Here is a 56,981-nt window from a genome sequence, read left to right on the forward strand (position 1 = left end):
GGCCTTGATCCAGGGAACCTCCAGACGCTCGCATGCCTCGGCGGTTTCATTGCCGTGCAACTGCACCAGATCCAGGTGCCGCACGCAACGCCGAATCTCGTCTTCCGGCTGGTCGACAAACAATCCCACCCGCGTGACGAAGGGCGGCACGCACGCCGATAGCTGGGCCAGGCGCGCTGCGTCGATAGCCCGCGCACTGCCCGGCCACATCACGAAGCCCAGCGCATCGGCGCCCGCCGCCACGGCCGCCTGGATATCTTCTTCACGCGTCAGGCCGCAGATCTTGACGCGTGTGCGCTGCATCGTCGCCTTCATGACGACACCTCCCGCCGCGGCGGATAGACGCGGCGCTGGCGACGCGCACGCGCCCACTCACTATCCGGCAGCGTGCGCTCGCCGCTCCATTCCCCGATGAACGCCAGCAAGTTCGGGCCGAGCGGCTCTTGGGGCAATTCGAAGCGCTCATCGTAGTACACGTCGACGAAGTGCAACCCGCATCCCGGCGCTGTCACGTTGCCCTGCGTTCGATCACGCAGCGCCAACAGCTCGCCAGGATAGCTCGTCGGATAATCGCCGCGTCCGACGGCCACCAGCGCCCCGGCGATATTGCGAATCATGTGATGCAAGAAGGCGTTGGCCTGAATGTCGATGACGATCAGCGGCCCATAGCGCCTTACCTCGATGAAGTGCACATGACGATGGGTGCTTTTCGACTGGCAGCCTGCGGCGCGAAAACTCGAAAAATCATGCTCGCCGATCAACGCCTGGGCGGCGGCATGCATGCGCTCGGCGTCCAGCGGCTCACGGCACCAGGTCGCATTGGCGCGTTCGAGCACCGGCCGCGATGGCTGATTGAGGATCACGTAACGATAGCGCCGCGCCAAGGCCGAAAGCCGCGCATGAAAATCATCGGCGACCGGCACCGCCCAGCGCACCGCAACATCGCGCGGCAGCTTGGCATTGGCGCCGAACAACCAGGCTTTTTGCGTACGGGGCACCGGCGCATCAAAGTGCACAACTTGACGCGTCGCATGCACGCCGGTATCGGTGCGCCCGCTGCACAGCACCTGCACCGGCGTATTGGCGATCTTCGAAAGCGCGGTTTCCAGCGCTGCCTGCACCGAAGGCGCTTGTGTGAGGCGCTGCCAACCGCAATATGCGCTGCCATCGTACTCGACGCCGAGTGCGATGCGACCGTGCAAGGGCTGGCGGTCATCCTGGAATTCGAAGAAGGCCATCGATATCCGTCATGTTGAGTCTTGGGTATGTCACGTTGGCACTCACGTACAACGCTCAGGCGCCGTCATATTCGCGCATCAGCGCCCTGGCCTCGCGCGCGACGCTGACGTCCTCGGCCCGCGCCGCGACTTGCAGCAGCGCCTTGGCCCGCGTGGTTTCGCCTTCGGCGGCCAACAAGTCCCGCGCTTTCTCCAGCGCGTCGGCTGGCGCCTCAGCGCCCCACCCATTATCCAGATGCGCGGGTGTGAATGCCACTTCCTCGATTTCCCAATGCGCAACGTCGTGGGAAGATTCGGACGGCTCGTCGTGAAGCGCGGATGTCACCGACGGCTCCACCTCGGGAAGCTGATAATCCAGGCGCGTTGGCGCCTCCGGAACGTCGGGCGGCTCGAACTCGAGCGGCGCAGTCTCCGCGTCGGGACGCGCGACCTGCATGACTGCCTCCGATTTTTCGTCGGGCACATCACGCGGTGTCTCGGGCTCGGTATTGTCGGCAGATGCCGAGACGCCTGCAAACAGCGAGTCCACTTCCGGGGAAGAGGACGCCGGCTCGCGTGGCGCATCAGCCGGCTGCGCGGCGCCGACTTGACGATAATGCGCCACCAGTGCCGCGGCTTCGCGATGCGTTTCATCACTGACCGACGGCGCGAAGCGCTCGGCCTCCCGCTCCAACGCAGTGAACTCGCTCAGTTCGCCCAGCACCGACAACAACTTGAGGCGTAATTCGGCATTTTCCTGCACTGCAAGACGCGCCTGCAGCCATTCGCGCGCCTGGGTATAACGTCCATAGGCGATATAAATATCGGCCTCGTCGATGGTGGCCGTTTCGGGGACATCATCGTCGCTGAGAATCGGGCGTGCCTTCGCGGTAGACTGCGTCGTCCCCAAGCGGGCCGTCATATCCTGATAGGTCGCTTCGCGGCCGGTACGCCAACGCCGCCATCCCCATAGCGCCAGCAATACCGTCAGTACGATCAGCAATCCCGCCTGCAATGGCCCCAACCAAGAGGACGACGCTTCTTCACGCGGGGCAGCGTCCGAAGGCGCTTCGTCGCTGGTTGATGCTGCCTGCTCGCCGGACGATGCCGACGGTGCATCGGATGCCGTCTGCGCCAGCAAGGCCGTCACGCCGGTCACGTCGACCGGTGGTAGCGCCGAAAGCGCTTCGAGACGCTCGGCCAGGGCATCACGCTCCCGCTCTACATAGGCCACGCGTACGCGCAGTGCTTGCAGTGCCGCCTCCAGCTTGGCCGCACGCCGAGAATCGGCCTCCCCTTCGCGCTGCATCGACGCAGTGGCATCCGATGCGCGACGCGAGGTCTCGAGGATTTCACGAGCCGTCCCGGCAACGCCCTGCGGCGCCTCAGGCTGGGATTGAGGTGACTCACCAGAAGACGCCGATGCATCTTGCCGCGTCGAGACGCTCTGTGCTGTCTGCGGCGCGCCGGGAGAGCTCGCCAGGGCGTAGCCAGGTGGGTCGAACAGCAGTGTCACCGGCTGCTGAATACGCCCTTGCGGCCATGACACCTCCAGCAATAACTCGAGATAGGCGCGCCCCACCGATGCCTGGCTACTGATCGTGATGCGTGGCGGCGTGGTATCGCGGGATAGCGCGACATTCAGCGGCATCTCGAGCGCCCTATCGTCCAGACCTGCCGCCTCGAAGGCATTGTCATCCGCGAGACGCACCTTGAGTCGTTGGGGATCGATATCGCCGACACCGGACAGGGGCAGCTCGGCACGCAAGGGCTGATTGAGATAAGAGGTGACCTGCGGTGCTCCCACGCTCACCCCAAGCGCCACGGGGCTCATCACGACTAGGCACAATGCCAAGGCAATCTTGCGCAGCATGGAATCCTCAACAACGACATCAACGATGGTTGGAGTTTTATCATATCTTTTAACCAGCCACCTCATACCGGACACTACCCAAACGAGACGAGCCCGCCTAGGCGGGCTCGTTGCTCAGATGACAGTCAGGCAGGGGCGCGCCTTCTCGACGGCGCCATTTCTGTCAGCGCGTGGCGATGATCCAAACGGCGTGAATGATGCCGGGAATATACCCAAACAACGTCAGCAGAATGTTGAGCCAGAAATGCAGCCCGAAACCGACCTGCAGGAAAACTCCCAGGGGCGGCAGCAAAATAGCCAGAATTATGCGGATAATGTCCATACATCCTCTCCTTGTGAATGCGTCCTTTCAGAGCCTTTCAAAGTCGTGTGGGGCGCCCCCACTAGTGGTGTTCACCACCTAGCATGATACGCAAGGACATGATGCCTCGATAGTCTTGCTATTGCTTGCCGCGAGGGTCGCAATATTCGACGCCCGGTGCATGCGAATGGGCATCGGGATCGATCTTCTGGCGCACCTCGTCGGCGCCAGAGGCCAGCGTGTCGTGGTGGCGCTCCCAATCTTCCCAATCATGCGGAGTGCCACTACGCGGGCGCTGGCTCGCCGCACCCCGAGCACGTGCCCAGGCCTGCTCTTCGAGAGTGGTGGGCTTGTCCTCTTCCTTGTCGAGGCCGATTCCCTGCTTGGCCAAGTAATCGCGTGCGTTCATGTTGCCTCCCGAAGAGCCGAGCCCTTTGTATCATTTCGCATGCCACTGGCTCGTGGCGCATGTTTACGGCGTCATGATCTTACGACACCACTATAGCGTATCTCCTTTAGGTGAAGGCGTGAGTCCGTCTTTCAAGAGGATACTTCTTTATCGTTTCTACCTATCAGCGCTTTCATTTTAATCAAATTCATCAACACCATCGTTCCTCGGCATACTAACCCGCGTTTTCAAGTAGCCAAGCGCAACGTGACGGCTCGCTCACTTCACCATCGACGATTCAAAGAGGAGACAGCATGGAAGTACGCAAGGTGGATGTCGCCATCATCGGCGCCGGAACGGCGGGTCTCGGCGCCTATCGCGCCGCCAAGGCACATACCGATTCAGTGGTGATGATCGAAGGCGGCCCCTATGGCACGACCTGCGCACGTGTCGGCTGCATGCCATCCAAATTGCTGATCGCCGCCGCCGAAGCTGCACACCATGCCCGCGACACGGCTCCCTTCGGCGTCAACATTAGCGGCGAGGTAACGGTCGACGGGCGTGCGGTGATGGACCGTGTGCGCCGTGAGCGCGACCGCTTCGTGGGCTTCGTGATCGCGTCGGTCGACGGCATCCCCGCCAGCGACAAGCTGCACGGCTATGCCCGTTTCACCGACGCCAACACACTGATCATCGATGAGGAAACTCGCGTCGAGGCCGACAAGATCGTCATCGCCACCGGCTCGAGCCCCACCTATCCGGCTTTCTTCGAAGCCGCCGGCGACCGATTGGCCATCAACGACGATGTCTTCGAATGGGAAACTCTGCCCGAGTCGGTGGCGCTTTTCGGACCCGGAGTGATCGGTCTCGAACTGGGCCAGGCGCTTCACCGGCTCGGCGTACGGCTACGCATCTTCGGTGTAGGCGGTGCGCTGGGACCGCTTCAGGACGCCGCGATTCGCGACTACGCCGAGCAGGCGTTCAACGACGAGCTTTACGTCGACCCCGATGCCACGGTCGAGTCCATCGAGCGCGACGGCGACAGCGTGCTCATCACCTTCATCGAACGCCAGACCGGGGAGCGCCTGACCGAGCGCTTCGACTACCTCCTCGCCGCGACCGGGCGGCGTCCCAACGTCGACAATCTCGACATCGAGGCAGCTCATCTCAAGCTCGATGCCCGTGGCGTACCGCTATACAACCGCCACACGTTGCAATGCCGTGATCACCAGGACGCCCCCAGCCATGTGTTCATCGCCGGCGACGCCAATCATGAGCTACCGCTTCTGCACGAGGCCTCCGACGAAGGGCGGATCGCCGGCGACAATGCTGGCCGCTACCCTGAGGTCAGGGCCGGGCACCGTCGCACGCCGCTGGGCGTGGTCTTCAGCGACCCGCAAATTGCAACCGTGGGAATGAGCTATCCTCAACTAGAAGCGCGCTATGGCGATTGTGACTGCTTCGCTATCGGCGAGGTGTCCTTCGAGGGCCAGGGCCGTTCACGGGTCATGCGCATGAACAAGGGGCTGATGCATGTATATGCCGAGCAAGGTTCAGGACTATTCCTCGGCGCCGAGATCTTCGGGCCGCGCGCCGAACACTTGGGCCACCTGCTCGCCTGGGCGCATCAGCAACGTCTGACAGTCAGTGAAATGCTGGAAATGCCGTTTTATCACCCGGTCGTCGAGGAAGGTTTGCGCACTGCGTTGCGCGACCTCAACGCCAAACTCCAATTGGGGCCGGCGATCGTCGAGCGCTGCATGGAATGCGGCCCCGGGGACTAGGCTTCAATGCCAACGCCACGCGCCGCGTGGTGCCACGCTAACGGCATGACGTCAGCGGACGTCATGCCGTCGACGCCCAGGAGGCCCGCCATGTCACGTTCATCCCCCGCCGTAGTCGGCGACATCATGATCGGCGATGGCTACCGAGTCACCGCCAACACTTCGATCACGGCCCTCGCCGAGGGACTGGCACGTCATCGATTGCCCGGCGCGCCGGTCGTCGATGTGCAAGACCGCCTGATCGGCTTCATCTCGGAGCAGGATGTGCTCGGTCAGCTACTCGATAGCGCCTATCACTGCGGCCAGCCATCCTTGGTCGGCGAGCTGATGCGCGAAGTCGTACTCACCGTGACGCCCGACAAGAGCATCGTCGACCTGGCCGAGTCCATGCGTGGCGAACGACCCAAGGTGTATCCAGTCGTCGATGACGGGCACGTCATCGGCTTGGTAACCCGTCGCGAGGTGCTCGCCGCACTATTGACCATGCGCAACCGCTGCTGAAGCCGACACCAGCGCATAAAAAACCGCCGTGCAAAGGCACGGCGGTCAATCGAGAACAGTAAGCTCAAAACGGACTTCCTAGCGACTGCCTGGAATCACGTTTCTTGCATTAACTCAGACCACGCTGCAGGCAAAAGTTCCCTCGCCTCGCGCATTTTTGTCGGCTGCTGCCGCAATCAGGCTTGCCAAGGCCTGGCTCGCTTGATTAACATCCCTGCGTCGAGCGGGCATAGCTCAGTTGGTAGAGCATCAGCTTCCCAAGCTGAGGGTCGCGAGTTCGAGCCTCGTTGCCCGCTCCACTTCTTCCTTGTGATTTCATCACGCCAGGAGAGTCGCTGCGTCGCGGCGCGATCGCATGCTAGACTCGAGGCTTCGCATCCGTTCGGCCTTTCACCGCCTCATGCTTCTTTTCTTACTAGTTTTCGCCGTCTGTCTGACGATCCTGGTCGGTACCGTGGCGATGCTGATGCTCAGCCGTACGCCCCGCTACCGGACCGAGCCCGAGCACCTGCTCACGCTGTTCGATAAAACGCTGGACAAGCGCGTCGGCGTGGCCGAGTGGCACGCGCTGGTCGATTATCCGATTCGCCACGATGCCTACCTCGAAAGCATTCGCTGTCGTGCACAGCATGTGATGGAGGAGCACGGTAGACCCTGGCAAGTCGCACAGGGAGGCTGCCTGCTATCGCGTGCCGGGCGCGACGAACTCGAGGCAATACGCGACCATTTGCGCGCGCGTCTGTCACTACGGAAGCCTGAACTAGAGGCCTGAGAATTGCGCCTCACGCACCATGGGCGGGTATGGTAAGCTCACTGCGAAGCTCAGGAGGGCCCCATGAGCAGCAGCATTCGTCTGACGCCACTCGACAACACCGTCAAGCATCACGGCCATGCCTTCCATCAGATCGTCATCGGCCTGGCAGGTCATGCCGAATTCGAGATCGAGGGCCTGGGCGGCTCCATCGCGCCTCTATCCGGCTGTATCGTCCCGATCAATCATGTGCACTATTACGAAGGCATCGGTGACAACCGCCAGTTGATTCTCGACCTTCCGGATGACTCGCCCTCGCTGACCGGCGGCCATCGCGAACTGGCCAGCCTGTTCGATGCGCCGCGCTATTTCACGCTCGACGACCCCCTGCGCAACTATCTCAACTTCGTGGTGCAGGAAATGTCGCAGCCGCGCCACGCCGATGGCGAATTGCTCGCCACCACCTTCTTGAGCTGCCTGCATGCCCGCCTGGCTGCGCCGACGGCGCTCGATAACGGCCGCACACTGGATCTCGACACCATCGATCGCTACATCGACAGCCACCTTGCCGAGCGTGTGACGGTCAAAGACCTGGCGCGCCTGGCCTGCCTGAGCGAGGCACATTTCGGTGAACGCTTTCGGCGCCATACGGGGCTGACACCGTACCAATACCTGTTACGCCGCCGCCTCGAGCGCGCAAGCATCTTGCTGCGCACCGTCGGCGCGCCACTCAGCGAGATCGCAGCACGCACGGGATTCGCCAATCAAAGCGCCCTGTCGCATGCCTTCCGACGCCACCATGGCCAGTCTCCCTCGCAATGGCGTCGAGGCGCTACCGCTTCCGTCACGACCACGCCGCCCATCATAGACTAAGGTCTAAAATTCAAGCCCATCTCTTCTTCTGCCGTGTTTTTTGACACAAACACCCGGGAAATTGGCAAGACCGGGCACGCTGACCCACTCTAAAGTCGACGCTATACAATATAACCAGGACGCCGCTACTGGCGCCGACTCCGCACGCCTACCTTCATTATTGCGTCGCCGATCATCACGGGGTCATGACATGCAAAATGCCAACACCATGCTGGAAAACGCCACCTGGAACGACGATCTCGACACGCTGTTCGCACGTGTCAGCGATTATTACAGCGTCGGGGAAGACGCCTATGTCGCCAAGCTGGTCGCGTTCTTGCGTACCGAAGAGCAAGACTTCAAGCGCATCGCCACGCAAACCGCCGAGCTGGTGCGCGAAGTCCGCGAGATGGATACGGCGGTCGACTCCATCGATGAACTGCTGCAGGAATACAGTCTCGATACCCATGAAGGCTTGATGTTGATGTGCCTGGCCGAGGCCATGCTCCGCATTCCCGACAAGGCCACCGCCGACGCCCTGATCGAAGACAAGCTGGGGCCCGCCGACTGGAAGGCACACGTCGGTCGGAGCGAGTCATGGTTCGTCAATGCTTCCACCTGGGGGCTTCTGATGACCGGCCGCGTTCTGCAACTCGACCAGCCCCGCGAAGGCAAGCCCGCCACCTTCATCAACAAGATGGTCAATCGCATGGGCGAGCCGGTGATTCGTCGCGCCATGTATCAGGCGATGAAGATCATGGGCAAGCAGTTCGTGCTGGGGCGGACCATTGACGAGGCCCTGAAACGCTCGCAGCCGCTGTTCGACAAGGGCTACACCTACTCGTATGACATGCTCGGCGAGGCGGCGCGCACGCGGCCCGACGCCGGTCGTTATTTCGACGATTACGCCCAGGCCATCGAGCGGGTCGGTGCTACCAGCCGCAAGCTGGATACCACGACGCCAGCGCCCTCGGTGTCGATCAAGCTGTCAGCTTTGCATCCGCGTTACGAATTCGGGCGCCGTCCTCAGATCCTCGAGGAACTTACCGACAGCGTCCGTCGGCTCGCCTCGCTGGCCCGCGAGAACAACGTTGCCATCACCATCGATGCCGAGGAAGCCGACCGCCTGGAATTGTCGCTGGAGGTCTTCCGCGACGTATTCGAAAGCGATGTCTGCCGGGGCTGGGGGCACTTTGGACTGGTGGTACAGGCCTATTCCAAGCGTGTCTTGCCGGTTCTGCACTACATAAACCGCCTCGCCGATCAGTGTGGCGACGAAATCCCGCTACGCCTGGTCAAGGGCGCCTACTGGGATACCGAAATCAAGGAAGCCCAGCAGCAAGGGCTCGACGGCTACCCGGTCTTCACTCGCAAGGCATGCACCGACGTCACCTACCTGGCCTGCGTGCATTTCCTGCTTTCCGAGAATACCCGGGGGCGGATCTTTCCGCAGTTCGCGACGCACAACGCCCACACCATCAGCACCATCCTGGAACTCGCCAATGCGGGGGACCGTCATTTCGAGTTCCAACGCCTGCATGGCATGGGCGAAGCGCTCTACGAGGCCGCGCTCAAGCGAGCGCCACAGGGCACTTACTGCCGGATCTACGCGCCGGTAGGCGCACACAAGGACCTTCTGCCCTACCTCGTGCGGCGCTTGCTTGAAAACGGCGCCAATTCGTCTTTCGTGCACCAGTTGGTCGATCCTAGCGTGCCCGTCGAAAGTCTCTGCGAGCATCCGGTAGAGACCTTGGCGCAATACGACACTTATGCCAATCCACGGATTCCGCTGCCACGCGATATCTATGGGGAAAAACGCAAGAACTCCAAGGGCGTCAACTTGAACATCAACAGCCAATATCAACCGCTGATCGACACCATGGCGACATTCATGGACAGCGAACACCACATCAAGCCACTGCTGGCCTTCGACGTGGAAGACGATGCCGCACAGCGACACGACGTCCTCAGCCCTTACGATACCCGCCAGCGCGTGGGCAGCGTGCAATGGACCACCAGCGAGCAGGCCCAACGTGCCGTGGATGCTGCCTGGAAAGCCTTTCCGCGCTGGAGCGACACGCCGGTCGAGGAGCGCGCGGCCATTCTCGAGCGTTTCGCCGACTTGATGGAAGAGCACCTCGCCGAACTGATGACGCTGTGCTCTCGCGAAGGCGGCAAGCTGCTCACCGATGGTGTCGACGAGATCCGCGAAGCGGTGGATTTCTGCCGCTACTATGCGATGCGTGCCCGCGAGATGTTTGACGCGCCGATTCCGCTTCCCGGCCCGACCGGCGAGTCCAACGAGCTGATCCTGTCCGGCAAGGGCGTATTCGCCGCCATCAGCCCGTGGAATTTCCCGGTGGCGATTTTCTGCGGCCAGATGGTCGCCGCCGCCGTCGCTGGCAATCCGGTGCTCGCCAAGCCGGCCGAGCAGACCTCGCTGATCGCGCACCGCGTCGTGGAGCTGCTTCATGAAGCCGGCATGCCGCGCGACGTGGTGCAATTGCTGCCCGGCGATGGCCCCACCGTGGGCAGCGTGCTGACAGGTGATGCTCGTATCACCGGCGTCGTCTTCACCGGCGGCACGAACACCGCGCAAATCATCAACCGTGCCCTCGCCGACCGCGAAGGTGCCGCGCTGCCGACTCTGATCGCCGAAACCGGTGGCTTGAACGCCATGATCGTCGATTCCACCGCGCTCCCCGAACAGGTCGTCGCCGACGTAGTAGCCTCGGCATTCCAGAGCGCCGGCCAGCGTTGTAGCGCCTTGCGTGTGCTTTACATCCAGGAAGACGTCGCCGACCACGTCATCGAGCTGCTCAAGGGCGCCATGGCGGAACTGCATATCGGCGACCCGCGCGACCTGGGGACCGATGTCGGTCCGGTCATCGACGAGGACGCCCATCGTCAACTCAGCGATTACATCGTGCGCCTCAAGGAGGAAGGCCGCCTGGTGGCCGAGGCAAAGCCCGATGCCGACGCCACGGCGCACGGTCACTTCATTGCACCGACCGCGTTCGAGATCGAAGGCATCGACGCACTGGAGAGCGAGCAATTCGGGCCGATATTACACATAGCCCGATATAGCAGTGCAGACATCGACCATGTCATCGATACCATCAACGCCAAGGGCTATGGCCTGACATTCGGTATTCACAGCCGCAACGAATCCTTCGCCGCTGAAATAGCGCAGAAAATTCGAGTGGGTAATGTCTACGTCAATCGTAATATCATCGGCGCCGTCGTAGGCGTACAGCCTTTCGGTGGCCAGGGCTTGTCGGGCACTGGTCCCAAAGCGGGCGGACCGCATTATCTGCAGCGGTTCGCCACGGAGAAGACCCGCACCATCAATACCGCCGCCCTGGGTGGCAATGCGTCTCTGCTCGCGCTGGGAGACGAGTGATGTTCACTCGTCATCGAACAACAAACGGAGGGAACCCCCTCATGGCCATAACACTGTCACCATCGGCTTCACCTCCGCGCTCGGCCTGTTGATGATGCTAGTCATCAGCGTTCTGGCTCGTATGCGCACACACAATCTACCGGAACTACATCCGGCCTAATAACTAAGATAATCAAGAACAGGAGACGTTTTTATGGCTATTGGTGTTTGGATCAGCCTTTTTGCTTATTTTGTGCTCATGATCGGCATAGGCCTTTATGCCATGCGCACATCCACGTCCACCTCTGAAGACTACATGCTGGGCGGTCGAACCCTCAGTCCCAAAGTGGCGGCCCTGTCGGCCGGCGCGTCGGACATGAGCGGCTGGTTGCTGCTGGGTTTGCCCGGGGCGATGTTCGTCTCTGGCTTGGGCTCGGCCTGGATCGGTATCGGCCTGTTCGTGGGGGCATTCTTCAACTGGGTGCTGGTCGCACCACGCCTGCGTGAACAGACGGTTCACTATGGCAATGCGATCACCATTCCAGCATTCTTGGCCAACCGATTTCCGACCCGGGCAATGTCGCTGAGGACGGTATCCGCTATCGTGATCGTCGTGTTCTTCGCGGTCTACACGGCATCAGGCTTGGTGGCAGGCGGTAAGTTGTTCGAAAGCGCATTTTCCGGCGTCATCAACATCGGGGGGCTGAGCGATTACGCAGTGGGCGTCGTCATCACACTGGGTGTAGTACTTGTCTATACGGTCGTCGGCGGCTTTTTGGCCGTGAGCATGACGGACTTCGTGCAAGGCTGCATCATGATGCTGGCACTGGTGATCATGCCGGCGGTTGTGATCTTCGGCGATGGCGGCGGCGGTTTCACCCAGGCCACACAAACCCTCAATGACGTCGATCCCACGCTGCTCTCGTGGACGGATGGACTGACCTTCATCGGCTGGCTGTCTGCGGTGGCCTGGGGGCTGGGTTATTTCGGGCAACCGCACATCATCGTGCGCTTCATGGCCATCCGATCGCTGAAGGATGTGCCGATCGCGCGTAACATCGGCATGAGCTGGATGCTCATCTCCCTGATCGGTGCGGTCTCTCTGGGGATATTCGGACGGGCCTATGCAATTCGCAACGGTATGGATGTCGAAGATCCGGAAACGATCTTCATCATCCTGGCGGATCTGCTGTTCCATCCGCTGATCACCGGCTTTCTCTATGCCGCCCTGCTTGCGGCCATCATGAGCACCGTGTCCAGTCAGCTTCTGGTGGCGTCTTCATCACTGACCGAGGACTTCTACCGCCTGTTCCTGCGTAAGCAGGCAACGGAGAAGGAAACCGTTACCATCGGCCGAGCCAGTGTCGTATTGGTTGGCTTGGTAGCAGCCTTCATCGCATCTGACCCGAACTCCCAGGTCCTGGGGCTGGTCAGTAATGCCTGGGCAGGCTTCGGTGCGGCGTTCGGTCCCTTGATCATCCTCTCGCTGATGTGGTCACGCACCAACGGCGCAGGCGCCATAGCAGGCATGGTCGTGGGTGCTGTCACCGTCATGATCTGGATTTCACTGGGCTGGAACGCAGCGTTCCTGGGAGGTCCCGGTGTCTACGAGATCATTCCTGGCTTTATCGCGTCCTTCATTGCGATCCTAGTGGTGAGCAATATGACGAAAGATGCCGGAGAGTATAAGCAAGTCTCTCGCTAAAAGAGCGCGCATAGCGCATTAGAGTAGTGAAAGGGCTCCTGCGGGAGCCCTTTTCAATGCGATTCGCCAAAAGCCCAAAAGCGCGATGCCAGGTAAGTGAGCACCGGCACCGTCAATGTCGCGATCGCTACGGCGACAAAGCCGTTTAGCGGGGTCACGGCCAATAAAGCGGCCAATATTCCGTTATTGAGGGCGAAACCCAACGCCGCCACCAGGAAGAAACGCCTTGCTCGACCACGTCGGCGGAAGGTAACGCGCCGATGCCCGATCAACGACACCTGAAAAGCCGCCAAAAACGCCAAGAGATTCGCCACGAATTCGGACATCCCCGGCCACAGGCCGAGCAGTACGCCCGCCACCAGCAAATGTACCCCTGTCGCGATGCCCCCGACGAGCCCGAAACGCGCGGCTATCCCGGCCTCCCCCACGAGCCGACTCATGGTTCACTATCGCCTCGTCGGCGCGACGCGCGTGGCGTCTCGCTATCTTCGGCGACCAAGTAAAGCGGCCGATGCTTGGCTTCGACGAAGAGGCGCCCCACGTATTCCCCCAGCACACCGATCGACAACAATTGCATGCCGCCAAAAAACAGGATCGCCGTCATCAACGAGGCATAGCCGGGCACGTCGCTACCAAACAACACCACGCGCCCCACCAGTAATACGATGTACAAGAAAGCGATCAAAGCGATCACCGCCCCGAAGTAGGACCAGATCCGCAGCGGCCAGGTGGAAAAACTCACCACACCGTCCAGCGCGAAGTTCCACAGCTTCCAATAGTTGAATTTACTCTTCCCCGTCTCGCGGGACGGACGCGCATAATAAACTCCGGTGGTGCGATACCCCGGCCAGGAGAATAGCCCTTTCATGAACCGGCTACGCTCCGGCAAGCGGTTGATGGCATCGACCACGCATCGATCCATGAGCCGAAAGTCCCCGGCGTTACGCGGAATCGGCGTATCGGCCATACGGTTGAAGAAGCGATAGAACAAGCCAGCAGTGGCACGCTTGGTATGGGTATCCTCATCGCGAGTGCCGCGCACGCCATACACCATGTCGTAGCCTTCCTCACGCCACAAACGCACGAACTCGAGGATCACCTCTGGCGGGTCCTGTAGATCGACATCCATGGGCACGATGGCATCGCCACAGGCATGCGCGAGCCCCGCCGATAGCGCCGCCTCCTTGCCAAAGTTGCGGGTCAACGAGAGGTAGCGTACCCGGGCATCTTGTGCATGCGCGTGGCGTAAGCTGGTCAGGGTCGCATCCTGCGATCCGTCATCGATAAAGAGCACTTCCCAGCGCGCAATATGACCATCCAGGGCGTCACGGACCGCTTGAAGAAAACCCGAAATGGCGGCTTCTTCGTTCACGACCGGCACTACGATGGACAACAGCCAACCAGCGCCGGGGGCTTCTCCTCGCTCCCCATCGCTCGACGACGATGATAGTTCCATCTCTTCCTCCGCTTTTCAGTTCGCCACGATCAACCATAGACTCAGCGTCGCCAGATCCACCCCATCAACGCACTCCTTCACAATGAGCTCACTTGGCAGTTAAGAGGTTTTTTACCCGCTTGGCGAATTCGATCATTGCAATGCCACGATACCCGCATGGTGCCGCACTCGCCCACCATGGTGAATCATGCTCATCAGACGGAAAGAAACAGTGTTTGAAAATTCTTCTGGACTTAAAAAACACTGTTTCCTATACTACAAGCGTTGATACGGAAACGCCGTTCGATACGGCGCTGTAACCTAAAGGAGTGTCCCATGACCAAGACCAAACTTTTTTCCGCTCTCGTACTGGCCGGCACCTGCGCTTTCGGTACTCAAGCCGCTCTCGCTTATGATGCAGGCGACTTCTTCGTGCGCGGCGATATCGCCAAGAGCGATATCGATGATAGCCATGTCGACGATGAGAGTGGCTTCATGGGTAGCGTCGGCTACCTCTTCCACAACAAGCTGGGTGTCGCACTGAGCTCCAGCGAAAAGTTCGAGCACGACTTCTCGGCCAATGGCGTCAATGGCGACTTCGAGCAGCGCCCGATCAACTTGACGCTGCAATACTATCCGCTGGGTGGCACTGACTCGCGCGTTCAGCCCTATGCTGGCGCCGGCGTCAACTACACCAAGTTCTCCAGCGAAAACCTCGCCAACGGCCAAAGCGCCGATATGGACGAATCCTGGGGTGCTGTCGGTGAACTGGGTGTCGACCTGTTCGTGACCGAGAATCTGGCCTTCAATGGCTTCGCCAGCTACACCGATGTGGATTCCGACGTCGACATCGATGGCAGCTCAGCCGGTTCGGTCGATCTGGACCCGGTCACCGTGGGTGGCGGTCTCAGCTATCGCTTCTAAGCAATACGCGTCAGTACGTTGATAAAATGCCGGGCTCTGGCCCGGCATTTTCGTGTCTGGCCATGCGCCTCACGCCTCGGTAACGACCCGGTCGACCTCGGCCACGGCTTCGGTGACCACGCGACGCACGCTGGGCGAGGCGTCCTTCAGCCAGGTATCCACGGCGGGTGCGACATCGCAGGAGGCCGGTAGCGGTGACTCGGCCTCGGCCAACTCTTCGAGCCTCGCCACGAAGACATAGCGCAGCCACTGCGGCATCTCCATGGTGTCGACGCAAAATGGCTGCTGGCTGGCAAAGGCCACTGCGGACGGCTCTTCGACTCGCCACATATCGACACTGCGTAATGTCGCGACCAAGTCTTCCAATGCCTTCATCAAGGCGTCATGAGCGGTCATCTCGTCTCCTGGAAAGGGTTAAATACCATCCCATTATCGCGTTCACCATAGGCGCTTGACCACCTCGCAGGCCGTTTCTCCCCAAGCACCGTTTACCCACAGTTCATTGGGACGGGATTGTGGATAAACGTGGGACAACCTTCGTTTGGCCATGTATGACGCCGCTTGGCCACAAGCGTTTATTTTTTGGCCAACCTGGGGCTGGTCAGCGCCATCCTTGAACGCTACAGTGCCGGCCTCGATCCCGGAGGCAGCATGCAGTCGATCACCACGCTCAGTGAATTTTTCCACCGCACCGGTGCGGACGTACGCCTTTTCGACATGGGACGCCGCGTCGCGCCTTTCGAATTCTCAAGGCTCACCGAGTTCGAAACTGGAACGGCCCCCTGGCCCCTGCCCTGGAATGGCCAGGCGCGCCTGGCGTGCGCGTTCCGCCTGGGCAGCCGCGATGCCGCGAGCGAGCCCTTGATCTGGTTCTTGGCCTTGCCCCTGGATGAGCAAGGCATGCTGGTCCCCGGGCCGCGTGACGCCTTCCTCGAACGCCTGATCGAGACGCTCGGCCGCACGGTGGAAAGCGTCGGACGCGACGACGCACCGCACATCGATAACTTGATGCGCGACAATCCCCTGGCCTTTACTCCCGAGCTCACGCAACAAGCCATGTTGCATGCCCTGGCCGCCCAAGACTTTGTCCAACCGGCCAGCAAGCACCATCCAATGGCCCACGCCTACCTGATCGATGCCGACACCAGCGTCAACTGGCAAATGCTCGGTCTGCAAGGCATTGCCGATCTCGTGGTTCGCCTCGAAAGCGTGGAAGAAGCACGCCTCGCCGAGCGCATCCCCGCACTGCCGGTCGAGGTCCTGCAACCGCTTTGCTACTGTATAGAGCACCGAGACGTGGCCTCGGCATGCGTTGAGCCGCTTCGCGAACGCGCCGAGCGGGCGGCGCGATCTGGAGATCTTGAAACCTTGTGTGCGGTGATTCGCGCCTTGGGCAGTAGTCGCGATTCACGCGTCGGCGTCTGGTACGATACGCTACTCGCTGATCCGGCGGCCTGTGGGCCCGATGTGCTCGCCGCCATCGCCGCGCGCGGATGGATGCATCTCGAGGATGAGCAACGCTTGCCGCAGTTTCTCACACGCCTAGCGGAAACCCCGCAAGCGAACTTCACCGCACTGGTACGTGACCTGGCGCTGGTGCCACGCTTACGCCTACCGGTATTAATGACGCTGCGCCAAGCGAGTGCCGATTCCCCTATCGGCCTGCGCTTGGCCAAACTGGATCGTTGATGCATGAAAGCACTGCCCTATCAAGCCAAGGCCGTCATCGGCCGGCGCGAAATGGTCACTCTGCCGGAGCTGGGCCTGACGCTATGCGCTAAAATCGATACGGGAGCGCGCACCTCGGCGTTGCACGCCGAAGACATCGAGACGTTCGAACGGCAAGGACATCTTTGGGTACGTTTCATTACACGCAGCGGCGGTCCCGACGCCCCATCGCATACACTGGAGCTGCCGCTGTACGACCGCCGCAAGGTCAAGAGTTCCAACGGGTTCGAGCAATGGCGCCATGTCATCCGCACGCACATGCAGCTCGGCGGGCTCGACTATCCCATCGAACTGACCTTGACCGACCGACGTAGCATGCGCCATCCCATCCTGTTTGGACGGCGCGCGTTGCGCCGCATTCTGGTCGCGCCCGGCGCGGCTTTCCTGCACGGCGAGCCCTGATCCCACCGGCATCGCCATCGAGTGGAGACGACCATGCATATCGGCATCCTTTCACGCAATCGCAAACTGTACTCGACGCGGCGTCTGATCGAGGCTGCCGAAGAGCGCGGACACACCGCCCGCGTGGTCGATACGTTACGTTGCTATATGAACATCGCCTCACACCGGCCGTCGATCCACTATAAAGGCGAGGAAATCGAACCGTTCGACGCCATCGTGCCGCGTATCGGCGCCTCCGTGACCTTCTACGGCTGTGCCGTACTGCGTCAGTTCGAGATGATGAGCACCTACGTGCTCAACGACTCAGTATCAATCACGCGCTCACGCGACAAGCTACGCTCACTGCAGCTTCTCTCACGCAAGGGGTTGGGGCTGCCGATCACCGGCTTCGCGCATTCGCCTGACGATATTCCGGATCTGATCACCATGGTCAAGGGCGCGCCGCTGGTCATCAAACTACTGGAAGGCACGCAAGGTATCGGTGTGGTGCTGGCCGAAACCAACCAGGCCGCCGAGAGCGTGATCCAGGCCTTCATGGGCATGAAGGCCAATATCATGGTGCAGGAATACATCAAGGAGGCCAAGGGCGCCGATGTGCGCTGCCTGGTGATCGGTGACAAGGTGGTCGCCGCCATGAAGCGTCAGGCCTTAGAGGGCGAGTTCCGCTCCAATCTACACCGCGGTGGCAGCGCCAGCGTGATCCGCATCACCCCGGAAGAGCGTTCCACCGCCATCCGCGCCGCCAAGGCGATGGGGTTGCGCGTCGCCGGAGTGGATCTACTCCGCTCCAATCACGGCCCCGTGATCATGGAGGTCAATTCCTCGCCGGGCTTGCAAGGCATCGAAACCGCTACGGGCAAGGATATCGCCGGACAGATCATCGACTACATGGCGAAAAATGGCGTTACCCCGCGCAAGGCGCCTCCCAAACCCAAGGGCTGAGTGAGGCATCCGCCCTGTGCCGTGCCATGGGGGAAATTTTCTTGCCGCCGGGGTAGCAAAACGCTGTTTCCACCCGCACAATTTGCGTCACCGGAGGAGGTGACCGCCCATGTTTCTCGATAATCGCCAAGTGGCGATGGACAGCGTGCTGGAAGCGCTGGCTGACAGTCTCGATTATTTCCAGGACAATTTCGAGCGCTTGCGACCCGCGCTGCGCGACCGTCTGAAGCCGCACTACGAAGAACGCGGCAAGGCCATGCGCGAGCTGCAGAAACTTGCCAAGGAACACCTCGATATTCTGCCACGCGATGCCGATGTCGAACGCGACGACTACCTCTGGCTGTGGAGTCGCATCAAGAGTTTCGTAGGCAACGACAGTCAGGTGCTGCTAGGCGAGCTGCTCGAGCAGGAACGCGTATTGATGCAGGCCATGGGCACGGCATTTACCCACCCTCTCCCGGATGCCGTGGAACCGGCGCTGGAGCGCTGCTGGAAGAATTGCCGCGCGCTGATTCGCGAACTCAACGCGCAACACAAGCGCTGACAACTGATAATCGGCGCCGTTATTCCTCCTTATTGCGGATCGGCAACGTTTCAGGCGGCCCGAGAAAGTAAGGCACCCGTCCCCATAGATAGATATCACCGACGGTCGCTGCGCGTGCCAGCCATTCACGTAGCCACAGTTGCCACTCTCCTCCGACCCGGCTATCTGGCACGGCGCAACCCTGCGCCTTCAAACCGACGGCATCGGCGATGAACAGAGCACGCGGCAAATGCCATGCCTGCGATATCAGCAACACGTGCTCCACTCCAAAGACCCGACGCGCCCGCACTACGCTGTCGAAGGTGCTGAAACCGGCATAATCGAGGGTCATATCATCACTATCGACGTTACGAGCACGCAATGAGCGCCACATCGACACCGGCTCGTTGTAGTAGCGCGTGCGATTGTCACCGGACAGCAGGAGGTGCTGGACACGCCCCAGGCGCAGCAATTGCGCCGAGGCTTCCATGCGTGCGGCGAAATAAGGATTGTGGCCACCGCCACGCAGTCCCTCGGCGGTCCCGAAGACCAAGCCGACCGGTTCGGAAGCGCACATCAACGTATCGTGATGGATACGGCCGGCCGTCTTGGTGAACACCCAGATATTGAGCGCTACCACTACGGCGAGCATGAAGATCATGCCGACAAGACACCACTTGAGCAGTCGCCATCCCCATCGGGTCAGCCCTCGGCGACCGTTTTCTCGCGGCATGCGGGTCTCCAACGAATAAGGGGCGTCGTACACGCCCCACCATGAGAAAGAGAACGACGAAGGCTCAGAACCCTAGAACATGCCCAGTTCCAGCCTCGCCTCCTCCGTCATCATCTCACGGCTCCAGGGCGGGTCGAAAACGATCTCGACATGCACCTTGGACACTTGTGCGGCGCCCTGGAGTTTGCGTCGGGCATCTTCGGCGATCACCTCGCCCATGCCGCATCCCGGCGCCGTCAATGTCATGCGAATGGTCACCATGGTCTCGCCACTCAGTAGATGCTCGATACGGCATCCATAGACCAAGCCCAGATCGACGATATTGACCGGAATCTCCGGGTCGAAACAGGTCCGCAATTGCGCCCAGATAAAGGCCTCGAGTTCCTCGTCACTGGCCCCCTCGGGCAGGGACTCACGCGACACTGCCTCGAGCCCCAAGGCATCGAGGTCATGCCCCTCAAGCAGGAACATGCGTCCCTCGAAGCCGATACTGACCGTTCCGCCCTTGGCCTGCATGACCGAGACGATGCTATCTTCGGTCAAGGTCACACTCTTGCCGAAGGGAATCGAAATCGCCTCGACATCGCGCTGCAAGGGCATTTCCTGCCCCTTGTAGAGGCTTTGCAGTTGATCCATGCCGTCTCCGTTAACGCACCATGGCGATGACTTTCTGTAAGGCCTCGACGAACGCATCGACCTCTTCCGGCGTGTTGTACGCCGCCACAGAGGCGCGGCAAGTCGCGTCGAGTCCCATGCTGGCAAGCACCGGCTGGGCACAATGATGCCCGGTGCGGATCGCCACGCCAAGCTGGTCGATCAGCAGGCCAATATCTTGGGAATGCGCGCCGTCGACCACGAACGACAACACGCTCACCTTGTCTGGCGCCATGCCGATCATGCGCAGGCCATCGACTTCCTTCAGCTTGTGGGTGGCACGTTCGAGCAGGTAATGCTCCCACCCCGCCATCAGGTCGATGCCGGTATCCGCTATCCAGTCGAGTGCCGCCCCCAGGGCGATCACTTCCGCAATAGCCGGTGTGCCGGCTTCGAACTTGTGCGGAATCTCGCTGTAGACCGTGCCCTTATCGAAGGACACGCGGCTGATCATCTCGCCACCGCCCTGCCAAGGCGGCATGGCCTCGAGCAAGGCTTCACGACCATAGAACGCGCCCACGCCGGTGGGACCATACGCCTTGTGACCCGAGAACGCATAGAAGTCGACATCCAGTGCCTGGACATCGACGCGCTGATGCGGCACCGCCTGGGCACCGTCGACCAGGATCAGCGCGCCATGAGCATGCGCCGCCCGCGACATGTCTGCCACCGGATTGACGGTGCCCAGCGCATTCGAGACGTGATTGACGCACACCAGACGCGTGCGCTCGCCCAGCATGTCCCGGTAAGCCGCTTGATCGAGCACACCGCGCTCGTCGACCGGGATCACCTTGAGCGTAACGTCCAGCGCCTCGGCCAGCATCTGCCAAGGCACGATATTCGAATGGTGCTCCATCAACGAGACGATGATCTCGTCACCCGGATGCAGATTGGCCCGCCCCCAGCTATTGGCGACCAGATTGATCGCCTCGGTGGTGCCGCGCGTAAAGACGATTTCGCGATGCGACGCCGCCCCCAGCCAGGCACGCACCTTCTCGCGCGTGCCCTCGTAAGCCGCCGTGGCCTCGTCAGCCAGGGTATGCAGCCCACGATGGATGTTGGCGTTATAGCGCCGATAATAATCGTCCAGCGTATCGATGACCGCCGTCGGCGTCTGACTGGTCGCCGCGTTGTCCAGATAGATCAGCGGCTTGCCATGGACTTCCCGCTGTAGAATCGGGAAGTCACTACGCACACGCGCCACATCCAGCATCGTCTCGGCAAAGGCATTCATGGGCTCAGGCCTCCTCAAGGGCGTCGGAAACCTCGACCAGATCCGCAAGATTGAAGCGCTCGGGCAATTTCCCCGCCACGGCACGCTCGACACGCTCGGCAATGACCGGCAGGCGCACCTGTTCCATCACCTCGCCGGCGAACGCCAGCGTCAAGAGACCGCGCGCCATCTGCTCGTCGATGCCACGCGTACGTAATGCAAAGACAGCCTCCTCGTCGAGCTGGCCGGTCGTCGCGCCATGCGAGCACTTGACGTCGTCGGCGTAGATTTCCAGTTCAGGCTTGGTATCGATCTCGGCGCGGTCGGATAACAGCAGGTTGGCGTTGTTTTGATACGCCTCGATCTGCTGGCTATCGCGCTTGACGACCACCTTGCCATTGAAAACGCCGCGGGCACGGTCGTTGAGAATGCCCTTGTAGTTCTCGTTGGAGAAAGTGTTCGGCGCGTTGTGGTTGACCAGGGTGTGATTGTCGACGTGCTGACGGCCCTGGACGAAGAACAGGCCATTGTAATTGGTCTCCGCGCCTTGCGCGTTGAGATCCGTGACCAAGTCGGTGCGCACCAGTGCGCCGCCCAGGTTCAAGTTGAACGACGTAAAGCGCGAATCGCGGCCCTGCTCGACATGGATGCTCGCCACATGCAGGTCCTCACTCGAACCTTCCTGCAGCTTGTAGTGATCGACGATGGCGCCGCGTTCGAGCATGACCTCGCTGACCACGTTGGTGAAGTTGGCTGCGCCCGCCTCGCCGGCGTAATGCTCGACCACCGTGGACTGGCTACGCGCGCCGGCCATCACCAACACGCGTGGATGACTCATCCGCGCCGATTCATTGGCGCGCGAGGCGAAGACCACATAGATCGGCTTGTCGACCACGACACCCTGACCGATGCGCACGACCGCACCTTCTTCGGAAAGCGCCACGTTGAGTGCGGTGAACGGCGAGAAATCGACCCCCGCCAGACGCCCGATGGCGCCACCGATAGCCTCGTGATTGGTGCGCATCGCCGTAGTCAAGGGCTCGATGGAAACGCCCTCGGGCAAACCGTCCAGATCGGACAAGGCCGCCGAGAAGACACCATCGACGAACACCAGGCGATGCGCATCCAATGGCATACCCAGTGCCGCGAAACGCGCCTCGTCGAGCTCGGCGTTATCGGCCAGCGTGAATTCGCCTTCGGCGATGCGCCGAACGTCAGTATATTTCCAGGCCTCGTCACGCTTGGTGGGAAACCCCAAGGCTTCGAAGCGTGCCGCCCCGGCCTGGCGGCGTGCCGCCACCCAGGTCGGCTCGTCATCGGCTCGCTCGCCGAACCGCTGTAGAAAAGCGTGTGCTGCACTCATGCTGCGGACTCCTCCAGCACCCATTCATACCCACGAGCCTCGAGTTCGTGGGCGAGGTTCTTGTCACCGGACTTGACGATACGACCGTCAACCAGGACATGAACACGATCCGGCACGATATGTTCCAGCAGACGCTGATAATGCGTCACCATGAGAATCGCGCGATCGGCATTACGCAGCGAGTTGATGCCCTCGGCGACCACCTTCATGGCGTCGATGTCGAGCCCCGAGTCGATCTCGTCGAGCATCGCCAGCTTGGGCTGCAATACCAGCATCTGCAGGATCTCGTTGCGCTTCTTCTCGCCGCCCGAGAACCCCTCGTTGACCGCACGCTGCAAGAAGCTGCCGTCCATCTTCATGAAGCTCAACTGCTCGCGGACCAGCTTCATGAATTCCGGTGCCGGAATTTCCTCTTCACCACGCGCGACGCGCTGCGCGTTGAGCGCCGCCTTGAGCAGGTAGATGTTCTTGACACCCGGAATTTCCACGGGGTATTGGAAGCCCAGTAGAATGCCGGCCAGTGCGCGTTCTTCGATTTCCATTTCCAGCAGATTCTTGCCTTCGAACAGCACCTCGCCGCTGGTCACCTCGTAACCGTCCTTACCCGCGATCACCGCCGACAGCGTCGACTTGCCCGCCCCGTTGGGGCCCATCAAGGCATGAACTTCGCCGGGATTGACGGTCAAGTTCAGCCCCTTGAGGATTTCCGAACCTTCTACCGTGACATGCAGATCTTTGACTTCGAGCATCTTGGTACCTTGCTTGCGTTCGAGTCGCCCGGCGACTCCGATACATGGGTTGAGACCTTGTCTGTACGTCTGACGGTATATCGGGCGCGTTACCCGACTGCCCCTTCCAACGTCACATTGAGAAGCGCTTCGGCTTCCACCGCGAACTCCATCGGCAGCTCCTGGAAGACGTCCTTGCAGAAGCCGTTGACGATCATGTTGACGGCGTCTTCTTCGGAAATGCCGCGCGCCTGGCAATAGAACAACTGGTCCTCGCCGATCTTCGAGGTGGTCGCCTCATGCTCCACGGTCGCCGAGTTGTTGCCGATTTCTTGATACGGGAAGGTGTGCGCGCCACAGCGGTCACCGATCAACAGCGAATCGCACTGCGTGAAGTTGCGCGCATTCTTGGCGCGCGGACCGACCTTGACCAGGCCACGATACGCCTGATCGCTGCGTCCGGCGGCAATCCCCTTGGAGATAATGGTCGAGCGCGTCCCTTCGCCGATATGAATCATCTTGGTGCCGGTATCGGCCTGCTGGCGGCCGTTGGTCACCGCCACGGAATAGAACTCGCCGACACTGTCCTTGCCGCGCAGCATGCAGGACGGATACTTCCAGGTGATCGCCGACCCGGTCTCGACCTGCGTCCAACTGATCTTGGAGCGATCGCCTCGGCAATCGCCGCGCTTGGTGACGAAGTTGTAGATGCCGCCCTTGCCATTCTCGTCACCGGGATACCAGTTCTGGACCGTCGAGTACTTGATGTTGGCATCTTCCAGTGCCACCAGCTCGACCACTGCCGCGTGTAGCTGGTTCTCGTCGCGCTGGGGCGCGGTGCAGCCTTCCAGATAGGAGACCTGGGCGCGCTTGTCGCAGACGATCAGCGTGCGTTCGAACTGGCCGGTATTCGCCGCGTTGATGCGGAAATAGGTGGACAGCTCCATGGGGCACTCGACGCCTTCAGGCACATAGACGAAGGAGCCATCAGTGAACACCGCCGAGTTGAGCGCGGCGAAGTAGTTATCGCCCTGAGGCACCACGCTGCCCAGATACTGACGCACCAGTTCGGGATACTCGCGAATCGCCTCGGAGATCGAGCAGAAGATAACCCCTGCTTCCGCCAGCTTATCCTTGAAGGTGGTCGTCACGGAGACGGAGTCGAACACCGCATCCACCGCGACCCCGGCCAGCGCCGCACGCTCGTGCAGCGGAATGCCCAGCTTCTCGTAGGTTTCCAGGAGCTTGGGGTCGACCTCATCCAGGCTCTGGGGGCGATCTTCGTCCTTCTTTGGTGCGCTGTAGTAAGAGATCGCCTGATAATCGATGGGCGGATAGTCAAGATGTGCCCAGGAAGGCGTGGTCATCGTCAGCCATTGGCGATAAGCCTCCAGGCGCCATTCCAGCATCCACTCGGGCTCGCCTTTCTTGTTCGAGATGAAGGCGATGGTGCTTTCATCCAGCCCCGGCGGCACGGTATCGCTTTCGATGTCGGTCACGAACCCTTGGGTATATTCGCGACTGACAAGTTCTTCCATTTCCTGACTTGCCATGGTGTCTCTCCTCCCGAGCGGTATGCTCTCGGCTCGTGGCCATCGCCACAGCCCCGGTATCGTGTAGTCAAATCTCGGCGCGACTCGCCAGGGTCACGCTCTGTATGGGCAATTGAACGGGCAGTTTCAGCGGTGACTCCTGGGCGAGATGCGCCAGGGTCACGCTGTCGAGCAAGGTGCGAATCGCCAGCGAGACACGCTGCCAGTTATCAGCGACACCGCAGGTGGCGACCAGGTCGCAGTCGCCATCGGCGTGGCTGCACTCGGTCATCGCCACCGGCCCTTCGATGGCGCCGATGATGTCGGAAGCGGTGATCAAGGTCGCCGGTCGCGCCAACCGATAACCGCCCAGCGAGCCGCGCCGCGATTCCAGAAGCCCGGCTCTCACCAGCATCTTCAACGTCTTGCTGACGGTGGGGTGTGGCAACTGAACCGCTTCCGCCAGTTCGGTAGCGGCATGTGCCTGCTCCGGATAACGCGCGATCTGCGCCATCACCACGGCGGCGTAGTCGGTTAGCCTGGAAAGCTTCAACATGCCTTCACTCCACGATTCATCTATTGAGGACCATTTTAGTCCCCTATCGATTCGATGTGAAGGGAGCCGACGCGTTCGCCGCTGCGAACGCTATGTTAGCGTCAAGATAGCGACCATTCGCATCAATAATGACAATTATTACTATTTGAGAAGACTATCGCCTCTTGCCTTGGACGTGATTCACCCGCACATTCAAGGCAGAACTTCAGTCGGATACTGCAATGCGACGTCACTTGACCCAGGAACTGCACAATTTCATCGAGCGCGGCCGCGACCGCCAGTTGCGTCTCGCCGTCACCGGCCTTTCCCGAGCCGGCAAGACCGCCTTTCTGACCTCGCTGGTGCATCAGTTGCGCCACGCAGGGCTGGAAGCACGGCTCGATCTGTTGCGCGCCGCCCGCGAAGGCCGCCTGCTGGGCGCCCAGCGCGTCGCCCAGCCCGACCTCGGCGTACCGCGTTTTCCCTATGACGCCGCCATGGCCTCCCTCGATGGCACACCACCGCACTGGCCGGCGCCCACGCGGGGCATCAGTGAGCTACGTCTGACCATCAAGCATCGCACGCGGCGGGCCCGGGGCCTGCTCGGCGATACGGCAACGCTGACCCTCGACTTGATCGACTATCCCGGTGAGTGGCTGCTCGACCTGCCCCTGCTCGAGCACGACTTCCTCAGTTGGAGCGAAGCCCAGCAGACCGCCATGGGCAGTGAGCGCCAACGCCTCGCCGCCACCTGGTTGAGTAGCGCCAAAGCCCTGGCTCCCGACGACGAGGCCGACGAAAGCCAGCTCGCCGAGATTGCCGGGCATTACGCCGACGCATTGCGCGCCTCCCGCGAGGCCGGTTTCGCCGACCTGCAGCCGGGGCGTTTTCTACTCCCGGGCGACCTGGAAGATGCGCCGGTGCTGCAATTTTTCCCGCTCCCCGGCGTAGATGAAGCCAACCGCCCCGAACTCGACGCCTTGCCCGAGACGAGCGTCTACAAGACCCTGGCGCGGCGCTTCGACCATTACCGCCGCCACGTGGTCAAACCCTTCTACCGGGAGCATTTTCGGCGTTTCGATCGTCAGATCGTGCTGGTCGATGTATTGGGCGCGCTCAACGCCGGTCCGGAACGCTTCGAGGATCTTTCCCGGGCGTTGAGCACCTTGATGCGGAGTTTCGACTACGGCAAGCGCAGCCTGATGAGCCGCCTGTTCTCGCCGCGCATCGACCGCCTCGCCATCGCCGCGACCAAGGCCGATCACGTCACCCCCGAACAGCACCCCAACGTCGTTGCCCTGCTCGAGTCCCTGCTCGCCGAGCCGCTCAAAGACCTGCGTTATGCCGACGTGCCGGTAAAGGCGCTATCCTTGGCGGCGGTGCGTGCCACCGAGCCACGCGAAGTGGACAATAACGGCCAGCGTCGTGCCGCCCTGCGCGGCACCACCCTGGATGGCGAAGATGTGCTTCTATTCCCCGGCGACGTACCGCCCCGCCTGCCCGAGCGCGGCTTCTGGGCCCGCCAGGGATTCGACTTCACGGCGTTTCGTCCCCCGCTTCGCGACACGCCCGAACTGCCGCATGTGCGCATGGATGCGGCGCTCGACTGGCTGATTGGAGATAAATTGACATGAGCGAGCCGCGCCCCGGACAACGTTTTCGCGTCGACCCTGAGCCTCCGCCCCCCTTTACGGCCGCCCCCGAACCGGGAGAACGCTTTCATCCAGACAGCACTTCTCAACCGCTCGCCGCCCAGGACACCGCCCCAGACGTGCCGCTCGAGGCCAGCCTGGGCAAGCCCCGCAAGCGCCGCTGGGGGCTCACGGCACTACTCGGTGGCTCCCTAGTACTAGGCGGCGTAGAAGTGGCGCGTCATCTGTATACCGCCACTCTGGGGGGCGACTGGCTGGCAGGCGCCTGGAGCGCACTGGGCCTATTGGCACTGGGCTTGGGTGCCGTGGCGTTGTTGCGTGAGTTATGGCGTCTGCGGCGTTTGAAACGGCACACCCAATTGCGTGACCAACTCGACGCCTCGGAAGAGACCACGCCCCAGGACATGCAGACGCTCGCCGAGCGCTTGCGACGCCAGATGCAACTCGGCGACGACGACCCTCACTGGCGCGCCTTTCAAGCCGCCCACCAGCCGCACCACGATGCCCAGGAAACACGCACCCTGCTCGCGCATCATCTCCTGGCCCCGCGCGATCGCCAGGCACGCCGGCTGATCGCACGCATGTCCGGCGAAACCGCCGTCATGGTCGCCGTCAGCCCAGTCACCTTCTTCGACATGGCCTTGATGGCATGGCGCAATATCGGGCTGATCGACCGCCTCGCCGCGCTCTACGGCCTGGAATTGGGCTACGCCAGCCGCCTGCGTCTGTTCCGCGCAGTGCTCTACAACATGGCCTTCGCCGGTGCCAGCGAGATCGCCACGGATGCCGGGATGGACCTGCTCTCGATGAACGTGGCCGGCAAGCTCTCCACTCGCGCCGGCCAGGGGCTCGGCGCAGGGCTGCTCACCGCGCGGCTCGGCCTGCGCACGCTGGGCATGACTCGCCCGATCCCCTTCGACGAAGGCGAAGCCCCACGCCTCGCCGATCTGCGCCGTGAGCTCTGGCAACGCCTGCGCCGGCTGGAAACACAGGGCGATAATCAACAATCCACGTCGTCTTGATCCAGATCACGATTCGGCAAGTACTCGACAACTAGGCTAGATTGAGTGCACACGCGATAGCCGCCAAGCGCTTCGCAAGTGCCGACTTTCATTCCAGCACCCCAGGAGGTTGCCATGTTCTCGACCATAGTGGTTCCCGTCGACGGATCGGAAGCAGCCAGTACAGCGCTCGATATCGCCTGCACGCTGGCCAGCGCCGATGGTGCGCGCCTGCATATCCTGCATATCCCCCAATCGCTGGCCCACGAAACTCTGCTCGTGTGGGGCGTGGGTGCTGTGCCAATGGAGGCCAGCACCGAGCAACTCGAACGTACCGGCCGACAGCTTCTCGATGCCGCTACGCAAGCCGCCCGCGAACGTGGCATCACCAATGTCGAAGGCTCATTGCATCAGGGCGATCCGGCACGGGTGATCACCGCACAAGCCAAGGCACTCGACGCCGATGCCATCGTCATGGGCAGCCGTGGCTTGAGCGATATCGCGGGGCTCGTCGTCGGCAGTGTCTCGCACAAGGTCTCGCACACCGCTTCCTGCCGCGTGATCAGCGTGCATTGAATCGCCGAAGACTCAGGTTAGTGCGAAGAACTCTCGCAACTGCCAGACAACGCCATAAGGATGGTGATGGCCGATGCGTGCGGCGTCAGGCACGCGCCTCACCAATTCGGGATGAGCATTTTCCACGATGAAGCCGTGACCGGCCAACGCCAGCATCTCGGCATCGTTGAGGTTGTCGCCAAACGCCAGACAGCGTTCAGCGGGGAGATCGAGATGCGCCAAGAGGCGCTCCAGCGTAGCGCCCTTGTTGACGCCTTCCGCCATGATCTCCAGTGAATTGACCATCGAATAGGTCACGTGAAGCCGTGTGCCGAACGACTCGCTGATGCTCTGCTCCAGCGACGCCAGCGCAGCCGGATCGCCGATGCACAGCACCTTGCCCACCCCATTGCCATCGTGGGCCTCGAGATCGGCGACGCGGTAATGAAAACCGGTGTGCGCGTGCAAGGCCTTCAACTCGGGGGCCGACGCATCGATCAACCACTCGTCGCCGGTATAGAGATTGAGTCGGATATCGGCATCGCGTGGCAGTTCGATCAACGCCCGTACCAACTCGGCCGGCACCCACTGCTCGGCGATCAAGCGATCATCGGGCGCATAGAGATGCGCACCGTTGGTACTCAAGATATAGGCGGACACGCCCAACCGCCGGCGAAACGCGGTAATGTCGTGAAAGTGTCGCCCCGACGCCAACGCAAAACGATGGCCCTCGGCGGCCAGTGCCTGAAAGGTCTCGATGGTCAACGCATCGAGATCGTGCTCGGCATTGAGCAGGGTGTTATCCAGATCCGTAACAATCAGATGAGGCTGCATGCGGCTTCCCGGTTGGTTCGCGACCTCCCAAGGTTACCGCATATCGACCTGGAGTTGGGGACTGGCGTTAGCGCCACGTACTGTGGGTCAAGGTGCATCTCACAACCGGACAGCCCCATATGCAGAACGCGCAATACCGACGACTCCAACGCCAGTGTGGTCGATCGTTACGTGCTTTTCCTTGAGTCGCCCAACTGTTCAGCATTTTCGTCGTGCGGCGCATGGCGGATAAATGCTGAACAGTTAAATGCCTAGAGCGAGCTATTCTCGTCACCTTCATCGGGCTTGGCCGAGCCCTGATGTTCCAGCGGCGTGGCTCGATCGAGACGCGGATGGTTATTACGGAACTCCTGGTGCGGATCGTCGAGGGCATCCAGCGCCTGGATGGTATAGGTCAGCGCATGGATCGCCGCCAGCACGTCCTGAGTATTGCCAGTCTCGGAGATGGTGTGCATGTTACGGATCGGAAAGCCGATCGAGGTGGCGGCGCAATCCACTGCCGCCAGCACCCCGGCCATACCGTCGGTGCCGGTGTCGGTGCCGACCATGTCGCGCTGCATGGGAATGTCGTGCTCCCTGGCAGTGCTCTCGATGATCCGATTGAGCTGCTCGCTGGCGATCGCGCCCACCGCCATGGTGAAGCCCTTGCCCATTTCCAACGGCTGCATGCGTCGGTCGCCGATGCCGGGCGCCGCCACATAGTCGTGATTGACGTCGACACCGATCAGCACGTCCGGCTCGAGTTCCCCGGCCAGTACCCGGCTACCTAAGCGGCCGATCTCCTCGTAGCTGGCAATGGCGAACAGCACACGCACCTGCCGGGTGCCGCCCGCCTCGGCGATCAGCCGTGCGACCTCGCTGGTGACGAAGCAACCCAGGCCGTTGTCCAGGTAGGCACCGTAGAAGGTGTCGGGGCTGAAGCCAGGACGGATGGGGCGATCCATGATGATCGAGTCGCCGGGGCGTACGCCGAGATTCAAGACCTGCTGCTTCTTGTTCTCGCCGTGGACCTGCAGATCCAGATAGAGCTGCTCCTTCTTGATGCCCCGTTCGCCCGAGCGCACCGCCGGGTCGGCAAAATGGATGGCGCCCAGCGCCTCCACCGTGCCGCCCTGGATCACCCGGTAGTTGCCGGGATTCTCGGGATCTTCACTGAACAGCTTGACCTCGTGGCCGATCAGCACGGTAGGCAGGAAAGAGTCGCTGTTGATCCAGATCTTGCCGTCATCACCGATGGAGCGCACCTGCATGCGAATCTTGTCAGCGTGGCCGATCAGCATCACCTTGAACATGTCGTCGCGGCCGGGATGAGTATCCAACACCACGCCGGCATGGCCCTGATACTGGTGCAGGTGCCAGTCGCTGGGCGCGAACGACTCGAACTGTGGCTTGAGCACACCATAGGTCATCGCGCCCTCCAGCCCTACCGGACTGGGGGCGTCGAGGATCTCGCGCATCAGCTTGAACTGCTGATCCTGCATCGGCCGGTTCCAAGGTTGGTTCTTCTCGCTCATTGCGCTCACTCTTTGTGAATTCAGTATCTATAGAAGACTAGTCTGGCAGATGTCAGGCCACTAATTGAAGCCAAACATCACGATGCTCTACGCATCCGGCGCGTCACTCCGTTCGTGAGAGCAACGCGGCGCGCAGCTCGTCGGAAAGCGGTGGTTCGGCCAGCCAGATACCGAAGTAGACCCGCGCTAGCTCGCCGTCGTCCGACTCGAAGCGCGTATCACCGTTCAGACTCAGGCTCAGTCGTGGCACGTCCGGGTCCCAATCGAGTCGATAGCGGTCACCGTCAGTGACATCGGTCATTGCATTCTGGATAGCCTCGATCTTGGAACGAAGCGCCTCGCGTTCTTCCTTCTCGTACTGATCGTCCAGAGCAGCCCTGGTCGCCTTGCGAATGTCTTCAACATCTACATCGCGCCGATACTCGAGGAGCAGACTCATCGGCACCTCGGCATTGATGATCGCATCCTGACTAGCGTCAGCCGGTGCGTAGAGCGCCGCGTCATACACATCCCAGAGCATATAACTGGCAGTGCCCGCCCCCTGCAAGGCGAGGTCACTATCGCCCAACGATGCTTCCGACGAAAAAGACGCCGCGAGCGCCGAACCACCGCTGCAGCCGATCATCGCCACCAACGCCAATCCCTGAGCGAGACCGATTAAAACAGCGCGTATCGTCATGACGACTCCCCGTCCGGATTAGACTTGGTAAAGAACAGCGTCACCTCTCCAACCTCGATACCGAATTTCGTCACGGTCGCCCGGTTGATCACCACGTTCTCGCTCTGACGGATCATCCAATCATCGAAGCTGACATCGATGGTCGAGCCATCGTAGGGCAGCCGTAACTCGTAACGCCAGTTCAACGCCTGCCCCACTTCCCTGCCTTCGGCCGTGCCGATGATATCGTCGGCGCGGCCTATATAACGGCCCTCGCCGGTGGGCGTGATTCGCCAGGTGCGCTGGTCGGTCTCGCCGTCATCGTAGACAAAGTCTTCATCCAGGACGAATTCCTCACCCTCCCAGTAACCATCGATCTCGACGCGGAACTGACGCTTGATTTCCCCGCCCCGGCTCTGAAATACCCCATGCCCCCAGGTTTTCCCTTCGAAATAGTCCGTCAGCGCGAATGCCGGCTGGGTCCCCCTAAACTGCTCGAGTGTCATGCTGCTGCACCCCGCCAATAGCAGGGTAAAGGCAACGACCGTCGCCACCATGGAGCGTCGAATCATGAGATGGTTCCTCGCGGTTATAGCTCGATGTCGATCAATTGATGCAAGATCAGTCAGCATCGGCAAGATGGTCATACACATCGATCAGAGGCTGAAAAACCTCGAAGGTCGACTCAGCAACATCGTGGTCGATATTGACAGAGTATTCTCCAGGTCTCTGCGGTGTCAGTAAAAGCCGGTAGAAAAAGCACCTGATCATCGCGGCGGGAGTCACGGGCTCGTCAACCTAGCCTGTCTCCGGTTAGATTCGTCTCTAATGACATTCGCCCTCGACAACTCGGAGCTTACTCATGTCTCGCCCTATCGAAATCCCCGCCGCCGACGGCACCCTCGACGCGCATATCTTCACGCCCGAGAGCGCCGACGGCCCGCTGCCGGCCGTGGTGCTATTCACCGATATCGGCGGCCTGCGCCCCTGCTATCACGAGAAGGCCCAGCGAATCGCCGATAACGGCTATGCCGTGTTGATGCCCAACGTTTACTACCGCGATGCAAGCGGGCCCGTCGTGCCGGAGGGCAAGTCCTTCCGCGACCCGGACGTGCGGCCGACGCTGCTCGAATACGCCGGCCGCCTCACACCCGAGGCACAATCCCGCGACTTCGCCGCGCTACTGGACTGCATCGACAACGAGGGCGAATTCGCGAACGGCAAGATAGGCGTGATCGGCTATTGCATGACCGGGGCCTTCGCACTACGCATGGCGGCTGAACACGCCGACCGCGTGGCGGCTGCGGCAGGTTTCCACTCAGCCCGGCTCGCAGAGAAAGACGACCCGGACAGCCCCATACATGGGGCCGGCAACATCCAAGGACGCGTCTATTTCGGTCACGCCGACAAGGATGAGCTACTACCCCCCGAGCAGATCGCCCGCATGGACGAAGCGTTAGCCGCCGCCGGCGTGCACTTCACCACCGAACTCTACAAAGGCGCCGCCCACGGCTTCACCGCCAAGGACGCCCCCTCCTATGATGCAGCCGCCGATGACCTGCATCACAAGCGACTGGCCCTGCTTCTGGAAGAGACGTTGTGACAGGGGCGATTCCTCGCTTCAGCTAGTTCAAGTATCTCCGGGTCTGGCAGAAAGGGCACGAGCCGATCGGAGAGAACGGCTGGAGGAGCGCTCACCGGTCAACATCGTGTGGCTTCGCTGATGTCTTCGAGGATGACCACGGCTGGCCGGGCGGCTTTGGCCAAGCGAGTTCGCGCCCTGATCGACCATCTGGCAGCCGGGCTCCGAGAGGAAAGAACTTGATGCAGCAATACACGTGGGCCCATACGAGCGCAAGCGATAGCTCCGCCCCTCTCATACCACACCGAACCGGAATCACTATTCGAAAGAACCAATGTGAAAATTCAAGATCTGCCCCCGCCTACTCCTTGATCTACTGGACGGACGCTGCGGTTGCAGTCTGCGCTAGTGCTTCAATCAGCCAGCTACAGAACGCACGCTTACGTTCATCCGACTCGATACACGACGCCGACAGCAGCCAGTAAGAAGAGCCGTCCGCTATGAACCCCATTGGCGCCTCAAGCTCTCCGGATACCGTCTGGTCAGCCACCATATAGATTGAGCCAATTGCATACCCAAGTCCGGCTCGCGCTGCCTTGAGACTGAGATAGAAGTGTTCAAATTCAAGCTCTCGATCAATCCTCGCCTGCGATAAAAAACGAGCACGCCACGGGCGCCACGCAGACGACCGAGAAGCCGTGTGAAGTATTGTCACCACTTCGCGATCTGAATTCGCCATCGACGGCGAGGCCACAACACCTGTGATCTCATCGGCAACCCGGCATGCGAATACGCCAGGCCCCCAGGAGAAATCGTCTCGTCGGAGCGCGAGATCAATGGAAGTCGACTGGAAATCCACCGGCCCGCCGGCAGCAAGCAGGTGAAGCGTGATATTCGGGTGCAGAGCGTAGAAATCCGGTAAGCGCGGTATAAGCCACTGCATGGTGATCGTCGGTTCACAAGACACCACCAGGGGTATATCAGTATCAACGTCCTGATCGAACGTCGTCAGTGCGCTGGAAAGCGTGTCGAATAGATTCTGACTGACGCGGTAGAGTTCAGCACCCTTGGCCGTCAAACGTACTGTGTGGTGTTCTCGGTCGAAGAGCGTTGCCCCAAGGTCCCGTTCCAATTCCCGCACCCGCTTGCTGACAGCACCGGGTGTCACGAACAATCGGTCAGCGGCCACGGTCATGCTCTGGGCCCGAGCGACCTCGACGAAGACGCGTAACGCATCAAGTGATCGAATCATGCGGCGTTTCCTGATTCTGGCTCGAAGTTGAGTAAGAGTAGTTCATCACAGTGAATATTAGTCGTTTCTCAACACCTGTCCTTTTGTCCAACTTGTTTTCTGCGAGCAGGTCCAGGCTCCCATCAAACCTATTGAACGAGGAGGACAATCGTGACGACTTTGCAAGAATCCACTGCTGATGTCGTGGGCAAACCAACTCCGGAGGGTATCCATCGTGACGGCGTGAATTTCGTGATCATGGCCATGGTAGGACACAGCAATATGGCCAGTGGCGAATCCACGATCTACGACCTCGCTCAGGATCCGCTTGAGTCATTCACACTCGATATGCCGCTCGACCTAGCCATTGTCAACGATGAGCAGGTCTTTCATGGCGTGACGCCGATCACACCCCGTGATCAGGCCGCCCCCGCAGTGCGCGACATGCTGGTAGTGACCTTTCGCAAACAGTCCTAATAGGAGAGACGGCGCCCGCTATCGGGCGCCGCGTGACGTTTTATGATCGATTTCAATTACGCGCCATTGCTAGGTACGGTCACGGTGATCGCGGTAGGAATGGCGATAAGCCCAGGTCAGGATTTCGCCTTGATCAGTCGAAATGCAATGGTCTACTCACGTCGCGCCGGTCTCTGGGCAAGCGTTGGCATAGCCGCGGCTGTCTGGCTACACGTGGCCTATTGCATCACCGGCGTTGCGTTGCTGATCACAAGCTTGCCCAAGGTATATGAAGTAATCCGCTGGATCGGGGCCAGTTATCTGGTATATCTCGGAATCAAAAGCCTCGCATCGGCTAAAACTCAGGAATCGACTGCAACCACCCAACCTGACATTACCAACCGTTCGGCTTTCGGGTCAGGCTTTCTTTGTAATGCCCTGAACCCGAAAACGACGTTGTTCTTCCTAAGCATTTTCACGCAGATCATTCAGCCATCGACTCCAATAACTGTTCAGATACTTTGCGGATTGATTATCTCTTTGGCACATCTAGCGTGGTTTAGCAGTGTCGCCTTTTGGCTTTCAACACCACGGCTGCTATCGACCATCTGGCACCTCAAGCCATGGATAGAGCGAATCCTTGGCATAATCTTGATTTGCATCGCCGTGTACATGATCTCCCCATAGGGCTGGGCCCGCTTTCGCAAGACAGCGTCTTCGCCGAGCGTGCGGGGAACTTCCTGAATCAGAAACAGCGCCAATCAAGACGCGGTGCGCCATGCCTGGCGCACCGCAAAAAAGCCGGGCATTGCTGCCCGGCCAAGTTGAACAGCTTTCACGCGACAGTGCCTTCAGCGACCTCCGAGGCTGGCGGCGATGCCGGGGGCGCGTTCGCCGAGCAACACGTGGACCAGGCCGCCGTCGATGCGTTGAATGCCTTGCGCGCCGAGTGTCTTGAGGGCGGCTTCGTCGAGATTCGCGGCGTCGGCGAGGCGTAGTCGCAGACGGGTCATGGCCACGGCGGTGGCTTCCTGGACGTTGCCACGTCCGCCCAGCGCGGTCAGCCAGTGGTCGAGCTGTTCGGCACTCAGCCGCACCACGCTGGCTGCATCCGAGCCGTTGCCCTCGCTGACTGCTGGCGCTTCACTGGGCGCGGCGCCTTCGGCCTTCATGGCCGCGCGAATCTCGTCGGCGACGCCGTCGGCTATCGGACCCAGGATTACTTGCAAGCCGCCGCCGCGCAGGTGCAACACGCCACGTGCGCCGAGTTGCTTGAGCGCCGGTTCGTCAATCGCCTTGTCGTCGACGAGCACCAGCCGCAGACGCGTGGTGCAGGCGCCCACGCTGGTCATGTTGGCCGCCCCGCCCAAGGCGTGCACGAAGGCCGGGCCGCGCTCCCCAAGATCGACCGGGGCGCTGGTGGCGCCCGCGGTTTCCGGCTCGCGTCCTGGCGTGGGTAGATCGAAGCGCACAATCGCCCAGCGGAACACCGCGTAATACAGCGCGAAATAGCAAAGCCCCACCGGAATCATCAGCCAGCCGTTGGTCGAGAGCCCGTAGGAAAGCGCGTAGTCGAAGGCCCCGGCCGAGAAGGTGAATCCCAGTTTGACGTCGAGCAGGTTCATGATCACCAGCGACAGCCCGGTGAGCAGCGCATGCAACACGTACAGAAACGGCGCCAGGAACATGAAGGTGAACTCGATCGGCTCGGTCACGCCGGTCAGAAACGCGGTCAACGCCAGCGACAACAGCAAGCCGCCGACCTGGGCACGCCGTCCCTTGGGCGCAGCGTGATACATCGCCAGCGCCGCGGCCGGCAGGCCGAACATCATCACCGGGAAGAAGCCCGCCATGAAGCTGCCCGCGCTGGGGTCACCGGCGAAGAAGCGATTGAGATCACCGGTCGCGCCGTCGAAGCTGCCGAACACGAACCATACGAAGCTGTTGAGTACATGGTGCAGCCCGGTGACGATCAGCAAGCGATTGAGCACGCCATAGACGAAGAGCCCCAGGTCACCGGCATCGATCAGCCACTGGCCGAGGGTATCGATGCCGGTCTGCACCGTCGGCCAGATCACCCCGAAAATCATCCCCAGGATGACCGCGGCGAGCCCGGTGACGATGGGGATAAAGCGTCGCCCGCCGAAGAATGCCAGGTAGTCGGGGAGCTTGATGTCCTTGAAGCGGTTATAGAGAAGGCCCGCCACGGTACCGATGATGATGCCCGACAACACGCCCATGTTGATGTCTTCGTTGAGCGTATGCAGGACCGCATCGAGCACCAGATAACCGACGACACCCGCCAGCCCGGCGGCACCGTTACTGTCGTTGGCGAAGCCCACCGCCAGGCCGATGGCGAAGATCAACGCCAGGTTGGCGAAGATCGCGTCGCCGGCATTGGCGATGAAGGCGATGTCGAGCAGGTCCGGCTGTCCCATTCGCAGCAGCAGGCCGGCGACCGGCAGTACCGCGATGGGCAGCATGAGCGAGCGACCCAGCTTCTGCAGGCCCCCCATGATATCGAGTTGCATGATCGTTTCTCCCACTCTTGTTGTTGTCCAGAATGTTGTTGCCCAGAACATCAGGCGCGTCAGGCAGCGACCGGTACTTCCAGCCAGGTTTTGACCCGCTCGCGCACGGCGGCGCCGTCGTCCAGTTCCAACCAGGTCGGCAGTTGTTCGGCGAGTGCGGCGGCGTCTAGCTCACGCAGCGCGGCCTTGACCGCCGGCACGCGGCTTGGCTCCACCGAGAGCTCGTCGACGCCCAGTGCCACCAGCACGGCCAAGGCCAGCGGATCACCGGCAGCGGCGCCGCATACACCTACTGGGCAGCGTCCGGCAGCACCTTCGACGGTTGTCTTGATCAGCCGCAATACCGCTGGATGCAGCACGTCGAGTTGTGCCGCGAGTCCGGGGTCTTCACGGTCCATGGCCAGGGTGTACTGGGTCAGGTCGTTGGTGCCGATCGACAGGAAATCGGCCTCGGCGGCGAGGCTGGCAGCGCACAGTGCAGCCGACGGCACTTCGATCATCACGCCGAGCTGCGGCAATCGGCTCACGCCGAGCTCCCCGGCCAGCGTTTCGAGCCGTTGGCGCAACGCCCGCAGCTCTCCGACGCCACTGACCATCGGCAGCATGATGCGCAGCGAGTCGAGTGGCTCAAGCGCGAGCAAGGCGCGTAATTGGCTATTCAGCAGTTCGGTATGACTTGCCCACAAGCGGATGCCGCGCACCCCCAGCGCCGGATTGGCAACGCTAGGCAGCGGCAAGTAGTCGAGTTGCTTGTCAGCGCCGATATCCAGCGTACGTACGATCACTGGCTTACCGCCCAGCGCATCGAGCGCGGCCTGATATTCATCGCGCTGCTCGTCGACGCTCGGCGCGCTGTCACGATCGAGAAACAGGAATTCGCTGCGCAGCAGGCCGATACCGTCGGCGCCTTCCTGGGCGGCGATAAGTGCCTCGGCACCGCCGGCGACGTTGGCGCAGACCTCGATAGTGCGTCCGTCACGGGTCGTCGCCGGCTGGCTTGCCGACGCGCGGGCGGCGCCTCGAGCCTGCTCGCGTTCCGCGATGCGCGTGCGCATGGCCTCCAGGCTGGCGCTATCCGGCTGCGGTTCGAGCAGGCCGCGTTCGGCATCGAGAATCGCCATCTCCCCTTCGGCCGATTCCAGCGCCGCCCCCATCGCCACCAGGCACGGCACGCCCCGAGCCCGGGCGAGAATCGCCACGTGCGACGTGGTGCCCCCCGCCATCAGGCAGATGCCCGCCGGGTGCTGAGCGACCAAGGCCGTGAGTTCCGAGGGCGTCAGATCGTCGGCGATGACAATGGCGTCGGCCGGCACCTCTGGGGCGCTCGGCGCCGACCCCAAGCACGCCATTACTTGGCGCTGTAGATCGCGCAGATCGGCCACCCGCGCCGCCAGCAGTTTATTGCCGGTCGCCTGCAGGCGCGCCGCTTCGTCATCGAGGGCGTCCTTCCAGGCCTGCCCGGCGCTGCGTCCGCTGTCGATGTAACCCTCGGCGGCCTCGCGCAATGCTGGGTCGTCGAGCCAGGCCAAGTGCGCCTCGAGGATCTCGGCCTCGCTGCGTCGTGCGCTGCGCTTGGCTTGCGCCAGCGCCGTCTTGAGTGAATGACCGACGCTCTCCAACGCTTCGCCAAGCGCCACACGTTCCCGGGCTGGATCGTCACCGGCTTGCGGTACCGTAGGCAACGCCGCCACATAATGATGCAGCGGCCCGACCGCCAGCCCTTGGCTGGCGACGAGCCCGGCCAACTGCCCTGCCCCGGCCTCGGCGGTAGGCAGCTCGGCGGCACTGGCCACGGGATCATCGGCCTCGGCTTCGCTCAGCAGCCGCTCGGCGGCATCCAGCGCCGCCGTGGCACGTTCGCCGCGTGCGATCAGCGTCACGCGATCGCCTTCCACCAGCCCCATGTTCATCAACCGGCTCAGGCTGCGTGCCTCGACATGCGTCTCGCCGTGGACGAGTTCGAGCTCGACATTCTGCTCATGGGCGATGGCGCGTAGCCGGGCCGCGGGTCGCGCGTGCAGCCCAGCCTCCAGGGCCAAGGTCACCTCGCGGGTGGCCTGAGGGCCCGATGCCGCGGGTGTATCCACGCCGGTCGTTTCTAGCGGCGCCTCAAGACGCATGATCGTCTCGCCCTGGCGCACGCTGTCACCGCTGCGCTGTGCGTCGCGAGACGTCAGACGCCAACCGGCCGGTTCGGCGATAATCAATGGCGTGATCAGGCTCATCGCCTGCTGGGCGACCTGATCGGCGTCGAAGCGCAGCAACGGCGCGCCGGCCGCGACGCGCTGGCCGACCTCGACCAGCAGCTCGAGCCCCGCGCCCTCGAGATTGACGGTATCCAACCCCAGATGAACGAGCAGTTCGACGCCGCCCGCACTGCGCAGCGTCACCGCGTGGGCGGTACGTGCACAGTGTACGATCTCGCCGTCGCAGGGCGCGTGCAGAGTATCGCCCAGCGGATCGATAGCCAGGCCGTCGCCGAGCGTGCCCTCGGCGAAGACCGGGTCGGGCACCGCGTCGAGGGCGACGAGGACGCCGTCCACCGGTGCCAGAATATCTAAGGATGAAGCCATGTTGCCTCCGGCGTTGTTGTTGTGGAGAAAGCTGTTACTGGAAAAGGAATCGAAAAGCGCTCAGCGCGTACGGGTTACCTTCTTGAGATGTCGCGGCTGGTCGGGGTCGCTACCCCGTGCCACCGCCAGTTGGGCTGCCATAACGTAGAAGCTTTGGATCACCGACAGCGGTTGCAACGCCGCATGGCCGGCGTCGGCGAGCGTCAGCTCGCGCTGGGCGACGCCTTTATCGGCGGCCAGGATCACCCGCGCGCCAACACTCTCAAGCCATTCGGCAAGTTCGAGCAGGCCGGCCTGTTCGGGCCCCGGCGGCGCGAACACCAGCACCGGATAGCTGGGACCGATCAACGCCATCGGACCGTGCTTGACCTCGGCACCGCTGAACGGCTCGGCCTGGAGGGCGCAGGTCTCCTTGAACTTGAGCGCCGCTTCCTGGGCGACAGCCAATCCGGCGCCGCGCCCCACCACCATCAACTTGTCGGCATCGCGCAGTGCCTCGATGGCCGGTGACCAGTCCTGCTCGGCCGCCACGCGCAGCCGTGCGGGTAGCGCCTCGAGCGCAGCGAGCAATTCGCGGTCCCGATTCCAGTAGCCAAGCAGCTGCGCACAGGCCGATAGCGTGGCCAGGTAGCTCTTGGTCGCGGCGACGCTGCGCTCTTCACCGGCCTGCAGCGCAATTTCACGGTCGCTCACTTCGCCCAACGGCGACTGCGGCGTATTGACCAGCGCCAGCGTCTGCGCCCCGCCGGCGGCTAGCGCTTTTTGGGTCTCGATCAGGTCGGGGCTCTGACCGGACTGTGAGATCGCCAGCGCCAGTTGGCCATCGAGCTTCCATGGCGCCCGCGCCAGGGTGGTCAGCGACGGCGGCAGCGAGGCAACCGGAATCCCTCGGCTCTGCATGCATAAATAGGCGAAGTAACTGGCGGCATGGTCGGAGCTCCCCCGCGCCACGGTGACCACGCCGTGCGGGTCGCATTGGCGCAGCCACTCGCCGAGTTCGGCCAGCGATTCGGCATTGCGGGCCAATTGATCGGCAATGCGCTCGGGGGCATCGCGCGCTTCGCTGAGCATCATCGAACTCATGCATCGTCTCCTGGGCGGGTCGCTGGGGCGTTTTCGGGGTGATCGCCAGCCACGATCTGGCCCTCGACATAGACACAGTCGACGGCCAGATCGCGATCGAGCACCACGACGTCGGCGTAACAACCATCGGCCAATCGGCCGCGGTCAGGCAGGCCGAGAAAATCGGCGGGATGGCGCGATACGCGTTCGCTGGCCTCGGCCAGTGACAGACCGATAGCGACCAGGTTGCGCAGCGCCTGATCCATGGTCAGGGTGCTGCCGGCGAGCGTGCCATCGGCCAGACGTACCCCGCCCAGGCACTTGGTCACCGCCTGCTCACCGAGGCGGTATTCGCCGTCGGGCATGCCGGCGGCGGCGGTCGAGTCGGTGACCGCGTAAAGACGTGGAATGCTCCTGAGCGCGACGCGAATCGCGCCGGGATGGACGTGCAACAAGTCGGGGATTAGCTCGGCGAAGTCGGCATGCGCCAACGCCGCGCCGGCCATGCCCGGGTGGCGGTGATGCAGGCCGGTCATGGCATTGTAGAGGTGGGTAAAGCCGCAGGCGCCGTGCTCCATCGCCGCCACGCCCTGTTCGTAGGTGCCCAGGGTATGGCCGAGCTGGACACGCACGCCGCGCTCGCTCAAATGCCGAATCAGTGCGTAATGTCCGGAGAGTTCCGGCGCCAGGGTCACCAGCCGGATCGGCGCCAGCTCGCACAGCGCGTCGATTTCGGCGATCTCGCCGGGTCGGGCGTGGGGCGGCTGGGCGCCGAGTTTGCCGGGATTGATGTAGGGGCCTTCGAGGTGCACGCCGAGAATGCGTGCGCCCTCGCCGGGTGGCTGTTCCATCAAGGCACCGATTTCGCCAAGTACTTGGCGCACCTCGGCGTCGGTGGCGGTCATCGTCGTCGCCAGCAGGCTGGTGGTGCCGAAGCGCGCATGGGTACGCGCCAGCGTGGTCACCGCCTCGCCGCCTTCCATGGTGTCGGCGCCCCCGCCGCCATGCACATGCAGGTCGATGAAGCCGGGCAGTATATAGGGCGCGTCGTTGTCGGCCGGATCTGCCGGCTTGCCATCGATGCGCGCGATACGCCCATCGCGCCAGTGGATCTCGCCGAGGCGCCAGCCTTCGGGAGTGAGGATGTTGCCGTAATGCATTGGCTTACCTTTTCCTTCTTATCGCGCCCGGTGAAGCTCGACCATGAAGTCGTAGTAGTCGGTGCGGCAGTAAGTGATGGTCAGCTCTGCAGGGGTGCCGTCGGCGAGGTAGCCGAGCCGGGTGACCTTGAGCAGCGCCTGGCCCTCGGGCACTTCGGCCAGCGCAGAGAGTTCGGCGTCGGCGTTGACGGCGGTCAGATGCTGCAAGGCGCGCTCCACCGTCTTACCGTGCTTTTCCAGCGTCGCGTAGAGCGACTGCCCGACGCCTTCCGGCTCGGGCAGTATCGATTCGGGCAAGCAGCTTTCCTCCACCGCCATTACCACGTCGTCGGCTAGGCGCAGGCGCTTGAGCCGTGCAACGCGGGTGCCGCCGCGCAGCCCCAAGCGCAGCGCCTCTTCGGTACTCGGCATGCCCAACTGGCGCGACAACCAGCGCGAGCGGGGCGTAAAGCCACGCTGCGTCAGCAACTCGGAAAAACTCGTCAGACGCGTCAGTGGCTGATTGAAGCGGGGCGCGATGAACGTGCCAGAGCCGTGGGTGCGCCGAATCAGGCCCTGCTCGGCGAGCCGCTCCAGCGCCTTGCGTGCGGTAATGCGCGAAACCTCCAGCGTCTCGGCCAGGGCACGCTCGGAAGGTAAGGCCTCACCGGCCTGCCAGGCCCCCGCCTCGATGGCATCGCCGAGCTGCCGCGCCAACTGATGATAAAGCGGCGTCGCCAAATCGGGGTCGAGAGTGATCTGGGCAAAGCGTGGATCCATGAAGGCGCTCTCTCCTGTCGGGTTCTTTATAACCAATATAGAGCCTCTTTAATACCAGTCAAATACCAATTGGTCTTGTAGTGGTATATATGCCGAAGGAGAACGTGAACAGAGAGGTAGAAGAGATAAGAAGGAAGAGAGAAGAGAAATGGAAAGCAAGGCTGGTCGACGAAAGCACTTTTCGGGCTTGATTACTGGCGCCGAGAACCGCATTCACTAGGAATCGACAACAGTCTGTGTCAAAGCAACTGCACGGCAAAGACAACTCTCAGGAGAACCCCATGAAGACACTGGTAATCGGTGCCAACGGCCAGATCGGCCGCCAGTTCTGCGAACTCGCGCATGAAGCCGACGTGCCGGTTCGGGCGATGATCCGTGATACGTCACAGCAGGCGTGGTTCCAGGCGCGAGGCATCGAAACGGTGCTTGCCGATCTGGAAAGCAATTTCCGCCATGCCTTCTATGGCTGCGATCAAGTGGTTTTCGCGGCGGGGTCGGGTCCGCATACCGGTCCCGACAAGACGCTGATGATCGATCTCAACGGTGCGCTGAGCGCGGTCGATCTGGCGGCATCGCTGGGTATCGGGCGTTTCATCATGCTCAGCGCCATGCGTGCCGATAAGGTGCTTGAGGCACCGACCAAACTGCGCCCCTACATAGCCGCCAAACATGCCGCCGATGCGCATCTACGCACCTCCCGCGTGCCTTACGTGATCCTCAAGCCGGGCCGACTGACCGACGAGGCCGCAACGCAACGTGTCACCACCGACGTCGCCAATGCCGACGACAACCGCATTTCACGCGCCAATGTCGCGCACGCCTTGCTTGAGGTAGTGCGCAACCGTGAGCTGCGCCAGCACGAGTTTTCCCTGCTCGATGGTGATAAGGCGATTGGCGAGGCGCTGCGCTGATCCAGCGCTCGGCAAGGGATCGCGTTTATCCCCCGCTTCTCCCCGCCAGGCGTTGGTTGGCGGGGGATACGCGAACCCGTATAGTATTGACCTACTCCCCCCAACCGAATGTGTCTCGATGCTGCAGAACAACTCCGCGCTTGCCCAGCTCAAGCAACAGATTCGTGAAACCACCCCGCGTGTTCAAGGGGTGATCAAGGCCACCGACCGCGGCTTCGGCTTTCTCGAAGTCGAAGACGGTACCTCCTATTTCGTTCCGCCCCCCGCCATGAAGCAGGTACTGCATGGCGACCGCGTCGATGCGCTGATCAAGCAGGAGGGGGACAAGACCTCCGCCGAGCCCGATACGCTCCTCGAAGCCGGGCTCGACCGCTTCGTGGCACGGCTGGTCAAACGCGATGGACGCCTTAGCGTGGTTCCCGACCATCCGTTGATCAACAACCAGTTGCGCGCACGCCTCAAGAACACCCTCGACGAAAGCACGCTCGGCGACGGCGACTGGGTCGTGGCACGCTTGGTGCGCCACCCGCTCAAACCCGACGACCGCGGTTTCTTCGCCCAGGTCGATGAACTCGTGGTCAAGGCCGACAACCCCGCCGTACCGTGGCGCGTAACCCTGGCGCGCCACGCGCTGGAACAGGCCTCGCCGCAATTCGGCGAGGAGTGGCCGCTGCACGATGAAGGGCTCGAGCGCGAGGACTGGACCGCGACGCCCTTTTTCACCATCGACGGTGAAAAGACCCGCGACATGGACGATGCTCTGCACATCGAGACACGCGAAGATGGCTGGCGTCTCAGCGTGGCGATTGCCGATCCAACCGCGTACGTTCGCGAGGGCGATCCGGTCGATCTGGAAGCGCAGACACGCGCCTTCACCGTGTATCTGCCGGGCCAGAACGTCACCATGCTGCCGGAAACGCTGGCCAACGAGCTGTGCTCACTCAAGGAAGGCGAGGAGCGCCCGACCCTGGTCTGCACACTGGATATCCAGCGCGATGGCACCCTCGGCGACTATCGTTTCTTCGCCGCCAATGTCCGTTCGCATGCACGTCTGGTGTACGACCAGATCTCCGACTGGCTGGAAGGCCAAGGCGATTGGGCCCCTGCCGACGACACCATGGCCACGCAGCTCAAGGCCTTGGCCGCGATGACCGAGGCCCGCAACGCATGGCGCGAAGAACACACACTGGTGTTCAAGGACCGCCCCGATTATGCCTTCGATGTCGATGACGCGGGCAACGTGCTGGCGGTGCGTATCGAGGAACGTCGCACCGCTCAGCGCATGATCGAAGAGTCGATGATCGCGGCCAACGCCTGCTGTGCCGACCTGCTGGCCTCGCACGTAGGCCATGGCATCTTCAACGTGCACCAGGCGTTCGAGCCCGAGAAGGCCGATCAGGCGATCGAGTTCCTGGCCACCCAGGACATCAACGTGGAACGCGAACAGTTGCTAGAACTCTCGCGCTATCGCGAGCTGCGCCGCGCCCTGGAAGCACGCGAGGACGCTTGGCTCGACGCACGCCTACGGCGTTTCCAGGGCTACACCAACATGTCTGCCCAACCCGGTCCGCACTTCGGGCTCGGGCTGCCAGCATACGCCACCTGGACATCGCCCATCCGCAAGTACGGCGACATGGTCAATCACCGCTTGATCAAGCGCGTACTCAAGGGCGAGGACGCACCGGCCGAGGCCAGCCAGGCATTGACCGAGCAGCTTACCGAGCGGCGGCGCCTGAATCGCATGGCAGAGCGTGACGTCAAGGACTGGCTCTACGTACGCTATCTCGGTCCTTCCGCCGAAAACGGCGAAGTCTTCGATGCCGAGATCGTCGCCATCAACCGTGGCGGTATGCGAGTGCGCTTGACAGCCAATGGCGCCACGGCCTTCGTCCCGGCACCGTTCATGCACCGTGAGCGTGACAAGGTCGTCATCGACGACAAGGAAGGCCGTATCCAGATCGAGGGCCAACCGCGCTACAAGCTCGGTGACAGCGTTCAGGTCGCACTGGCCGAAGCCGTCGAGACGACGCGCTCGTTGGTCGCACGTCCCGCCGTCTGAAGCCGACCATGCCTTGTGTCACAAGTAGTGGACGCAAGGCATGGCATGTGCCAGCTTAATCTCATGACAGCACGGTGACATTCATACGACAGACCCGCCAGGGTCCGAGCGGTCACTCCGTAACCAACCGGGAAGGTTTCGAGGAGTCACGCTTTGCACATCGCCGATATCACGATGTTCTACGCCCCTGCCAGCGGCGGGGTGCGCACCTATCTCGAGGCCAAACGCAGCCGTTTGGCGACACTGCCTGGCGCGACGTCCAGCCTACTGGTCCCCGGCGCCCGCCTTACCGTCAGTAAGTCCATTCATGAAGTCCCCGCGCCACCACTTCCCTTTAGCCAAGGTTATCGTTTTCCTCTGAAACGCGAGGTCTGGCGACGCGAACTCATCCAACTGGCACCGGATATCATCGAAGCAGGCGATCCTTACGTCACCGCCTGGGCAGCGCTCGACGCCGGTCGGAGCCTGGATGTGCCCGTGGTGGGGTTTTACCATTCCGACCTGCCTCGCTTGATCGGCAATCGTCTCGGGAATTGGACGCGCCTGGCCCTCGAACGCTATGTCGAAAACCTCTATGGTCGTTGCGCTCGCGTCCTCGCACCCAGCCGCGTCATTGCCGATAAACTGCATGACCTCGGCCTCGACAATGTCGCCCTGCAACCGCTAGGTGTCGACTTGAAGGTTTTCTCGCCCCAGCGCCGCCAAGATATCTACCGCCAGCGCTTGGGTCTCGACGACGATACCCGCCTGCTGATTTTCGTAGGACGCGGCTCGCGCGAGAAGAACCTGCCGGTCCTGCTGGAAACCGCACGGCGTCTCGGCAAAGGCTACCACCTGCTGTTGATCGGGCCGCAGATGCCGCGACGCGTTCCCGACAATGTCAGCGTCATCGGCCGCTACACGGCCACCGCCGACGTCGCCGAATGGCTGGCCAGCAGCGACATGCTGCTGCATGCCGGTACTCAGGAAACCTTCGGTCTGGTCGCCCTGGAAGCCATGGCGAGTGGCATTCCGGTCGTCGCGGCACGCGCCGGTGCCCTGGCCGAGAACGTTCCCCTGGGCTGCGGACTGCTATGTGAGCCCCACTCGGCGGACGACATGGCACGCGCCGTGCGTGAACTTTGCGCCAACGCCCCCGAGGAACAAGGACGCCGTGCCCGCCAGCATGTCGAACGTCATCACGATTGGGATATCGTGGTCGCCAGCCTGATGCATCATTATCGTGAATTGACCGGGCAACGCGTCAACACGGAGAGTCTTCAGCATGGCTGATCGTCACCTTTCCCTCGTCCTCCACGATGTCGCGCCGGAAACCTGGTACGACTACGCCGACTTCGTGGCCCGGGTCGACGCCCTGGCACGTCAATACGGCCCGATCCCCATCACCTGGCTGGTGGTGCCTGATTTTCATCATCGCAGCGACTGTCGCCGCAATGGCAGCTTCCTAGAGCACTTGCAACACCGCCACGCCATGGGCGATGAATTGGCACTGCATGGCTATTACCATTGCGACGATGCACCCTCACCGCGCACGCCTCGCGACTGGTTCATGCGGCGCCTGTATACCTGGGAAGGCGAGTTCTACGCCCTCGACCAACACGAGGCGGCACGGCGGCTGGACAAGGGCATAGCACTCTTTCGCTCACAGGGCTGGCCGCTCACGGGGTTCGTGGCGCCAGCTTGGCTCATGAGCCAAGGAGCGCGGCAAGCATTGGCCCAACGCGACTTCCGCTACACCAGTGACCCGCAGCATCTGTATACGCTGCCCGACTTCACGCGTATCGACGCTCCGGGGCTGGTATGGAGCGCCCGTAGCGCCTGGCGTCGTGGTCTGTCACGCCTGGTCAGCGAAACGCAGCGCTGGCGTGCCCGCCAGGCCCCCTTGCTGCGCCTGGGGCTGCATCCCGTGGACATGCGCCATGCCAGTGTTCAAGCCTATTGGCTCGAGATTCTGGAACGCCTGATCCTCGAAGGGCGTCAGCCCATCACCAAGTACGACTGGGTAGCTCGTCAACGTCAGCGGGAGCAGCACGCCGCATGAAGCGTCTGGTGATCCTGCTGGTCATCGGGTTGTTGGCTGCCATCAGCATCCCATTTTTGTTCGGGGGGCGTGCACTTTTTGGCGAACTCGCCGCATTCCCCTTGCAGCAATTGGCGTTCATGCTGCTGCTGATCGTCATCTGCTGGAACATCAATGCCTTGCGGCTTCGCTTGTTGCTGGCAGGACGCGCAGGATACCTCGGTCAGACGCGCGCGGTGGGTATCGTGATGTCCACCGAGTTCGCTATCTGCGCTACCCCCGGCGGTACCGGAGGGCTGCTGACGCTCTTGGGTTTGCTGGCCCGGCACGGGGTTCGTCCCGCGCAAGCCTCGGCGATTTTCGCCGTCGATCAGTTGACCGACCTGATTTTCTTTCTTTCTGCATTGATCGGCGTCGCGCTGTATGTCGTCATCGAGGCCATCGACCTCAACCTCGGTTGGCTGGTGGGCTTGCCATCGTTGCTGCTAGTGTGCGGTTTCATCCTGCTATGGCTGGTCATACGCCACTATGGACGCCTGCTTCAGGTTACCGGCGGCTGGCTCGAGCGGCTCAAGGTACGTCGCAAGGCTCGCTTCGGCTTCGCCCGCCGCTTGCTGCATTTTCGTAATGCCTTGATCGAGACGCTACGCCTGCCGCGTCTGACCTTGTTAGCAGTCTTCGCGCTGTGCTGCGCCCACTGGATGCTGCGTTACAGTGTCCTTTATCTGGCCGTAAAGGGCCTGGGTGCACACATCGACTGGGCCTGGACCTTCCTCGTACAAATGCTCTCCATGGCGGCGGGACAATTGAGTTTTCTGCCCGGCGGCGCAGGCGGTGCCGAGTTGACCTCCACCGCACTACTGACGCCGTTGATCGGCACACAAAGCGCCGCTGCCGCCGTGCTCATCTGGCGCTTCGTGACCTACTACTTCTACCTCATCGCCGGCGCGCCGGTCTTCCTGGCGATGGCAGGACGCGCCTTCGCCAGGCTTCTATCCCGCCGCCGCTAATCACTCACCCGTTTTCACGCACTATCGCGTTTTCAAGACGCACTATCGTGTTTTCAAGAAAGGCAGCGAATGCAGGTCGCTTTTGTACAACACCTGAAACGACGAAGGGCATCCCCGTGGGGATGCCCTTCGTTATGTTCACTGCCCGGCCACCCATGAGCCGCCGGGCCTGAAAGCGACTTACCAGCCAGCCGCTTCTTTCAGCGCATCACCGATCTCGGCGAGCGAACGCACGGTCTTGACGCCTGCGGATTCAAGCGCTGCGAACTTCTCATCCGCAGTACCCTTGCCGCCCGCGATAATGGCGCCAGCATGGCCCATACGCTTGCCGGGAGGCGCCGTCACACCTGCGATGTAGGAGACCACCGGCTTGGAAACATTAGCCTTGATATAGGCTGCCGCTTCTTCTTCGGCGGTACCGCCGATTTCGCCGATCATCACGATCGCTTCGGTCTGCGGATCCTGCTCGAACTTCTCGAGGATGTCGATGAAGGTAGAGCCCGGAATCGGGTCGCCGCCGATGCCCACGCAGGTGGACTGGCCGAAGCCATGATCGGTGGTCTGCTTGACGGCTTCATAGGTCAAGGTACCGGAGCGCGATACGATGCCGACCTTGCCGGGCTTGTGGATGTGCCCCGGCATGATGCCGATCTTGGTTTCGCCCGGCGTGATCACGCCCGGGCAATTCGGGCCGATCAGGCGCACACCCAGCTCGTCGCACTTGACCTTGACGTCGAGCATGTCGAGAGTCGGAATCCCCTCGGTGATGCACACGATCAGCTTGATGCCGGCATTGGCGGCCTCAAGGATGGAATCCTTGCAGAACGGCGCGGGCACATAGATCACGGAGGCTTCGGCACCGGTCGTGTCGACGGCTTCCTTGACGGTGTTGAACACCGGCAGACCGAGGTGCGTCTGGCCACCCTTGCCTGGCGTCACGCCACCCACCATCCGGGTGCCGTAGTCAATCGCCTGCTCGGAGTGGAAGGTCCCCTGGCCACCGGTGAAGCCTTGGCAGATGACCTTAGTGCTTTTGTCGATCAGGATACTCATTACTTGCCCTCCGCTGCTTTGACGACCTGCTGGGCCGCGTCGGTCAAGCTGGTAGCAGCGATGATGTTCAGTCCGCTGGAGGCCAATTTCTCGGCACCCAGCTCGGCGTTGTTGCCTTCGAGACGCACCACGACCGGCACGTTGACACCGACCTGCTCGACGGCACCGATGATGCCCTCGGCAATCATGTCGCAACGCACGATACCGCCGAAGATGTTGACCAGCACGGCCTTGACGGAATCGTCGGAGAGGATGATCTTGAAGGCTTCACCCACACGCTCTTCGGTGGCACCGCCGCCAACGTCCAGGAAGTTGGCCGGCTGCCCGCCGTTGAGCTTGATGATATCCATGGTGCCCATGGCCAGACCGGCGCCATTGACCATGCAGCCGATGTTGCCCTCCAGAGCGACGTAGTTGAGTTCCCACGCCTGGGCGTGCGCCTCACGTTCGTCTTCCTGGGACGGGTCACGCATGGCCTGCAGATCGGGGTGACGATACAGCGCATTGCCATCGAGGCCGATCTTGGCATCGAGGCAGTGCAGATCACCACTTTCGTTGATCACCAGCGGGTTGATCTCGAGCAGCGCGAGGTCTTTTTCCTCGAACAGCTTGGCCAGGCCCAGGAAGATCTTGGTGAACTGCTTGATCTGTACGCCTTCCAAACCCAGAGCGAACGCCAGTTCACGCGCCTGATACGGCTGAGCGCCGACCAGCGGATCGACTTCGGCCTTGAGAATCTTTTCAGGCGTCTCTTCAGCGACCTTCTCGATTTCCACGCCACCTTCGGTGGAGGCCATGAAAACGATACGGCGTGTGCCGCGATCGACGACGGCGCCCAGATAAAGCTCGTTGGCGATATCGGTAAGATTTTCAACCAGAATCTTGGTGACCGGTTGTCCCTTCTCATCGGTCTGGAAGGTCACCAGGCTCTCACCAAGCCACTGCTCGGCAAAGGCCTGGGCTTCTTCTGGGCTTTTGATTAGCTTGACGCCGCCCGCTTTGCCACGGCCACCTGCGTGAACCTGGGCCTTGACGACCCACTTGTCACCGCCGATCTTCTTGCACGCCTCGGCAGCTTCCTTGGGGGTATCCACGGCGAAACCCTTGGACACCGGTAGACCATAATCAGCAAACAGCTGTTTGCTCTGATACTCGTGAAGGTTCATCGTGTCATGCCATTGGTTGCATGTGACTCGAATGGTAGCGATAGCCTCGACCTTTTACGGCCTCAGGCCACCGCCACCCCTGTTCGCTCCCGCCTTGGCGGGAGCGACGCGTCTCTACGCAGTGGGACGCTAACGAAGCGCTTATTTGCGCTTCTTGCGGTTGGCCATGTGAATGGCATGACCATCCACTGCCAACGCCGCTTCGTGCACGGCTTCCGAGGTGCTCGGGTGCGCATAGCAGGTCAAGGCCAGATCTTCGGCACTGGAGCCGAATTCCATGGCGATGACGCCCTGCGCGATGAGCTCCCCGGCATGCTGACTGATGATGTGCAGCCCCAGAATGCGATCGGTCTGGGCATCGGCAATGACCTTGGCCATGCCTTCCGACGCATTGTTGGCCAGCGCACGCCCATTGGCAGAGAACGGGAAGGAGCCGGTCTTGACTTCGATGCCGGCTTCTTTCGCATCCTGCTCGTTCATGCCGACCCAGGCGATCTCCGGTGAGGTGTAGATCACGCTGGGGACGGCATCGTAGTTCATCTCGGCTTTGTGACCGGCGATGATGTCGGCCACCATCACGCCCTCTTCGGAGGCCTTGTGCGCCAGCATCGGACCACGCACCACGTCGCCGATGGCGTAGACGCCCGGCACGTTGGTGCGGCACTGATCGTCGACGAACACGAAGCCGCGCTCGTCGAGCTTGACGCCCACGCTATCGTCCAGGAGGCCCTCGGTGTAGGGACGACGTCCCACACACACGATCAGCTTGTCGAAGGTCTGTTCCTGATCGCCATTGGCGTCGGAATACTTGACCACGACTTCCTTGTCCTTGATCTCGGAGCCCGTCACGCGAGCCCCCATCTTGATGTCCATGCCCTGCTTCTTGAGCAGTTTCTGACCTTCCTTGGCAATGTCCTTGTCGACCATCGGCAGGAAGCTATCCATCGCCTCGATGACCGTGACTTCACTGCCCAGGCGATTCCAGACACTGCCCAGCTCGAGACCGATGACACCGGCACCGATCACGCCGAGGCGCTTGGGCACTTCGTCGAATTCCAGCGCGCCGGTAGAGTTGACGATCAATCCTTCGGTCAGCGGTGTCGGCGGAATATCGACAGGCGTAGAACCAGACGCGATCACGATGTTCTCGGCATCGTAGGTCGCCGTCTCGCCATTATGCCCCGTGACTTCGACTTGCTTGTCGGAGACGACCTTGCCGGTGCCTTCCAGCGCCGTGACGCCGTTGGCCTTGAACAGTGCGCTGATGCCGCCCACGTTCTTGGCGATGACGCCTTCCTTGAACTCCTGCATCTTGGCGATGTTGGGGCTCGGCTCGCCCACCTCGATGCCGATCTCCGCGTAATGATCGCGAGCTTCGACAAACTTGTGAGAGGTTTCCAGCAAGGCCTTCGAGGGAATGCAACCCACGTTCAGGCAGGTGCCGCCGTGGACAGTCTTGCCTTCCTTGTTGACCCACTTCTCGACGCACGCGGTCTTCAGACCCATCTGAGCAGCGCGAATGGCCGCCACATACCCGCCAGGCCCGGCACCAATAACGATCACATCGAATTTATCGGCCATGAAATCATCCTGTTCGAATTCAATTAATTAGTCGCAACGCATTGTTTGACGACAGCCATCACACGTCGAGCAAGAAACGTGCGGGATCCTCGAGCAGTTCCTTGATCGTGACCAGGAATTGCACCGCGTCCTTGCCATCGATCATACGGTGATCATAAGAGATGGCCAGATACATCATCGGGCGGATCTCGACCTTGCCGTCGACGGCCATCGGCCGCTCCTGGATCTTGTGCATACCCAGGATCGCGGTCTGCGGCGGATTGATGATCGGCGTCGACAGCAGCGACCCGAAGATACCGCCGTTGGTAATGGTGAAGGTGCCGCCCTGCATGTCTTCGATGCCGAGCTTGCCGTCGCGACCACGCTTGCCGAAGTCGACGATGCTCTTCTCGACATCGGCGAGCTTCATGCTGTCGGTATCACGCAACACCGGCACGACCAGGCCACGCGGCGTGGACACGGCAACACCGATATCCTGATAGCCGTGATAGACGATATCGCTGCCATCGATCGAGGCGTTCACGTCGGGGAAGCGCTTGAGTGCCTCGGTGCACGCCTTGACGAAAAAGCCCATGAAACCGAGCTTGGTATCGTGCGCCTTGAGGAAGGTTTCCTTGTACTGACTGCGCAGGTCCATTACCGCGCTCATGTCCACCTCATTGTAGGTGGTCAGCATGGCGGCGGTCTGCTGCGCCTGCACCAGGCGCTTGGCGATGGTCTGGCGCAAACGGCTCATCGGCACGCGTTGCTCGGGACGATCGCCCTCGACGGCAGGTGCCGGTGCAGCGGCCGCTTTGACGTCGCCACTGCCACCGGCGGGCTTGGCATCCTTCTTCGCGGAACCGTCCTTGACGGCCTTCTGGACGTCTTCCTTGAGGATACGGCCACCCTTGCCGGTACCTTCGATCTTGCTGGCGTCCAGGTCGTGTTCGGCGACCAACTTGCGCGCCGCCGGCGCGAGGATCTTGTCGCCGACCTTTTCGTCACTGCCACCACCGGTGTCTTTCGACTCACTCGCCGTATTACCGGATGCGGCAGCCTCGCCGCCCCCCGCATCACCGCCGGCGCCTTCGGCAAACAACGCGAGTACCGCTTCGGACTCGACCTGCTCGCCTTCCTGCACCTTGATCTCGCTGATGGCACCGTCGGCCGGGGCGACGACTTCGAGCACCACTTTGTCGGTCTCGATATCCGCGAGAATCTCGTCACGCTTCACTGCTTCACCGACCTGCTTGTGCCAGGTGGCCACAGTGCCTTCCTGAACGGATTCCGGGAAGCTCGGCGCCTTGACGTCATGCTGCTTGCCGGACGCCGCCGGCTTGGCGTCGTCGGACTTGGCCGCTGCCGTGTCCTGCTTCTCGCTGGCCTCTTCTTTTTTCGAGCCCTCAGCGGATTTAGAGTCCTTGGCGGACTTTTCGCCGCCGCCTTCACTCGCGGCACCCAGCATCCCGAGCACCTGCTCAGAATCGCATGTATTGCCTTCTTCCACCTTGATTTCAGTCACGGTGCCGGCGTCCGGCGCCACGACTTCGAGAACGACCTTGTCCGTCTCGATCTCGACAATCAGCTCATCACGTTCAACGCTATCACCGACCTTCTTGTGCCAAGTGGCGATGGTGCCCTCGGCGACGGATTCCGGGAAATTCGGCGCTTTGATCTCAGTAGCCATGTCGTTTCCTTAGTGTTTTCTCTCGATCCCGATGGAGAACGCCTCAGCCCGTAATGGCGTCTTCCACCAGCTGACGCTGCTGTTCAACATGGACGGACATATAGCCGGATGCCGGCGCGGCGGATGCCGGACGCCCTGCGAACTTCAGATCGCGCCCCAAGCCTTCTTGAACCATATCGGCGACCAGGCGCATATGATGCTGGCTTTGATACCAGGCGCCCTGGTTGAGCGGCTCTTCCTGACACCAAACGACCTGCTCGAGGTTCGGATAGGTCTTGAAGACCTCGTACAGCTCCTCCTTGGGGAAAGGATAGATCTGCTCCAAACGTACGATCGCAACATCGTCGTTGCCATTCTCGGCACGATAGCTCGTCAAATCGTAGTAGACCTTACCCGAGCACAACACCACGCGCTTGACCGCCTCCGCGTCGAGCTTGCCTTGATCCGGCAGCACCATTTCGAAGCGGCCGTTGGCCAGATCTTCCAGCGTCGAGGTTGCTTCCTTGTGACGCAACAGGCTTTTCGGTGACATGATCACCAGCGGCTTGCGCAGCGGGCGAATCACCTGACGACGCAGGAGATGGAAAATCTGCGCCGGTGTGGTCGGCATACAGACCTGCATGTTGTGTTCCGCGCACAATTGCAAGAAGCGCTCAAGACGCGCCGAGGAATGCTCGGGGCCCTGGCCTTCATAGCCATGCGGCAACAACATGGTAAGACCGCACAGCCGCCCCCATTTCGTCTCGCCGGAGGAAATGAACTGGTCGATCACCACCTGTGCCCCATTGGTGAAGTCGCCAAACTGGGCTTCCCAAATGATCAAGGCCTTGGGTGTGGTCGTGGAATACCCATACTCGAATGCCAACGCCGCTTCCTCGGACAGGAGGGAGTCGCGAATGGTGAAATTCGGCTGGTCTTCCTTGATGTACTCAAGCGGCACAAAGGTCGAACCGTCTTTCTGGTTATGCACGACGGCATGACGGTGAGAGAAAGTACCGCGCCCCGTATCCTGGCCCGTCAGGCGAATTGGGTGGCCTTCATCCAGCAAGGTGGCATACGCCAGTGTCTCGCCGAAGCCCCAGTTGATGGCCAAGTCACCAGCGGCCATCTTGCGACGATCCTCGTAGATCTTGGCCACTTGGCGCTGGACTTCGACTTCCTCGGGAACCTCGCACATCTTGGTGGCAAGCTGCTGTATCCGCGTCATGTCCACCGACGTATCGGCGTCGCCAGTCCAGGTGTGCCCCAGATAAGGCGTCCAGTCGACGAACAGCTCGGTATTGGGCTCCTTGACCAACGCATTGGCGACGTGATTGCCCGCCACCAGATCATCGCGATACTTCTCGACCATGGCGGCCGCGTCATCGTCGCTGATCATGCCCTCTTGCACCAGACGCGCCACGTAGAGCTCGCGCGAGCTCTTGTGCGACTTGATCTTCTGGTACATCAAGGGCTGAGTGCCGGAAGGCTCATCCGCTTCGTTATGACCGCGCTTGCGGTAGCAGACGAGATCGATCACCACGTCCTTGTTGAACTGATAACGATAATCCACGGCCACCTGGGTGGCATGCACCACTGCTTCGGGATCGTCGCCGTTCACGTGGAAAATCGGCGCCTGGACCATCTTGGCGATATCGGTGCAGTACTCCGTAGAGCGTGCGTCATCAGGCCGTGATGTGGTGAAACCGACCTGGTTGTTGATGACGATATGCACGGTGCCGCCGGTCTTGTAGCCACGCGTCTGGGACATCTGGAATGTCTCCATGACCACGCCTTGGCCGGCGAGGGCGGCATCACCATGCACGACGATCGGCAGTACCTTGGCGCCCTCGCCGTCTTCACGGCGGTCCTGGCGGGCACGCACGGACCCTTCGACCACCGGCGTGACGATCTCGAGATGCGAGGGGTTGAACGCCAAGGCCAAGTGGACCTCGCCACCTTCGGTCATGACGTTGGAACTGAAGCCCTGGTGGTACTTCACATCCCCCGAACCTTGCTGGATGACTTTCTTGCCATCGAACTCGTCGATCAGTTCCGACGGGCTCTTGCCCAGCAAGTTGACCAGCAGGTTGAGGCGTCCCCGGTGCGCCATGCCAATGACGACTTCCTTGGTACCGTAATTGCCGGTGCGCTGGATGATTTCGTCGACCATCGGAATGAAAGTCTCGCCGCCTTCCAGACCAAACCGCTTGGTGCCTGGATACTTGGACGCGAGATAGTTTTCCAACCCTTCGGCGGCCGTCAAGCGTTCGAGGATGTGCGTGCGCACATCGACGCTGTAGTCCGGCTTGGAGCGCACCGATTCGAAGCGTTGCTGCAGCCAGCGCTTCTCGTCGGTGTTGACGATATGCATGAACTCGCAGCCAATGCTGCGGCAGTACGTCTTCTCCAGGACGTCGACGATTTCCCTGAGCGTCGCCTGATCCTTGCCCAGGAACAGCGAACCGGTCTGGAAGGAAGTTTCCATGTCAGCATCGG

The 56,981-nt window shown here is 61.6% G+C and carries 52 protein-coding genes and 1 tRNA gene (2 of these 53 running past the window's edge); 23 read left to right on the plus strand and 30 right to left on the minus strand.

Annotated features, from left to right (window positions below; all coding sequences use genetic code 11):
- From L1073_RS02665 to L1073_RS02685, 5 genes are all read right to left on the minus strand, one after another.
- Positions 1-315: the 5' end (the start) of a phosphoribosylanthranilate isomerase gene (locus L1073_RS02665; protein WP_246896708.1), read on the minus strand. Its footprint begins 321 nt before the window's first position; the window shows 315 of its 636 coding nt (coding positions 1-315); it begins with the start codon at positions 313-315; the stop codon falls past the left edge of the window.
- The gene (gene truA, locus L1073_RS02670) at positions 312-1,238 is read right to left on the minus strand and encodes a tRNA pseudouridine(38-40) synthase TruA (protein ID WP_246896710.1); all 927 of its coding nucleotides are present in this window, start codon (positions 1,236-1,238) and stop codon (positions 312-314) included. Before truA ends, L1073_RS02665 begins: the two co-directional genes overlap by 4 nt.
- A 55-nt stretch (positions 1,239-1,293) precedes the next feature.
- Positions 1,294-3,090: a type IV pilus assembly protein FimV gene (locus L1073_RS02675; protein WP_246896711.1), complete on the minus strand. Its 1,797-nt coding sequence runs from the start codon at positions 3,088-3,090 to the stop codon at positions 1,294-1,296.
- A 163-nt stretch (positions 3,091-3,253) separates the two neighbouring features.
- Complete coding sequence (locus L1073_RS02680) at positions 3,254-3,412, minus strand: YqaE/Pmp3 family membrane protein (RefSeq protein ID WP_246896712.1); 159 nt, start codon at positions 3,410-3,412, stop codon at positions 3,254-3,256.
- A 118-nt stretch (positions 3,413-3,530) separates the two neighbouring features.
- Positions 3,531-3,800: a hypothetical protein gene (locus L1073_RS02685; protein ID WP_246896713.1), complete on the minus strand. Its 270-nt coding sequence runs from the start codon at positions 3,798-3,800 to the stop codon at positions 3,531-3,533.
- Positions 3,801-4,093: 293 nt separating this feature from the next.
- Between L1073_RS02685 and L1073_RS02690 the strand changes: the two genes are divergently transcribed.
- The 7 genes from L1073_RS02690 to putP all read left to right on the plus strand — a co-directional run bounded on the left by L1073_RS02690 (position 4,094) and on the right by putP (position 12,754).
- The gene (locus tag L1073_RS02690; protein WP_246896714.1) at positions 4,094-5,563 is read left to right on the plus strand and encodes a dihydrolipoyl dehydrogenase; all 1,470 of its coding nucleotides are present in this window, start codon (positions 4,094-4,096) and stop codon (positions 5,561-5,563) included.
- A 90-nt stretch (positions 5,564-5,653) separates the two neighbouring features.
- On the plus strand, positions 5,654-6,064 hold the full coding sequence (locus tag L1073_RS02695) for a CBS domain-containing protein (protein ID WP_246896715.1): 411 nt from the start codon (positions 5,654-5,656) through the stop codon (positions 6,062-6,064).
- Positions 6,065-6,287: 223 nt separating this feature from the next.
- Positions 6,288-6,363: transfer RNA gene (locus L1073_RS02700), tRNA-Gly, on the plus strand.
- A 101-nt stretch (positions 6,364-6,464) separates the two neighbouring features.
- Positions 6,465-6,836 (plus strand): hypothetical protein, encoded by a 372-nt coding sequence (locus L1073_RS02705; protein WP_246896716.1) that lies wholly within the window; start codon positions 6,465-6,467, stop codon positions 6,834-6,836.
- A gap of 63 nt (positions 6,837-6,899) precedes the next feature.
- Positions 6,900-7,688 carry an AraC family transcriptional regulator gene (locus L1073_RS02710; protein WP_246896717.1) on the plus strand — a complete coding sequence of 263 codons (789 nt, stop codon included), beginning with the start codon at positions 6,900-6,902 and terminating at the stop codon, positions 7,686-7,688.
- 190 nt (positions 7,689-7,878) lie between these two features.
- Positions 7,879-11,070, plus strand: a complete 3,192-nt coding sequence (gene putA / locus L1073_RS02715) for a bifunctional proline dehydrogenase/L-glutamate gamma-semialdehyde dehydrogenase PutA (RefSeq protein WP_246896718.1) — start codon at positions 7,879-7,881, stop codon at positions 11,068-11,070.
- Positions 11,071-11,263: 193 nt separating this feature from the next.
- Positions 11,264-12,754 (plus strand): sodium/proline symporter PutP, encoded by a 1,491-nt coding sequence (gene putP / locus L1073_RS02720; RefSeq protein ID WP_246896719.1) that lies wholly within the window; start codon positions 11,264-11,266, stop codon positions 12,752-12,754.
- A gap of 53 nt (positions 12,755-12,807) precedes the next feature.
- Here the strand turns inward: putP and L1073_RS02725 are convergent, their stop codons facing one another.
- On the minus strand, positions 12,808-13,194 hold the full coding sequence (locus L1073_RS02725) for a GtrA family protein (protein WP_246896720.1): 387 nt from the start codon (positions 13,192-13,194) through the stop codon (positions 12,808-12,810).
- Complete coding sequence (locus L1073_RS02730; protein ID WP_246896721.1) at positions 13,191-14,210, minus strand: glycosyltransferase family 2 protein; 1,020 nt, start codon at positions 14,208-14,210, stop codon at positions 13,191-13,193. The genes L1073_RS02725 and L1073_RS02730 overlap by 4 nt, the downstream gene beginning before the upstream one ends.
- 315 nt (positions 14,211-14,525) lie before the next feature.
- Here L1073_RS02730 and L1073_RS02735 point away from each other — a divergent pair, with 315 nt between their 5' ends.
- Entirely contained in the window at positions 14,526-15,113 is a 588-nt protein-coding gene (locus tag L1073_RS02735) for an OmpW/AlkL family protein (RefSeq protein ID WP_246896722.1), read from the plus strand.
- Between the two features lie 69 nt (positions 15,114-15,182).
- Here L1073_RS02735 and L1073_RS02740 read toward each other — a convergent pair whose 3' ends face one another.
- The gene (locus L1073_RS02740; protein WP_246896723.1) at positions 15,183-15,509 is read right to left on the minus strand and encodes a YqcC family protein; all 327 of its coding nucleotides are present in this window, start codon (positions 15,507-15,509) and stop codon (positions 15,183-15,185) included.
- 255 nt (positions 15,510-15,764) lie between these two features.
- Here L1073_RS02740 and L1073_RS02745 point away from each other — a divergent pair, with 255 nt between their 5' ends.
- From L1073_RS02745 to L1073_RS02760, 4 genes are all read left to right on the plus strand, one after another.
- Positions 15,765-16,802, plus strand: coding sequence for a DUF3549 family protein (locus L1073_RS02745; protein WP_246896958.1), 1,038 nt, complete (start codon positions 15,765-15,767; stop codon positions 16,800-16,802).
- A 3-nt stretch (positions 16,803-16,805) separates the two neighbouring features.
- The gene (locus tag L1073_RS02750; RefSeq protein WP_246896724.1) at positions 16,806-17,243 is read left to right on the plus strand and encodes an ATP-dependent zinc protease family protein; all 438 of its coding nucleotides are present in this window, start codon (positions 16,806-16,808) and stop codon (positions 17,241-17,243) included.
- A 33-nt stretch (positions 17,244-17,276) separates the two neighbouring features.
- Positions 17,277-18,185 (plus strand): 30S ribosomal protein S6--L-glutamate ligase, encoded by a 909-nt coding sequence (gene rimK / locus L1073_RS02755; RefSeq protein ID WP_246896725.1) that lies wholly within the window; start codon positions 17,277-17,279, stop codon positions 18,183-18,185.
- A gap of 109 nt (positions 18,186-18,294) precedes the next feature.
- The gene (locus tag L1073_RS02760; protein ID WP_246896727.1) at positions 18,295-18,729 is read left to right on the plus strand and encodes a hypothetical protein; all 435 of its coding nucleotides are present in this window, start codon (positions 18,295-18,297) and stop codon (positions 18,727-18,729) included.
- Between the two features lie 19 nt (positions 18,730-18,748).
- Here L1073_RS02760 and L1073_RS02765 read toward each other — a convergent pair whose 3' ends face one another.
- The 7 genes from L1073_RS02765 to L1073_RS02795 all read right to left on the minus strand — a co-directional run bounded on the left by L1073_RS02765 (position 18,749) and on the right by L1073_RS02795 (position 25,487).
- Positions 18,749-19,441, minus strand: coding sequence for a SanA/YdcF family protein (locus L1073_RS02765; RefSeq protein WP_246896728.1), 693 nt, complete (start codon positions 19,439-19,441; stop codon positions 18,749-18,751).
- 72 nt (positions 19,442-19,513) lie between these two features.
- A complete protein-coding gene (gene sufT / locus L1073_RS02770) occupies positions 19,514-20,077 on the minus strand; it encodes a putative Fe-S cluster assembly protein SufT (RefSeq protein ID WP_246896729.1) in 564 nt (187 codons plus the stop codon).
- Between the two features lie 10 nt (positions 20,078-20,087).
- On the minus strand, positions 20,088-21,329 hold the full coding sequence (locus tag L1073_RS02775; RefSeq protein ID WP_281505950.1) for a SufS family cysteine desulfurase: 1,242 nt from the start codon (positions 21,327-21,329) through the stop codon (positions 20,088-20,090).
- Between the two features lie 4 nt (positions 21,330-21,333).
- On the minus strand, positions 21,334-22,671 hold the full coding sequence (gene sufD, locus L1073_RS02780; protein WP_246896730.1) for a Fe-S cluster assembly protein SufD: 1,338 nt from the start codon (positions 22,669-22,671) through the stop codon (positions 21,334-21,336).
- On the minus strand, positions 22,668-23,420 hold the full coding sequence (sufC, locus tag L1073_RS02785; RefSeq protein WP_246896731.1) for a Fe-S cluster assembly ATPase SufC: 753 nt from the start codon (positions 23,418-23,420) through the stop codon (positions 22,668-22,670). Before sufC ends, sufD begins: the two co-directional genes overlap by 4 nt.
- A gap of 89 nt (positions 23,421-23,509) precedes the next feature.
- Positions 23,510-24,952: a Fe-S cluster assembly protein SufB gene (gene sufB / locus L1073_RS02790; RefSeq protein WP_246896732.1), complete on the minus strand. Its 1,443-nt coding sequence runs from the start codon at positions 24,950-24,952 to the stop codon at positions 23,510-23,512.
- 67 nt (positions 24,953-25,019) lie between these two features.
- A complete protein-coding gene (locus L1073_RS02795; RefSeq protein ID WP_246896733.1) occupies positions 25,020-25,487 on the minus strand; it encodes an SUF system Fe-S cluster assembly regulator in 468 nt (155 codons plus the stop codon).
- 221 nt (positions 25,488-25,708) lie between these two features.
- On the opposite strand from L1073_RS02795, the gene L1073_RS02800 reads away from it, so the two are divergent.
- From L1073_RS02800 to L1073_RS02810, 3 genes are all read left to right on the plus strand, one after another.
- A complete protein-coding gene (locus L1073_RS02800; protein ID WP_246896734.1) occupies positions 25,709-27,100 on the plus strand; it encodes a YcjX family GTP-binding protein in 1,392 nt (463 codons plus the stop codon).
- Positions 27,097-28,140: a YcjF family protein gene (locus L1073_RS02805; RefSeq protein ID WP_246896735.1), complete on the plus strand. Its 1,044-nt coding sequence runs from the start codon at positions 27,097-27,099 to the stop codon at positions 28,138-28,140. The genes L1073_RS02800 and L1073_RS02805 overlap by 4 nt, the downstream gene beginning before the upstream one ends.
- 114 nt (positions 28,141-28,254) lie before the next feature.
- The gene (locus tag L1073_RS02810; RefSeq protein ID WP_246896736.1) at positions 28,255-28,695 is read left to right on the plus strand and encodes a universal stress protein; all 441 of its coding nucleotides are present in this window, start codon (positions 28,255-28,257) and stop codon (positions 28,693-28,695) included.
- A 12-nt stretch (positions 28,696-28,707) separates the two neighbouring features.
- Here L1073_RS02810 and L1073_RS02815 read toward each other — a convergent pair whose 3' ends face one another.
- From L1073_RS02815 to L1073_RS02830, 4 genes are all read right to left on the minus strand, one after another.
- Positions 28,708-29,508, minus strand: coding sequence for a Cof-type HAD-IIB family hydrolase (locus L1073_RS02815; protein ID WP_246896737.1), 801 nt, complete (start codon positions 29,506-29,508; stop codon positions 28,708-28,710).
- Between the two features lie 251 nt (positions 29,509-29,759).
- Complete coding sequence (locus L1073_RS02820) at positions 29,760-31,022, minus strand: M20/M25/M40 family metallo-hydrolase (protein ID WP_246896738.1); 1,263 nt, start codon at positions 31,020-31,022, stop codon at positions 29,760-29,762.
- A 103-nt stretch (positions 31,023-31,125) separates the two neighbouring features.
- A complete protein-coding gene (locus L1073_RS02825) occupies positions 31,126-31,701 on the minus strand; it encodes a chalcone isomerase family protein (RefSeq protein ID WP_246896739.1) in 576 nt (191 codons plus the stop codon).
- Complete coding sequence (locus tag L1073_RS02830; protein ID WP_246896741.1) at positions 31,698-32,252, minus strand: DUF3833 domain-containing protein; 555 nt, start codon at positions 32,250-32,252, stop codon at positions 31,698-31,700. The genes L1073_RS02825 and L1073_RS02830 overlap by 4 nt, the downstream gene beginning before the upstream one ends.
- A gap of 290 nt (positions 32,253-32,542) precedes the next feature.
- Between L1073_RS02830 and L1073_RS02835 the strand changes: the two genes are divergently transcribed.
- Entirely contained in the window at positions 32,543-33,283 is a 741-nt protein-coding gene (locus L1073_RS02835) for a dienelactone hydrolase family protein (protein ID WP_246896743.1), read from the plus strand.
- A gap of 352 nt (positions 33,284-33,635) precedes the next feature.
- Here the strand turns inward: L1073_RS02835 and L1073_RS02840 are convergent, their stop codons facing one another.
- On the minus strand, positions 33,636-34,514 hold the full coding sequence (locus tag L1073_RS02840; RefSeq protein WP_246896744.1) for a LysR family transcriptional regulator: 879 nt from the start codon (positions 34,512-34,514) through the stop codon (positions 33,636-33,638).
- Between the two features lie 150 nt (positions 34,515-34,664).
- Here L1073_RS02840 and L1073_RS02845 point away from each other — a divergent pair, with 150 nt between their 5' ends.
- Together L1073_RS02845 and L1073_RS02850 are read left to right on the plus strand one after the other, a co-directional pair.
- Complete coding sequence (locus tag L1073_RS02845) at positions 34,665-34,970, plus strand: 2OG-Fe dioxygenase family protein (protein WP_246896745.1); 306 nt, start codon at positions 34,665-34,667, stop codon at positions 34,968-34,970.
- A gap of 42 nt (positions 34,971-35,012) precedes the next feature.
- On the plus strand, positions 35,013-35,636 hold the full coding sequence (locus L1073_RS02850; RefSeq protein ID WP_246896746.1) for a LysE family translocator: 624 nt from the start codon (positions 35,013-35,015) through the stop codon (positions 35,634-35,636).
- A gap of 164 nt (positions 35,637-35,800) precedes the next feature.
- Here the strand turns inward: L1073_RS02850 and nagE are convergent, their stop codons facing one another.
- Genes nagE through L1073_RS02875 form a run of 5 tightly spaced genes read right to left on the minus strand, consistent with a single transcriptional unit; the run spans position 35,801 to position 43,034 of the window.
- On the minus strand, positions 35,801-37,480 hold the full coding sequence (gene nagE, locus L1073_RS02855; RefSeq protein ID WP_246896747.1) for an N-acetylglucosamine-specific PTS transporter subunit IIBC: 1,680 nt from the start codon (positions 37,478-37,480) through the stop codon (positions 35,801-35,803).
- Positions 37,481-37,539: 59 nt separating this feature from the next.
- Positions 37,540-40,053: a phosphoenolpyruvate--protein phosphotransferase gene (ptsP, locus tag L1073_RS02860; protein WP_246896748.1), complete on the minus strand. Its 2,514-nt coding sequence runs from the start codon at positions 40,051-40,053 to the stop codon at positions 37,540-37,542.
- A gap of 60 nt (positions 40,054-40,113) precedes the next feature.
- A complete protein-coding gene (locus tag L1073_RS02865; RefSeq protein WP_246896749.1) occupies positions 40,114-41,136 on the minus strand; it encodes an SIS domain-containing protein in 1,023 nt (340 codons plus the stop codon).
- The gene (gene nagA / locus L1073_RS02870) at positions 41,133-42,275 is read right to left on the minus strand and encodes an N-acetylglucosamine-6-phosphate deacetylase (protein WP_246896750.1); all 1,143 of its coding nucleotides are present in this window, start codon (positions 42,273-42,275) and stop codon (positions 41,133-41,135) included. The genes L1073_RS02865 and nagA overlap by 4 nt, the downstream gene beginning before the upstream one ends.
- A gap of 18 nt (positions 42,276-42,293) precedes the next feature.
- Positions 42,294-43,034: a GntR family transcriptional regulator gene (locus tag L1073_RS02875; RefSeq protein WP_246896751.1), complete on the minus strand. Its 741-nt coding sequence runs from the start codon at positions 43,032-43,034 to the stop codon at positions 42,294-42,296.
- Positions 43,035-43,315: 281 nt separating this feature from the next.
- On the opposite strand from L1073_RS02875, the gene L1073_RS02880 reads away from it, so the two are divergent.
- The 5 genes from L1073_RS02880 (at position 43,316) to gpgF (ending at position 49,034) form a co-directional block, all read left to right on the plus strand.
- Positions 43,316-43,945 (plus strand): SDR family oxidoreductase, encoded by a 630-nt coding sequence (locus tag L1073_RS02880; protein ID WP_246896752.1) that lies wholly within the window; start codon positions 43,316-43,318, stop codon positions 43,943-43,945.
- 118 nt (positions 43,946-44,063) lie between these two features.
- The gene (locus L1073_RS02885) at positions 44,064-46,004 is read left to right on the plus strand and encodes an exoribonuclease II (protein ID WP_246896753.1); all 1,941 of its coding nucleotides are present in this window, start codon (positions 44,064-44,066) and stop codon (positions 46,002-46,004) included.
- 153 nt (positions 46,005-46,157) lie between these two features.
- Positions 46,158-47,276, plus strand: coding sequence for an N-acetylglucosaminyl phosphatidylglycerol synthase (gene gpgS, locus L1073_RS02890; protein WP_246896754.1), 1,119 nt, complete (start codon positions 46,158-46,160; stop codon positions 47,274-47,276).
- Complete coding sequence (gene gpgD / locus L1073_RS02895; protein WP_246896755.1) at positions 47,269-48,045, plus strand: N-acetylglucosaminyl phosphatidylglycerol deacetylase; 777 nt, start codon at positions 47,269-47,271, stop codon at positions 48,043-48,045. Before gpgS ends, gpgD begins: the two co-directional genes overlap by 8 nt.
- Complete coding sequence (gene gpgF, locus L1073_RS02900) at positions 48,042-49,034, plus strand: glucosaminyl phosphatidylglycerol flippase (protein ID WP_246896756.1); 993 nt, start codon at positions 48,042-48,044, stop codon at positions 49,032-49,034. The genes gpgD and gpgF overlap by 4 nt, the downstream gene beginning before the upstream one ends.
- Positions 49,035-49,214: 180 nt before the next feature.
- Here gpgF and sucD read toward each other — a convergent pair whose 3' ends face one another.
- The 5 genes from sucD to L1073_RS02925 all read right to left on the minus strand — a co-directional run.
- Positions 49,215-50,087 (minus strand): succinate--CoA ligase subunit alpha, encoded by an 873-nt coding sequence (gene sucD, locus L1073_RS02905; protein ID WP_246896757.1) that lies wholly within the window; start codon positions 50,085-50,087, stop codon positions 49,215-49,217.
- Positions 50,087-51,253 carry an ADP-forming succinate--CoA ligase subunit beta gene (gene sucC / locus L1073_RS02910; protein ID WP_246896758.1) on the minus strand — a complete coding sequence of 389 codons (1,167 nt, stop codon included), beginning with the start codon at positions 51,251-51,253 and terminating at the stop codon, positions 50,087-50,089. Before sucC ends, sucD begins: the two co-directional genes overlap by 1 nt.
- 141 nt (positions 51,254-51,394) lie before the next feature.
- Positions 51,395-52,834, minus strand: coding sequence for a dihydrolipoyl dehydrogenase (gene lpdA, locus L1073_RS02915; protein ID WP_246896759.1), 1,440 nt, complete (start codon positions 52,832-52,834; stop codon positions 51,395-51,397).
- Positions 52,835-52,892: 58 nt separating this feature from the next.
- A complete protein-coding gene (odhB, locus tag L1073_RS02920) occupies positions 52,893-54,503 on the minus strand; it encodes a 2-oxoglutarate dehydrogenase complex dihydrolipoyllysine-residue succinyltransferase (RefSeq protein WP_246896760.1) in 1,611 nt (536 codons plus the stop codon).
- A 43-nt stretch (positions 54,504-54,546) separates the two neighbouring features.
- Positions 54,547-56,981, minus strand: the 3' portion of a protein-coding gene (locus L1073_RS02925; protein WP_246896761.1) for a 2-oxoglutarate dehydrogenase E1 component. Its footprint extends 400 nt past the window's final position; only the last 2,435 of its 2,835 coding nucleotides appear in the window; the start codon falls outside the window, past its right edge; its stop codon occupies positions 54,547-54,549.

The sequence above is a fragment of the Chromohalobacter nigrandesensis genome, from assembly GCF_023061285.1.
Classification (GTDB): Bacteria; Pseudomonadota; Gammaproteobacteria; order Pseudomonadales; family Halomonadaceae; genus Chromohalobacter; species Chromohalobacter nigrandesensis.

What these genes read in the sequence shown, in the direction of transcription:
- L1073_RS02710 (WP_246896717.1), top strand. Translation starts at nt 6,900, where the DNA reads ATGAGCAGCAGCATTCGTCTGACGCCACTCGACAACACCGTCAAGCAT.
- L1073_RS02695 (WP_246896715.1), top strand. Translation starts at nt 5,654, where the DNA reads ATGTCACGTTCATCCCCCGCCGTAGTCGGCGACATCATGATCGGCGAT.
- L1073_RS02800 (WP_246896734.1), top strand. Translation starts at nt 25,709, where the DNA reads ATGCGACGTCACTTGACCCAGGAACTGCACAATTTCATCGAGCGCGGC.
- odhB (WP_246896760.1), bottom strand. Translation starts at nt 54,503, where the DNA reads ATGGCTACTGAGATCAAAGCGCCGAATTTCCCGGAATCCGTCGCCGAG.
- sufB (WP_246896732.1), bottom strand. Translation starts at nt 24,952, where the DNA reads ATGGCAAGTCAGGAAATGGAAGAACTTGTCAGTCGCGAATATACCCAA.
- truA (WP_246896710.1), bottom strand. Translation starts at nt 1,238, where the DNA reads ATGGCCTTCTTCGAATTCCAGGATGACCGCCAGCCCTTGCACGGTCGC.
- L1073_RS02725 (WP_246896720.1), bottom strand. Translation starts at nt 13,194, where the DNA reads ATGAGTCGGCTCGTGGGGGAGGCCGGGATAGCCGCGCGTTTCGGGCTC.
- gpgD (WP_246896755.1), top strand. Translation starts at nt 47,269, where the DNA reads ATGGCTGATCGTCACCTTTCCCTCGTCCTCCACGATGTCGCGCCGGAA.
- rimK (WP_246896725.1), top strand. Translation starts at nt 17,277, where the DNA reads ATGCATATCGGCATCCTTTCACGCAATCGCAAACTGTACTCGACGCGG.
- L1073_RS02775 (WP_281505950.1), bottom strand. Translation starts at nt 21,329, where the DNA reads ATGAATGCCTTTGCCGAGACGATGCTGGATGTGGCGCGTGTGCGTAGT.
- L1073_RS02690 (WP_246896714.1), top strand. Translation starts at nt 4,094, where the DNA reads ATGGAAGTACGCAAGGTGGATGTCGCCATCATCGGCGCCGGAACGGCG.
- nagA (WP_246896750.1), bottom strand. Translation starts at nt 42,275, where the DNA reads ATGCATTACGGCAACATCCTCACTCCCGAAGGCTGGCGCCTCGGCGAG.
- L1073_RS02810 (WP_246896736.1), top strand. Translation starts at nt 28,255, where the DNA reads ATGTTCTCGACCATAGTGGTTCCCGTCGACGGATCGGAAGCAGCCAGT.
- L1073_RS02825 (WP_246896739.1), bottom strand. Translation starts at nt 31,701, where the DNA reads ATGACGATACGCGCTGTTTTAATCGGTCTCGCTCAGGGATTGGCGTTG.
- putA (WP_246896718.1), top strand. Translation starts at nt 7,879, where the DNA reads ATGCAAAATGCCAACACCATGCTGGAAAACGCCACCTGGAACGACGAT.
- L1073_RS02805 (WP_246896735.1), top strand. Translation starts at nt 27,097, where the DNA reads ATGAGCGAGCCGCGCCCCGGACAACGTTTTCGCGTCGACCCTGAGCCT.
- L1073_RS02815 (WP_246896737.1), bottom strand. Translation starts at nt 29,508, where the DNA reads ATGCAGCCTCATCTGATTGTTACGGATCTGGATAACACCCTGCTCAAT.
- L1073_RS02830 (WP_246896741.1), bottom strand. Translation starts at nt 32,252, where the DNA reads ATGATTCGACGCTCCATGGTGGCGACGGTCGTTGCCTTTACCCTGCTA.
- L1073_RS02880 (WP_246896752.1), top strand. Translation starts at nt 43,316, where the DNA reads ATGAAGACACTGGTAATCGGTGCCAACGGCCAGATCGGCCGCCAGTTC.
- L1073_RS02680 (WP_246896712.1), bottom strand. Translation starts at nt 3,412, where the DNA reads ATGGACATTATCCGCATAATTCTGGCTATTTTGCTGCCGCCCCTGGGA.
- L1073_RS02885 (WP_246896753.1), top strand. Translation starts at nt 44,064, where the DNA reads ATGCTGCAGAACAACTCCGCGCTTGCCCAGCTCAAGCAACAGATTCGT.
- L1073_RS02745 (WP_246896958.1), top strand. Translation starts at nt 15,765, where the DNA reads ATGCAGTCGATCACCACGCTCAGTGAATTTTTCCACCGCACCGGTGCG.
- ptsP (WP_246896748.1), bottom strand. Translation starts at nt 40,053, where the DNA reads ATGGCTTCATCCTTAGATATTCTGGCACCGGTGGACGGCGTCCTCGTC.
- L1073_RS02735 (WP_246896722.1), top strand. Translation starts at nt 14,526, where the DNA reads ATGACCAAGACCAAACTTTTTTCCGCTCTCGTACTGGCCGGCACCTGC.
- nagE (WP_246896747.1), bottom strand. Translation starts at nt 37,480, where the DNA reads ATGCAACTCGATATCATGGGGGGCCTGCAGAAGCTGGGTCGCTCGCTC.
- L1073_RS02795 (WP_246896733.1), bottom strand. Translation starts at nt 25,487, where the DNA reads ATGTTGAAGCTTTCCAGGCTAACCGACTACGCCGCCGTGGTGATGGCG.
- L1073_RS02875 (WP_246896751.1), bottom strand. Translation starts at nt 43,034, where the DNA reads ATGGATCCACGCTTTGCCCAGATCACTCTCGACCCCGATTTGGCGACG.
- L1073_RS02705 (WP_246896716.1), top strand. Translation starts at nt 6,465, where the DNA reads ATGCTTCTTTTCTTACTAGTTTTCGCCGTCTGTCTGACGATCCTGGTC.
- L1073_RS02675 (WP_246896711.1), bottom strand. Translation starts at nt 3,090, where the DNA reads ATGCTGCGCAAGATTGCCTTGGCATTGTGCCTAGTCGTGATGAGCCCC.
- L1073_RS02760 (WP_246896727.1), top strand. Translation starts at nt 18,295, where the DNA reads ATGTTTCTCGATAATCGCCAAGTGGCGATGGACAGCGTGCTGGAAGCG.
- L1073_RS02730 (WP_246896721.1), bottom strand. Translation starts at nt 14,210, where the DNA reads ATGGAACTATCATCGTCGTCGAGCGATGGGGAGCGAGGAGAAGCCCCC.
- sufD (WP_246896730.1), bottom strand. Translation starts at nt 22,671, where the DNA reads ATGAGTGCAGCACACGCTTTTCTACAGCGGTTCGGCGAGCGAGCCGAT.
- L1073_RS02740 (WP_246896723.1), bottom strand. Translation starts at nt 15,509, where the DNA reads ATGACCGCTCATGACGCCTTGATGAAGGCATTGGAAGACTTGGTCGCG.
- L1073_RS02850 (WP_246896746.1), top strand. Translation starts at nt 35,013, where the DNA reads ATGATCGATTTCAATTACGCGCCATTGCTAGGTACGGTCACGGTGATC.
- sucC (WP_246896758.1), bottom strand. Translation starts at nt 51,253, where the DNA reads ATGAACCTTCACGAGTATCAGAGCAAACAGCTGTTTGCTGATTATGGT.
- L1073_RS02840 (WP_246896744.1), bottom strand. Translation starts at nt 34,514, where the DNA reads ATGATTCGATCACTTGATGCGTTACGCGTCTTCGTCGAGGTCGCTCGG.
- sucD (WP_246896757.1), bottom strand. Translation starts at nt 50,087, where the DNA reads ATGAGTATCCTGATCGACAAAAGCACTAAGGTCATCTGCCAAGGCTTC.
- gpgF (WP_246896756.1), top strand. Translation starts at nt 48,042, where the DNA reads ATGAAGCGTCTGGTGATCCTGCTGGTCATCGGGTTGTTGGCTGCCATC.
- sufT (WP_246896729.1), bottom strand. Translation starts at nt 20,077, where the DNA reads ATGGATCAACTGCAAAGCCTCTACAAGGGGCAGGAAATGCCCTTGCAG.
- L1073_RS02765 (WP_246896728.1), bottom strand. Translation starts at nt 19,441, where the DNA reads ATGCCGCGAGAAAACGGTCGCCGAGGGCTGACCCGATGGGGATGGCGA.
- sufC (WP_246896731.1), bottom strand. Translation starts at nt 23,420, where the DNA reads ATGCTCGAAGTCAAAGATCTGCATGTCACGGTAGAAGGTTCGGAAATC.
- L1073_RS02835 (WP_246896743.1), top strand. Translation starts at nt 32,543, where the DNA reads ATGTCTCGCCCTATCGAAATCCCCGCCGCCGACGGCACCCTCGACGCG.
- L1073_RS02750 (WP_246896724.1), top strand. Translation starts at nt 16,806, where the DNA reads ATGAAAGCACTGCCCTATCAAGCCAAGGCCGTCATCGGCCGGCGCGAA.
- L1073_RS02820 (WP_246896738.1), bottom strand. Translation starts at nt 31,022, where the DNA reads ATGAGCGAGAAGAACCAACCTTGGAACCGGCCGATGCAGGATCAGCAG.
- putP (WP_246896719.1), top strand. Translation starts at nt 11,264, where the DNA reads ATGGCTATTGGTGTTTGGATCAGCCTTTTTGCTTATTTTGTGCTCATG.
- L1073_RS02685 (WP_246896713.1), bottom strand. Translation starts at nt 3,800, where the DNA reads ATGAACGCACGCGATTACTTGGCCAAGCAGGGAATCGGCCTCGACAAG.
- lpdA (WP_246896759.1), bottom strand. Translation starts at nt 52,834, where the DNA reads ATGGCCGATAAATTCGATGTGATCGTTATTGGTGCCGGGCCTGGCGGG.
- L1073_RS02865 (WP_246896749.1), bottom strand. Translation starts at nt 41,136, where the DNA reads ATGAGTTCGATGATGCTCAGCGAAGCGCGCGATGCCCCCGAGCGCATT.